Annotated in this window: 53 protein-coding genes and 1 tRNA gene (2 of these 54 running past the window's edge); 30 read left to right on the forward strand and 24 right to left on the reverse strand. The window is 63.1% G+C overall.

Features of this window, described 5'->3' with window-relative positions:
* The 7 genes from EN808_RS06495 to EN808_RS06525 form a co-directional block, all read left to right on the forward strand.
* Nucleotides 1-811, forward strand: partial view of a trimethylamine methyltransferase family protein gene (locus EN808_RS06495; RefSeq protein ID WP_127278232.1) — the 3' portion only. Its footprint begins 740 nt before the window's first position; the window shows 811 of its 1,551 coding nt (coding positions 741-1,551); the start codon falls outside the window, past its left edge; its stop codon occupies nt 809-811.
* 45 nt (nt 812-856) lie between these two features.
* The gene (locus EN808_RS06500) at nt 857-2,506 is read left to right on the forward strand and encodes an ABC transporter substrate-binding protein (protein ID WP_127278233.1); all 1,650 of its coding nucleotides are present in this window, start codon (nt 857-859) and stop codon (nt 2,504-2,506) included.
* A 117-nt stretch (nt 2,507-2,623) separates the two neighbouring features.
* A complete protein-coding gene (locus EN808_RS06505) occupies nt 2,624-4,606 on the forward strand; it encodes an FAD-dependent oxidoreductase (RefSeq protein ID WP_127869686.1) in 1,983 nt (660 codons plus the stop codon).
* A 52-nt stretch (nt 4,607-4,658) separates the two neighbouring features.
* On the forward strand, nt 4,659-5,768 hold the full coding sequence (locus EN808_RS06510) for a mandelate racemase/muconate lactonizing enzyme family protein (RefSeq protein WP_127869685.1): 1,110 nt from the start codon (nt 4,659-4,661) through the stop codon (nt 5,766-5,768).
* 124 nt (nt 5,769-5,892) lie between these two features.
* The gene (locus tag EN808_RS06515; RefSeq protein WP_135915396.1) at nt 5,893-6,369 is read left to right on the forward strand and encodes a DUF3828 domain-containing protein; all 477 of its coding nucleotides are present in this window, start codon (nt 5,893-5,895) and stop codon (nt 6,367-6,369) included.
* Nucleotides 6,370-6,373: 4 nt separating this feature from the next.
* A complete protein-coding gene (locus tag EN808_RS06520) occupies nt 6,374-6,982 on the forward strand; it encodes a hypothetical protein (RefSeq protein WP_127280282.1) in 609 nt (202 codons plus the stop codon).
* 28 nt (nt 6,983-7,010) lie between these two features.
* On the forward strand, nt 7,011-7,886 hold the full coding sequence (locus EN808_RS06525) for an alpha/beta fold hydrolase (protein ID WP_127869684.1): 876 nt from the start codon (nt 7,011-7,013) through the stop codon (nt 7,884-7,886).
* Nucleotides 7,887-7,893: 7 nt separating this feature from the next.
* On the opposite strand, the gene queF is transcribed toward EN808_RS06525, so the two are convergent.
* A complete protein-coding gene (queF, locus tag EN808_RS06530; protein ID WP_127869683.1) occupies nt 7,894-8,355 on the reverse strand; it encodes a preQ(1) synthase in 462 nt (153 codons plus the stop codon).
* A gap of 56 nt (nt 8,356-8,411) precedes the next feature.
* Between queF and EN808_RS06535 the strand changes: the two genes are divergently transcribed.
* A complete protein-coding gene (locus EN808_RS06535) occupies nt 8,412-10,457 on the forward strand; it encodes an NADH:flavin oxidoreductase (protein ID WP_127869682.1) in 2,046 nt (681 codons plus the stop codon).
* 100 nt (nt 10,458-10,557) lie between these two features.
* On the opposite strand, the gene EN808_RS06540 is transcribed toward EN808_RS06535, so the two are convergent.
* Nucleotides 10,558-10,965, reverse strand: coding sequence for a hypothetical protein (locus EN808_RS06540; protein ID WP_127280021.1), 408 nt, complete (start codon nt 10,963-10,965; stop codon nt 10,558-10,560).
* A gap of 175 nt (nt 10,966-11,140) precedes the next feature.
* Here EN808_RS06540 and EN808_RS06545 point away from each other — a divergent pair, with 175 nt between their 5' ends.
* Nucleotides 11,141-11,539 (forward strand): MarR family transcriptional regulator, encoded by a 399-nt coding sequence (locus tag EN808_RS06545; protein ID WP_245525037.1) that lies wholly within the window; start codon nt 11,141-11,143, stop codon nt 11,537-11,539.
* A gap of 18 nt (nt 11,540-11,557) precedes the next feature.
* Here EN808_RS06545 and EN808_RS36910 read toward each other — a convergent pair whose 3' ends face one another.
* The 3 genes from EN808_RS36910 to EN808_RS06555 all read right to left on the reverse strand — a co-directional run bounded on the left by EN808_RS36910 (nt 11,558) and on the right by EN808_RS06555 (nt 14,443).
* Nucleotides 11,558-11,974, reverse strand: a complete 417-nt coding sequence (locus EN808_RS36910; protein ID WP_245525038.1) for a hypothetical protein — start codon at nt 11,972-11,974, stop codon at nt 11,558-11,560.
* Nucleotides 11,950-12,297, reverse strand: coding sequence for a polysaccharide deacetylase family protein (locus EN808_RS36915; RefSeq protein WP_245525039.1), 348 nt, complete (start codon nt 12,295-12,297; stop codon nt 11,950-11,952). The genes EN808_RS36910 and EN808_RS36915 overlap by 25 nt, the downstream gene beginning before the upstream one ends.
* 73 nt (nt 12,298-12,370) lie before the next feature.
* Complete coding sequence (locus EN808_RS06555; protein WP_135915397.1) at nt 12,371-14,443, reverse strand: EAL domain-containing protein; 2,073 nt, start codon at nt 14,441-14,443, stop codon at nt 12,371-12,373.
* A gap of 35 nt (nt 14,444-14,478) precedes the next feature.
* Between EN808_RS06555 and EN808_RS06560 the strand changes: the two genes are divergently transcribed.
* From EN808_RS06560 to tdh, 3 genes are read left to right on the forward strand one after another with little or no spacing between them, the layout of a single operon-like run.
* Entirely contained in the window at nt 14,479-14,748 is a 270-nt protein-coding gene (locus tag EN808_RS06560) for a hypothetical protein (RefSeq protein ID WP_127280017.1), read from the forward strand.
* A 2-nt stretch (nt 14,749-14,750) separates the two neighbouring features.
* Nucleotides 14,751-15,938, forward strand: coding sequence for a glycine C-acetyltransferase (locus EN808_RS06565; RefSeq protein WP_135915398.1), 1,188 nt, complete (start codon nt 14,751-14,753; stop codon nt 15,936-15,938).
* A gap of 45 nt (nt 15,939-15,983) precedes the next feature.
* Nucleotides 15,984-17,018 carry an L-threonine 3-dehydrogenase gene (gene tdh / locus EN808_RS06570; protein ID WP_135915399.1) on the forward strand — a complete coding sequence of 345 codons (1,035 nt, stop codon included), beginning with the start codon at nt 15,984-15,986 and terminating at the stop codon, nt 17,016-17,018.
* An 8-nt stretch (nt 17,019-17,026) separates the two neighbouring features.
* Here tdh and EN808_RS06575 read toward each other — a convergent pair whose 3' ends face one another.
* Nucleotides 17,027-17,485: a hypothetical protein gene (locus EN808_RS06575; RefSeq protein ID WP_135915400.1), complete on the reverse strand. Its 459-nt coding sequence runs from the start codon at nt 17,483-17,485 to the stop codon at nt 17,027-17,029.
* A gap of 78 nt (nt 17,486-17,563) precedes the next feature.
* A complete protein-coding gene (locus EN808_RS06580) occupies nt 17,564-18,013 on the reverse strand; it encodes a MarR family transcriptional regulator (protein ID WP_127869676.1) in 450 nt (149 codons plus the stop codon).
* 93 nt (nt 18,014-18,106) lie between these two features.
* Here EN808_RS06580 and hmgA point away from each other — a divergent pair, with 93 nt between their 5' ends.
* The 4 genes from hmgA to EN808_RS06600 all read left to right on the forward strand — a co-directional run bounded on the left by hmgA (nt 18,107) and on the right by EN808_RS06600 (nt 21,947).
* The gene (hmgA, locus tag EN808_RS06585) at nt 18,107-19,420 is read left to right on the forward strand and encodes a homogentisate 1,2-dioxygenase (RefSeq protein ID WP_135915401.1); all 1,314 of its coding nucleotides are present in this window, start codon (nt 18,107-18,109) and stop codon (nt 19,418-19,420) included.
* A gap of 11 nt (nt 19,421-19,431) precedes the next feature.
* Nucleotides 19,432-20,286: an MBL fold metallo-hydrolase gene (locus tag EN808_RS06590; RefSeq protein WP_189524078.1), complete on the forward strand. Its 855-nt coding sequence runs from the start codon at nt 19,432-19,434 to the stop codon at nt 20,284-20,286.
* Between the two features lie 88 nt (nt 20,287-20,374).
* The gene (locus EN808_RS06595; protein ID WP_135915403.1) at nt 20,375-21,388 is read left to right on the forward strand and encodes a fumarylacetoacetate hydrolase family protein; all 1,014 of its coding nucleotides are present in this window, start codon (nt 20,375-20,377) and stop codon (nt 21,386-21,388) included.
* Between the two features lie 22 nt (nt 21,389-21,410).
* A complete protein-coding gene (locus tag EN808_RS06600; protein WP_127869672.1) occupies nt 21,411-21,947 on the forward strand; it encodes a DinB family protein in 537 nt (178 codons plus the stop codon).
* An 18-nt stretch (nt 21,948-21,965) separates the two neighbouring features.
* Here the strand turns inward: EN808_RS06600 and EN808_RS06605 are convergent, their stop codons facing one another.
* From EN808_RS06605 to hppD, 3 genes are all read right to left on the reverse strand, one after another.
* A complete protein-coding gene (locus tag EN808_RS06605; protein WP_135883622.1) occupies nt 21,966-22,343 on the reverse strand; it encodes a type II toxin-antitoxin system VapC family toxin in 378 nt (125 codons plus the stop codon).
* A complete protein-coding gene (locus EN808_RS06610; protein WP_023780515.1) occupies nt 22,340-22,564 on the reverse strand; it encodes a type II toxin-antitoxin system prevent-host-death family antitoxin in 225 nt (74 codons plus the stop codon). The genes EN808_RS06605 and EN808_RS06610 overlap by 4 nt, the downstream gene beginning before the upstream one ends.
* 72 nt (nt 22,565-22,636) lie before the next feature.
* The gene (gene hppD / locus EN808_RS06615; RefSeq protein WP_135915404.1) at nt 22,637-23,749 is read right to left on the reverse strand and encodes a 4-hydroxyphenylpyruvate dioxygenase; all 1,113 of its coding nucleotides are present in this window, start codon (nt 23,747-23,749) and stop codon (nt 22,637-22,639) included.
* Between the two features lie 139 nt (nt 23,750-23,888).
* On the opposite strand from hppD, the gene EN808_RS06620 reads away from it, so the two are divergent.
* Entirely contained in the window at nt 23,889-24,356 is a 468-nt protein-coding gene (locus EN808_RS06620) for an Lrp/AsnC family transcriptional regulator (protein WP_135915405.1), read from the forward strand.
* On the opposite strand, the gene EN808_RS06625 is transcribed toward EN808_RS06620, so the two are convergent.
* The 6 genes from EN808_RS06625 to aztA all read right to left on the reverse strand — a co-directional run bounded on the left by EN808_RS06625 (nt 24,353) and on the right by aztA (nt 28,430).
* Complete coding sequence (locus tag EN808_RS06625) at nt 24,353-24,691, reverse strand: TIGR01244 family sulfur transferase (RefSeq protein ID WP_135863951.1); 339 nt, start codon at nt 24,689-24,691, stop codon at nt 24,353-24,355. The genes EN808_RS06620 and EN808_RS06625 overlap by 4 nt on opposite strands.
* A gap of 67 nt (nt 24,692-24,758) precedes the next feature.
* Entirely contained in the window at nt 24,759-25,196 is a 438-nt protein-coding gene (locus tag EN808_RS06630; protein ID WP_135915406.1) for a DUF6691 family protein, read from the reverse strand.
* Nucleotides 25,197-25,198: 2 nt separating this feature from the next.
* Nucleotides 25,199-25,621, reverse strand: coding sequence for a YeeE/YedE family protein (locus tag EN808_RS06635; RefSeq protein ID WP_127279828.1), 423 nt, complete (start codon nt 25,619-25,621; stop codon nt 25,199-25,201).
* A 153-nt stretch (nt 25,622-25,774) separates the two neighbouring features.
* Nucleotides 25,775-26,716 (reverse strand): zinc ABC transporter substrate-binding protein AztC, encoded by a 942-nt coding sequence (gene aztC, locus EN808_RS06640; RefSeq protein WP_127279829.1) that lies wholly within the window; start codon nt 26,714-26,716, stop codon nt 25,775-25,777.
* Nucleotides 26,717-26,742: 26 nt separating this feature from the next.
* Nucleotides 26,743-27,618 carry a zinc ABC transporter permease AztB gene (aztB, locus tag EN808_RS06645; protein ID WP_127279830.1) on the reverse strand — a complete coding sequence of 292 codons (876 nt, stop codon included), beginning with the start codon at nt 27,616-27,618 and terminating at the stop codon, nt 26,743-26,745.
* On the reverse strand, nt 27,618-28,430 hold the full coding sequence (gene aztA, locus EN808_RS06650) for a zinc ABC transporter ATP-binding protein AztA (protein WP_135883627.1): 813 nt from the start codon (nt 28,428-28,430) through the stop codon (nt 27,618-27,620). The genes aztB and aztA overlap by 1 nt, the downstream gene beginning before the upstream one ends.
* A gap of 227 nt (nt 28,431-28,657) precedes the next feature.
* On the opposite strand from aztA, the gene EN808_RS06655 reads away from it, so the two are divergent.
* On the forward strand, nt 28,658-29,002 hold the full coding sequence (locus EN808_RS06655; RefSeq protein ID WP_135883628.1) for a RidA family protein: 345 nt from the start codon (nt 28,658-28,660) through the stop codon (nt 29,000-29,002).
* 262 nt (nt 29,003-29,264) lie between these two features.
* On the opposite strand, the gene hutC is transcribed toward EN808_RS06655, so the two are convergent.
* On the reverse strand, nt 29,265-30,011 hold the full coding sequence (gene hutC / locus EN808_RS06660; RefSeq protein ID WP_127869668.1) for a histidine utilization repressor: 747 nt from the start codon (nt 30,009-30,011) through the stop codon (nt 29,265-29,267).
* A 10-nt stretch (nt 30,012-30,021) separates the two neighbouring features.
* Nucleotides 30,022-31,377: a formimidoylglutamate deiminase gene (locus EN808_RS06665; RefSeq protein WP_135915407.1), complete on the reverse strand. Its 1,356-nt coding sequence runs from the start codon at nt 31,375-31,377 to the stop codon at nt 30,022-30,024.
* A gap of 98 nt (nt 31,378-31,475) precedes the next feature.
* On the opposite strand from EN808_RS06665, the gene hutI reads away from it, so the two are divergent.
* The 8 genes from hutI to EN808_RS06705 all read left to right on the forward strand — a co-directional run bounded on the left by hutI (nt 31,476) and on the right by EN808_RS06705 (nt 49,220).
* Nucleotides 31,476-32,708 carry an imidazolonepropionase gene (gene hutI / locus EN808_RS06670; protein ID WP_135915408.1) on the forward strand — a complete coding sequence of 411 codons (1,233 nt, stop codon included), beginning with the start codon at nt 31,476-31,478 and terminating at the stop codon, nt 32,706-32,708.
* The gene (gene hutH, locus EN808_RS06675; protein WP_135915409.1) at nt 32,705-34,240 is read left to right on the forward strand and encodes a histidine ammonia-lyase; all 1,536 of its coding nucleotides are present in this window, start codon (nt 32,705-32,707) and stop codon (nt 34,238-34,240) included. The genes hutI and hutH overlap by 4 nt, the downstream gene beginning before the upstream one ends.
* Nucleotides 34,237-35,052, forward strand: coding sequence for an N-formylglutamate deformylase (hutG, locus tag EN808_RS06680; protein WP_127869666.1), 816 nt, complete (start codon nt 34,237-34,239; stop codon nt 35,050-35,052). The genes hutH and hutG overlap by 4 nt, the downstream gene beginning before the upstream one ends.
* Before the next feature lie 25 nt (nt 35,053-35,077).
* Entirely contained in the window at nt 35,078-36,751 is a 1,674-nt protein-coding gene (hutU, locus tag EN808_RS06685; protein ID WP_189524070.1) for a urocanate hydratase, read from the forward strand.
* Between the two features lie 11 nt (nt 36,752-36,762).
* Entirely contained in the window at nt 36,763-37,341 is a 579-nt protein-coding gene (locus EN808_RS06690) for a HutD family protein (protein ID WP_135915410.1), read from the forward strand.
* A 289-nt stretch (nt 37,342-37,630) separates the two neighbouring features.
* Nucleotides 37,631-46,216, forward strand: coding sequence for a glucoamylase family protein (locus EN808_RS06695; protein WP_135915411.1), 8,586 nt, complete (start codon nt 37,631-37,633; stop codon nt 46,214-46,216).
* A 372-nt stretch (nt 46,217-46,588) separates the two neighbouring features.
* Nucleotides 46,589-48,361, forward strand: coding sequence for a glucan ABC transporter ATP-binding protein/ permease (locus EN808_RS06700; RefSeq protein WP_127278652.1), 1,773 nt, complete (start codon nt 46,589-46,591; stop codon nt 48,359-48,361).
* Between the two features lie 97 nt (nt 48,362-48,458).
* Nucleotides 48,459-49,220, forward strand: a complete 762-nt coding sequence (locus EN808_RS06705; protein WP_135915412.1) for a heme ABC transporter permease — start codon at nt 48,459-48,461, stop codon at nt 49,218-49,220.
* A gap of 4 nt (nt 49,221-49,224) precedes the next feature.
* On the opposite strand, the gene EN808_RS06710 is transcribed toward EN808_RS06705, so the two are convergent.
* Nucleotides 49,225-50,283: a D-TA family PLP-dependent enzyme gene (locus EN808_RS06710; protein WP_135915413.1), complete on the reverse strand. Its 1,059-nt coding sequence runs from the start codon at nt 50,281-50,283 to the stop codon at nt 49,225-49,227.
* A gap of 186 nt (nt 50,284-50,469) precedes the next feature.
* Between EN808_RS06710 and EN808_RS06715 the strand changes: the two genes are divergently transcribed.
* Both EN808_RS06715 and EN808_RS06720 read left to right on the forward strand, forming a co-directional pair.
* The gene (locus EN808_RS06715; RefSeq protein ID WP_127278655.1) at nt 50,470-51,156 is read left to right on the forward strand and encodes a D-lyxose/D-mannose family sugar isomerase; all 687 of its coding nucleotides are present in this window, start codon (nt 50,470-50,472) and stop codon (nt 51,154-51,156) included.
* Nucleotides 51,157-51,227: 71 nt separating this feature from the next.
* A complete protein-coding gene (locus EN808_RS06720; protein WP_127278656.1) occupies nt 51,228-51,629 on the forward strand; it encodes a hypothetical protein in 402 nt (133 codons plus the stop codon).
* A gap of 31 nt (nt 51,630-51,660) precedes the next feature.
* On the opposite strand, the gene EN808_RS06725 is transcribed toward EN808_RS06720, so the two are convergent.
* The 5 genes from EN808_RS06725 to EN808_RS06745 all read right to left on the reverse strand — a co-directional run bounded on the left by EN808_RS06725 (nt 51,661) and on the right by EN808_RS06745 (nt 55,769).
* Entirely contained in the window at nt 51,661-53,346 is a 1,686-nt protein-coding gene (locus EN808_RS06725) for a hypothetical protein (protein WP_135915414.1), read from the reverse strand.
* 148 nt (nt 53,347-53,494) lie between these two features.
* The gene (locus EN808_RS06730; protein ID WP_135915415.1) at nt 53,495-54,124 is read right to left on the reverse strand and encodes a hypothetical protein; all 630 of its coding nucleotides are present in this window, start codon (nt 54,122-54,124) and stop codon (nt 53,495-53,497) included.
* Nucleotides 54,125-54,239: 115 nt separating this feature from the next.
* Nucleotides 54,240-54,313: transfer RNA gene (locus tag EN808_RS06735), tRNA-Gln, on the reverse strand.
* 162 nt (nt 54,314-54,475) lie between these two features.
* Nucleotides 54,476-55,408, reverse strand: coding sequence for a lysylphosphatidylglycerol synthase domain-containing protein (locus EN808_RS06740; RefSeq protein ID WP_135915416.1), 933 nt, complete (start codon nt 55,406-55,408; stop codon nt 54,476-54,478).
* 88 nt (nt 55,409-55,496) lie between these two features.
* A complete protein-coding gene (locus EN808_RS06745) occupies nt 55,497-55,769 on the reverse strand; it encodes a hypothetical protein (protein WP_127280526.1) in 273 nt (90 codons plus the stop codon).
* Between the two features lie 55 nt (nt 55,770-55,824).
* Between EN808_RS06745 and EN808_RS06750 the strand changes: the two genes are divergently transcribed.
* A complete protein-coding gene (locus EN808_RS06750; protein ID WP_127280525.1) occupies nt 55,825-57,183 on the forward strand; it encodes a Ppx/GppA phosphatase family protein in 1,359 nt (452 codons plus the stop codon).
* A gap of 25 nt (nt 57,184-57,208) precedes the next feature.
* On the forward strand, nt 57,209-57,422 hold the start of the coding sequence (locus EN808_RS06755) for an RlmE family RNA methyltransferase (protein WP_135915417.1). It continues 584 nt past the right edge of the window; only the first 214 of its 798 coding nucleotides appear in the window; it begins with the start codon at nt 57,209-57,211; its stop codon lies beyond the right edge, outside the window.

Genomic DNA, 57,422 nt, shown 5'->3' on the forward strand with positions numbered 1-57,422 from the left:
GCTGGACGCCATGAGGGTGTATGCGCGCCACAACCAGCCGCTGATCCTGGCGCCCTTCGCGCTCTGTGGCGCCTCGACCTCGGCGTCCGCCGTCGGCGCGGTCGCGCAGGTCAATGCCGAGGCGCTTGCCGGCGTCGCCTTCACCCAGCTCATCCGTCCGGGCTCGCCCCAGATCTACGGCCAGTTCATGGTCACGGTCGACATGAAGACCGGCGCTCCCATGGGCGGCACGCCGGAGGCCGCCCAGATGATGTATCTGATGGGTGCGCTGGCGCGGAAATACAAACTGCCGTGGCGCACGTCCGGCTTCCATGTCGGCTCGAAGCTCAACGACGCCCAGGCGGGTTACGAAGCGAACATGCTGATGCATGCCGCCATTCTCTCCGGCGCCAATTATATCTGGCACTCGGCAGGATGGCTGGAAGCGGGTCTCACCTGCGGCTATTCAAAATTCGCCACCGACTGCGAACAGCTTGTCGGCTGGTACAAATATGCGGGCGGGCTGCCGTTCGACGATTTCAAGGAGGCCATGGCGGCAATCCGTGAGGTGGGGCCGCAGGGCCATTTCCTCGGCACCCAGCACACGCTCGACCATTTCGAGTCCGCGTTCTTCATGCCCAGTATCATGGACTTCAATTCGTTCGAACAGTGGAAGGCCGAGGGAGCAAAGGACCATGACACGCGCGGCCGCGAGAAAGCGCGCAACATGCTCGCCGATTATGAGGAGCCGAAACTCGATGAGGGCATCGCCGATGGTCTCAAGGATCTGATCGCGCGGCGCGAGGAAAAATTGCCCGACAGCGTTAGTTGAGGGAACGGGCAAAGACCCGACGGGAACAACAAGGGAGGAATGGACATGACGATTTTCAAAAGCAACGGCGATCGTGTGCCGCAGGCTATCGAAGCGATGGCCGCGGAGGCGCAAGCAGGCCGTGTCGACAGGCGCGAATTCCTGGCGCTGGCCAGCGCGCTTGGGGCATCAACGGCATTTGCCTATGGCATGATCGGCCTTGCCGCGCCGACACAGGTTTTGGCCGAGGAGCCGAAAAAGGGCGGGACGCTGCACGTCTCGATGTCGGTCAAGGCGCAGAAGGATCCGCGCACTTACGACTGGGTGGAACTGGCCAACATCTCGCGGACCTGGCTGGAGCCGCTGGTGCGCTATACCAAGCAGTTTACCTTCGAGCCCGTGTTGCTCGAAAGCTGGGACATTAACGACGACGCCACCGAGTACACGCTGCATGTGCGCAAGGGCGTCACCTGGAACAATGGCGATGCCTTCAACGCCGATGACGTGGTGCACAATGTGACGCGTTGGTGCGAGAAGGGCGTCGCCGGCAACTCGATGGCGGCGCGCGTCGGTGCGCTGATCGATGCCAAGACCGGCAAGGCCAGGGATGGCGCCATCACCAAGGTCGATGACAACACGGTCAAGCTGAAGCTCAGCGAGCCCGACATTTCGCTGATACCCAATTTCACCGATTATCCGGCACTCGTCGTGCACCGCAATTTCGACGCCGATGGCGCCGATCCGATCAAGAAGCCGATCGGCACGGGAGCGTTTGAGCTGGTGTCTTACGACGTCGGCCAGAAGGCGGTGGTCAAGCGCCGCGAGAACGGCAAATGGTGGGGAGGCGAGGCGCCGCTCGACGGGATCGAATTCATCGATTACGGCACCGACTTCAACGCTACGGTCAATGCATTCGATTCCGGTGAAATCGACCTCAACTTCGAGTCGCCCGCCGACTTCATCGACATTCTCGACAAGATGGGGCTGCAGAAATCGGAGGTCGCGACCGCCACCACGCTGGTTGCCCGCACCAACATCACGCACAAGCCTTATGACGACCAGCGCGTTCGCAATGCCCTGCAGATGGCAGTCGACAACAATGCGGTGCTGCAGCTCGGCTATAATGGGCGCGGCACGGTCGGCGAGAACCACCATGTCAGCCCGATCCATCCTGAATATTATCCGCTCCCCAAGAAGGAGCGCGATGCCGCCGGCGCCAAGAAGCTGATGGCGGACGCTGGTCAGGCCGACTTCGAGCATGAACTGATTACCATCGAGGACGACTGGCAGAAGAACACCGGCGATGCGATCGCCGGCCAGTTGCGTGACGCCGGCATCAAGGTCAAGCGCACCGTGCTGCCGGGCTCCACCTTCTGGAACGATTGGACGAAATATCCCTATTCGATGACCATCTGGTACATGCGCCCGCTGGGCGTCCAGGTGCTGGCGCTGGGCTACCGCACCGGCGAGGCGTGGAACGAATCGGCTTATTCCAATCCCGATTTCGACGCCAAGCTCAAGCAGGCGCTCTCGCTGATCGATGTCGCCAAGCGCAAGGAGGTGATGAAGGATGTCGAGCAGATCCTGCAGGACTCCGGCGTCATCATCCAGCCGTTCTGGCAGAAGCTCTACAGCCATACGAACAAGAAGGTGAAGAACTACGGTGTCCACCAGACCTTCGAAATGGATCTCCAGAACGTCTGGCTGGACGCCTAGCTTCAAGGATCGTGGCAAAGCCGGCACCCCCGAGGTGTCGGCTTTCCGGCAAAGAGCGACTTGGGTTGCGAGCGCTGGCGCCCGGGTGCCGCCGCCAAGGCTTTGAAGGAGCGGTGCATGTCTGGGCGGGTCTTCAACCGGTTGTTCACGCCGGCTACTCTGCGCGGCAAGACGTTGCGCAACAGGATCGTGTTCGGAGCCCACACCGCCAATATGGCGGTGGAGGGGCTGCCGACCGCGCGGCATGTCGGCTATTACGCGGAACGCGCCATCGGCGGCGCCGGCATGATCGTGGTCGAGCCGATGCCCGTGCATCGGGCCGCCGTGCTGACACGCGGCAACTTCAGCCCTTCCGATGACCGCGTCATCCCGCATTTTCGCAAGGTGACAGAGGCGATCCGCGGCAACGGCGCCGTCGCCATCCAGCAGCTCTATCATGTCGGTCAGCACGCGGACGCGGACAACTCGTTCCATGCCGGCTGGTCGCCTTCCGGCCTGCCGAGTTATCACGACTCCGACGGCTCGCATCGGATGTCCGAAGCCGAGATTGAGGAAACGATCGACGGCTTTGTCCAGGCGGCGCGCCGCTGCCGCGAGGCCGGCTTCGACGGCGTCGAGGTCTGGGCGGCGTACCATTCGATGCTGGACCAGTTCTGGACGCCCTGGTCGAACCGCCGCGACGACCGGTGGGGCGGCAGCCTTGAAAACCGCACGCGGGTGAGCCGTGAGGTGATGACCAGGATTCGCCGGGAATGCGGCGATGATTTCATCATCGGTCTTGCGGTCAATGACGAACCGGAAGTCGAAGTGGCGCTGAAGCGCGAAGCGCTGGCCGAGATAATCGACCTCCACGACCGCGATGCCTTGATGGACTATGTGACTTGTGGAACGGGTTCCTACTTCGATTTCTACAAGATCATGCCGACCTTTGTTTATCCCGAAAAGCTCGGCGCGGATCTTGCGGCGGTGCTCAAATCCACCGTGCGCCACGCGCTGATCACCGCCGAAAGCCATATCCGTACCCCCGAGAACGCCGAGAGCGTGCTGAGCGAAGGCCGCGCTGACCTCGTTTCCATCGTGCGCGGGCAGATCGCCGATCCGCATCTGGCTGCAAAGGCTGCCGCCGGACGGCCGCAGGACATTCGCGGCTGCCTGTCCTGCAACCAGATGTGCTGGGGCCGGCGCAGCCGCGATTACTGGATCAGCTGCGTCGTCAATCCCTCGGCGGGGCGGGAATGGGAGTGGGGCGGAGATCGCTTCGCTCCGGCCGCCCAGCCGAAGCGCGTGCTGGTCGTCGGCGGCGGCCCGGCCGGCCTCGAAGCGGCGCGCGCCGCGGCCGAGCGCGGTCATCGCGTCACACTGGCCGAGGCTTCCGACCGCCTTGGGGGGCAGTTCCGTCTTGCCGGACTGCAGCCGCGCCGTGCCCAGATTCTGGATCTGATTAGCTGGTACGAGCGTCAGCTCGGCCAGCTTCAGGTCGACATCCGTTACGGGCAGTATGTCGAAGCCGATGATGTCGAGCACGAAGGCGCGGATCACGTCATCATCGCCACCGGCTCGATGCCGCCAGACGGCGCTTTCCAGCGGGCCTTGCCGCAGTGGGACAGCATTCCGGGCGGTGGCCCGGTGCTCTCGGCCGAGGCGGTGATGGCTCGTGAGGCGAGGCCGGGAAAAAATGTTCTGTTGCTGGACGATGGCGGCAATTGGAAAGGCTGCGGCACCGCCTGGAAACTCGCCGAGGACGGTCACGATGTGACGCTTGTGACCCCGGACGCCCTGGTCGGCAAAGAGCTTCAGCGAATGGCCGTCGACGCGCCGCTGCGCCGAGCGCTCGCCAAACTGCGCGTGCGGTTCGTGACCGAGAGCGCCATCGTGCACTGGGATGGCAGGATGGCCAGGATTGCTTCGCTGCTCGACGGGACCGAGCAGGAGGTCGAGGCCGACGCTTTGGTCTTCGCCGCCACCAGCATGGCGCAGCACAGCCTGTCCATCGAGCTCGAACGGCGCGGAATTGCGCATACCTCCATCGGCGATTGTACCGCCTCCAGACAGGCGGCATTTGCCATTCATGACGGGCGCAAGGTGGCGCTTGGTCTTTGATGATCGCGAAAGGCGCCGGACCAGGCAAGGCATGAACGGGGCTGATGTCTGAATGCGTATCCAGTCAATCAAAGTCTATCAGGTGCTTCTGCCTGTCAAAGGCGGTGCCTACCGGATGGCCAGTGATAGCGTGCGGAATTTGGACAGCACGCTGGTTGAAGTGACCACCGAGGATGGACTGTCAGGCTGGGGTGAGACGTGCCCGATCGGCCCTGTTTATCAGCCCCAACATGCGCTGGGCGCGAGAGCGGCAATTGCCGAAATAGCGCCTGGACTTGTCGGCGAGGATACAACGTCCATGCGCCGCCTCGCCAAAAGAATGGACGAGCGGCTGAACGGGCACAACTATGCCAAGGCGGCCTTGGATATAGCTTTCCTCGACCTCACCGGCCAGCGGCTGGGCGTCCCGGTCTCAGCCCTTCTCGGTGGTGCGCTCACCGATCGTGTGCCGTCTTACTACTCGACGATCGTCGGTGCTCCCGACGAGACCGCGCGTATTGCCGCCGATAAGGTCAACGCCGGATATGCACGGCTTCAGATCAAGATCGGCGGGCGGGATCTCGAACAGGACGTCGCCACCGTGCACAAAGTATGGGAGGCCGTTGGCTTCAAGGCCCGGATAGCCGTCGACGCCAATCGTGGCCTGACCGCTGCCGCGGCGCTGCACATCGATCGGCTTTGCCAGGCAATCCCATTCGTGTTCGAACAGCCTTGCAACACCATGGAGGAAGTGGCGGGTCTCAAGGGACGCGTTACACATCCGATCTATCTCGATGAGAATACCGAGGATTTGAATGCCGTGTTGCGGGCAGTTTCGTCAGGTATCGCGGATGGATTCGGATTGAAGGTCACCCGCCTCGGCGGCCTCACCAAGATGGCCACGGTCCGCGACCTGTGTGCGATACGATCTCTTCCGCACAGTTGCGACGACGCCTGGGGCGGAGACGTCATCGCCGCGGCCTGCGTGCACCTCGCCGCTACCGTCGAGCCGAGACGTTTTGAGGGAGCCTGGATCGCGCAGGAATACATCGAAGGGCATACCGATCCCGTAAACCCGATCGTGATCGAGAACGGGCATATACGCGTCCCGCAGATCCCAGGGCTCGGCGTCAGGCCTGAGCGCTCCCAACTCAACGCGCCGATCGCTACTTTCGGAGACTAAGGATCGTTGGATGTGATCTATGCAAGTAGACGAGCCACCCGAAGGCTTCATGAGCCGCAAAAAAGCCGATATGCACGATGCGTGGTATTGATTGCTTTCCGCAGCCAAACATTCGGGGAAGTCCATGAAACTGCTGCTCGCCGCCGTCTTGTCGATTGCCGCACCAGCCGCCGCATTGGCCGGTCCGGCGTCCGACGCCGTGAAGTTCTTCTATGTCCCGCAGGTCAAGTTCGAGGCCGACGCGCAATACCGCGATCGCTTCACCGAGCCGGTGACGAAACTGTTCGACCTCAACGACCAGGCGACCAAGAAGAATCCGGACCAGGTCGCCTGCATCGACTTCGACCCGGGCCTCGACGCGCAGGATTTCGACCAGGAGACCATCTCCAAGACCTTGAAATTGTCCGAGACGGTGGATGGCGACGCGGCACAAGTGGTGGCGAATTTCAGTCTCTTGCCGGAAGGAGACGATTCGCAGCGCGAAATGCACTGGTCGCTGAAGAAGGTCGACGGCAAGTGGAAGATATCGGACATTGCATCGAAGACCAGCGCCTGGACGCTGAGCCAGCTCGAATGCATGGCAGGCCAAGATCCGGAGTGATGCAATGGCCGGTCGCGCGCTCCTGTTATTGTCGGCCATGTGCCTGCTGGCGGCTGGCTTGAACGGCGCGGCTGCTCAGGGCCTGTTAGGCGCGCCGCCGGCAAATGCTCCGGCCGGGACCGCGCCCGATGACAGCGGCACGCCGCCGGCGACCGCGCCTGGCGGAGCTGCGGAGCCGGCGACGCCACCTGTCGCATGGCCGCCGAGCGGGCCCGCCACCCCCATCCAGCCGGGATCGCCGACAGCGGTTGTGCGGCCGTTCTACGATCAGGTCGGCCTGGAGATCGATCCGGCTCAGCGCGGCCATTTCATCGACCCGGCGAAAACCGTGCTCGACAAAAGCGATGCCTTGCGCAAATCCGGGCAGGGCGAGTGCCTGGACCCCAACATGGCGTTCGACAATGCGGACTATGACAAGGCCGAGATCGACAAGAGCCTGAAGACGCTCGAATCAATCAATGGCGATCAGGCCAAGGTCATCGTCGCCTTCGTCGTCGCCGGCAACCCGCACCGCCTTGAATGGAAGTTCAAGAAGGTCGACGGCGAATGGAAGATATCGGACCTTTTGTCGGTGACCGGCGAATGGGCGCTCAGCCAGTACCAGTGCGAATGAGCCGTCGTCAGCTTCCGGGTGGTCGGCAATGAAGCTTGGCGGTTTGCTCGCGATAGCGCTAGTCGGACTCGGCGCTGCCGCTTGCGTCGTCGATTGGCGGATCGGCACGATGCTGATCGCCCGCGAACCCTGGCAAGCTTTGGCGCTGCCCGGCGACTTGCCCGTCGAGCGCGTCGTGCTCGACCAGCCCGGCGCGCCCGAACTGGTTGGCTGGGTGGCCGATCGAAAGGGCAGTTGCGGTACGATCGTTCTACTGCACGGCCGCGGCGCCAACAGGCTCGCTTTGGTGCAAAGGGCAAAATTGCTGCTCGACGCCGGTTATTCCGTCATCCTGTTCGATCTGTCGGGGCACGGCGAGAGCGGCGGGGCCGTTCAAGGTTTTGGCTACAGTGAAGGCCAGGATGCGATCCGCATCATGGCCTTCGCCAGGCAAAGGTTTCCCGACCAGAAGCTTGGCGCCGTCGGCTCATCGCTTGGTGCCGCCGCTCTCGTCTTTGCCGCCCCGCAAGCGCCTGCCGATGCCTATGTGCTGGAGCAGCTCTACGCGACCTTGCGCGAAACAACGGCTTGGCGAATGCCTTTCCACTTCTGGCGCGGTTTCCAGGCCGACGTCCTGCTGGCGCAGATGCCGCTTCGCCTCGGGTTGAGCGCCGATGACGTCAGGCCGGTCGACCGTCTCGGCAAAATCGGCAGGCCGCTGATGCTGCTCGCAGGTAGCATCGATCCCTTCATCGATCGCGGTCAGGTACTGGCGCTGCGGAATGCTGCCGACGGCTCTCAACTGGTCTGGTTCGAAGGGGCAGGTCACGTTGACCTGCTGCGCTACGACCAGCCGCGCTATCGCGATGCTGTCCTCCCCTTCCTTGCAACAAGCCTTTGCCGGACCGGTGCCGGCAATGGCTGACATCAGCTCAGCCGCGCCCGCGATAGGGGGCGACGCCGGTGTCCGGCAGCCAGGCGCCCTCGGGCGGAGTGCCGGTCTGCCAGAAGACATCGATCGGAATGCCGCCGCGCGGATACCAATAGCCGCCTATGCGCAACCACAACGGCTTGGTCGCGGCCACGATGCGACGGCCGATCATCACCGTGCAGTCTTCATGGAAAGCGCCATGGTTGCGAAACGAGGTCATGAACAGCTTGAGCGACTTCGATTCCACCAGGGCCGCGTCGGGTGCGTAGTCGATGACGATATGGGCGAAATCCGGCTGTCCGGTCACCGGACAGAGCGAGGTGAATTCCGGGACGGTGAAACGCACGATCGCCGGCGGTCCGTCACCGCGCTGAAACGGCACGGTTTCCAGGACCGCAGCTTCGGGACTCTGTGGCGTCTCGACGTGCGTGCCGAGTTGGGTGAGATTTTTGGTATCGATCATGAGCGGTTTCCTTGGATTTGCCGCTCATTAGCACAAATTAAAACGGCAGGAAGACGATGACGAGCAACGACCCGCTTCTCCAACCCTACCAGCTCAAGCATTTGACGCTGAAGAATCGGGTGATGTCGACCAGCCACGAGCCGGCCTACTCGGAGGACGGCATGCCGAAGGAGCGCTATCGGCTCTACCATGCCGAAAAGGCCAAGGGCGGCATGGCGCTGACCATGACCGCCGGCTCGGCCATCGTTTCGCGCGACAGTCCGGCCGCCTTCGGCAATCTGCACGTCTATGACGACCGCATCGTGCCGTGGCTGGCCGAACTCGCTGACGCCTGCCACGAGCATGACTGCAAGGTGATGATCCAGATCACCCATCTCGGCCGCCGTACCGGCTGGAACAAGGCCGACTGGCTGCCGGTGCTCTCGGCCTCGCCTGTGCGCGAGCCGGCGCATCGTGCTTTCCCCAAGACCATAGAGGAGTGGGACATCGAGCGCATCGTCGCCGACTATGCATCGGCCGCCCAGCGCTGCCAGGCAGCCGGTCTCGACGGCATCGAGTTCGAATCCTACGGCCATCTGATGGACGGCTTCTGGTCGCCTGCCACCAATCATCGCGACGACGAGTATGGCGGTTCGCTCGACAACCGGTTGCGCTTCACCAACATGGTGCTCGATGCGGTGCGGGCGGCGGTTGGCGACAAATTCGTCGTCGGCATCCGCATGGTCGCCGACGAGGATTTCGAGAAAGGCCTGTCGAAGGAGGAGGGCGTCGAGATCGCCAGGCGACTGGCCGGCTCCGGCAAGGTCGATTTCCTCAACATCATCCGTGGCTCGATCGAGACCGACGCGGCACTGACCAAGGTCATCCCGGTGACTGGCATGCGGTCTTCGCCGCATCTCGATTTCGCCGGCGAGGTGAGGGCGGCGACGAAATTCCCGACCTTCCACGCTGCGCGCATTTCCGACGTCGCCACCGCGCGCCACGCGATCGCCACCGGCAAGCTCGACATGGTCGGCATGACGCGTGCCCACATCGCCGATCCGCACATCATCAAGAAGGTGATGGAGGGCCGCGAGCACGAGATCCGTCCCTGCGTGGGCGCCACCTATTGTCTCGACCGCATCTACGAGGGCGGCGAGGCGCTGTGCGTCCACAATGCGGCGACCGGCCGCGAGGCGGATATTCCGCACGTGATCGCCAAGACGGAAGGGCCCAAGCGTAAAGTCGTGGTCGTCGGCGCAGGGGCAGGCGGACTGGAGGTGGCGCGGGTCGCGGCCGAGCGCGGCCATGAAGTAACGATCCTGGAAGCATCATCACAAGCGGGTGGGCAGGTCCGTCTGGCGACCCAGAACCCGCGCCGTAAGGAATTGATCGGTATCATCGACTGGCGTCTGGCCGAACTCGACCGGCTCGGCGTCGAGATCCGCTACGACACATGGGCAGAGAAGGACGACGTCCTGGCCCTGGCCCCTGACGTGGTGGTCGTCGCCACCGGCGGACTGCCGCAGAACCCGCCGCTGGCCTCCGGTGACAATCTCGTCACGTCGAGCTGGGACATCATGGCCGGCAGCGTCAAGCCGGCCGAGAATGTTCTTCTCTTTGACGACAATGGCGGCCATCAGGGCATGGGCGCGGCCGAACTGATTGCCAACAGCGGCTCGAAGCTGGAACTGGTTTCACCGGAGCGGTTCTTCGCCCCCGAAATGGGCGGCATGAACCACGTTCCGTACATGCGGGCCTTCCAGGAAAAGGGCGTCACCATCACCATCAACACGCGCCTGCGCTCGGTGCGGCGCGAGGGCAATCAATTGGTCGCTGAACTCGCTTCGGACTTTGCCGATGGCTGGCACGGCGAACGCAGGGTCGACCAGGTTGTGGTCGAACACGGCACGCTGCCGCTCGACGATCTGTATCTGTCGCTGAAGCCGTTGTCGAAGAACACTGGGGCGGTCGACTACGAACGTCTGGTCAATGGAGGCGACGTTTTTCCCCAACGCAACCCCGAAGGGGGCTTCGTGCTGTTGCGCATCGGCGACGCGGTTGCCTCCCGCAACATCCACGCCGCCATCTATGACGGGATCAGGTTCGGGATCAGGATTTGATTACGATCAGGTGGCGCGCAACGGCCTTTGCAAGGAGAGCCACCTGCCGCTCTGGTCCGTTGCGCGCCGCGCATGATCGGCTTTCACCGGCCGTGCGATTCTAAAACAATTTGGCGGTCGCCATGCAAAGTACGGTGATGACCAGCAGTCCGCCGGCGATGCGTTCGCCCCTGGTCATTTTCGCGCGCAGCTCCGTTTGGGTCGCTGCATCGGCGCCAGCGAGCTGCCTGCTGGCGGAGCCCACAAGCGCGCCTTGCACACCGGCGGCGATTAGCGCCGTCAAAATGCCGAGCGCCAGTACCTTCTCCATCGAGCCGAAAGCACCCTCATGAAAGAAATACCAGAGCAGCAATCCGGTCAGAAAAGCCAAACCGGCCGCGCCCATTTGCGGCCGGAAGAACCGCTCTGCTCGGATGTCCGGATCGCGGGCAACCGCGATGGTCGTGCCAGCCCAGAATACGCCGGCCATGACGTGCAGGCCGATGACGACGATATAAACATATTGCATGACTGCATTCCTCTCATTCGCCCGCCGCCTATGCGCCGCAACCATGCCGCGATGCCATCAATAAGACAAAGTTAGATATCTAACGGTTAGATGTCAATCATGAAGCCGAGTTTCACGTTCCCACTGCTTGCTCTACTGTCAGATCATGACACCGTTTGAACGCCCGCCGGTTGGTATGAACCTTGGCCGTACCGCCAAGCTTGTCGCACAGGCTTTCGACGCCGCCTTGGTTGAAGCAGGCGGCACATTGCCGGTCTGGCTCACGCTGCTGTCGGTCAAGTCGAGCGAGCTTGCCAATCAACGCGAACTTGCCGGCATGATCGGCATCCAGGGTGCGACGCTGACCCATCATCTCAATGCGATGGAGGCGCAGGGCCTGCTGACGCGGCGGCGCGATCCCCTCAACCGCCGGGTTCATCTGGTCCGGTTGACGGAGGCGGGAGAAGCGCTGTTCGAAACGTTGCGGCAAGCAGCACTTGTCTTCGACAAGCGGCTTCGCACAGGACTACCCGACGAGCGTCTCGCGGAGTTTGCGCGGGTGCTGGCCGTATTGCGGGAGAATGTGGAGAGCTAGGAGTGCCGACCTGTTGGCTTAGTTATCATAGCTCGGGATTGTTCCAAACGCATAGTGGCGCAGTTTCAGTGCGGTGATCAGCTTGGTCAGTTGCGTCTTGCCGTCAAAGCCGTCCTGGAACATCTGGTCATGCATCAAAAGGATCAGCTTGCCGGGCTTGGCAAAGTGGCCGTAGCCGAACAAATGATCGATCTCGCTGACCAGATGATCGACGCTCTGGACCGGCTCACCGCTGTCCTTGTGCACCCACTCGTGGTCCCATCCATAGAGATAAAAGCCGGACGCCGCGACGAACTCATAGTCGGGGTCCTCGCGCCCGGCTTGCGCCTGCCCAAGCGAATTGTCGTTCTTCGACATCGAAGGCAGCCGGAACACGTCGCGCCCCGGCAGGCGGGCGTGCACCGCGGGCTTCAGGCCCAGAACGGCATTGGCCATGAGCATGTCGGCAACCACGCCTTCCGTATCGCCATAGAAATGCCGGTAGGATTGTAGGCGTGACTGTAGCTGTGGTTGCCGATCGTCACCAGCGGCATCGCCTTGGCGCGCCGCACCAACGCCTTGTTGGACGCACTGGCCTCGGCATGCATGCCGACCATGAACAGCGTTGCCGGAACCTGCGCCGCCTCCAAGACGTCGAGGATGTTGCTTGTGCCGTTCAGAGGACCGTCGTCGAAGGTGAGGTAGATGGTGCGATCCGCGCCATGGGCCGGCAACGCCGACATCAACATGGCTGCCAGGGCAAGCCGAAAGAATGTCATGGGCCACTACCCGTTTGCGATCAGGACAGGCCGCCATTTCATCGGCTGGTTGTCAAGCCAGGCCCGGCTCCGCCTACGCCAGGCTTCCCTGCAATACCGTCAGCCTGGCCTTCTTCGGCATGCGGGCGGTCAGCCATTCCAGCGCCTTGTCATGCGGCATCGGGAAGGCGATGGAATAGCCTTGCACCTGGTCGCAGCCGATCGCCATCAGCGAGTCGAGCTCCGCCTCGGTTTCGGCGCCCTCGGCGACGATGGAGATGCCCAAACCCCGTGCAAGTTCGGTGATGGCGCGCACGATCTTTGAGTTGTCGCCATTTTCGTGGATGTTCTGGACGAAGCGGCGGTCGATCTTGAGCCGGTCGATCTCGTTGGGATTGACGTGGCTGAGCGACGCATAGCCGGTGCCGAAATCGTCGAGTTCCAGATGGACGCCGGCCGCCCGGATGTGCCGCAGCTTGGCCGCGATGCCTGTCTTCTCGTCGTCGAGGATGACGGATTCGACGATTTCCAGCGACAGTTTCTGCGGCGGCAGCCCGGCTCTCTCCAGCGTGTCGAACAGAAACGCATCGAAATCGTGCTCACGCAACTCGGTGCCCGAGACGTTGACGGCAAGCCGGCCGAAGGCAATGCCGGCACGGTTCCATTCGGCGGCTTCGTTGATCGCCTTGCTGATCACGATGCGGCCGATCTCCGGCATGAAGCCGCATTTCTCCGCGACCGGGATGAATTCGCCCGGCGAGATCATGCCGCGCTCGGGATGGTTCCAGCGCACGAGGGCCTCTATGCCGCTGATGGTGCCGTCGGTTAGCGAAACCTGTGGCTGGAAATAGACCTGGAACGCTCTTTCGGAAATGGCGACCTTGATGTCGTGTTCGAGCTGCTTGCGGTAGTCGAGTTCCCTTCGCAGTTCCTCGGAGAAGAACGAGAAGTTGCCGCCACCCATCTTCTTGGCGGAATAAAGCGCCAGATCGGCGTGGACCAGCAGGTCTTGCGCATTGTCGGCGTCGATTGGATAGACGGCGATGCCGCCGCTGGCGCCCGGAAGAATGGTGGTGCCCTGGAACACGATCGGCTCGTTGATGTGCACCAGTATGCGCCGTGCCAGCATGTTGATGTCCTCGGTGCTGCCGGCTCCGTTGAGGATCATCACGAATTCGTCGCCACCAAGCCGCGCGCACAGATCCGACGCCCGGCAGGAATCGCGCATGCGCTGTGCCGTCACGACCAGGACATAGTCACCGGCGGCGTGGCCCAGCGTATCGTTGATCTGCTTGAAGCGGTCGAGGTCGAGCTGGACCACGGCCAGGCGCTCGCGCCGGCGATGCGCGCCTTTGATCAGCGTCTCGAAATGGTCGGTCAGGAAGGTGCGGTTGTGCAGGCCCGTCAGGCCGTCATGCACCGCGATGAAGGCCATCGAATTGCGAGCGTCGACCAATTCACGCGTTTTGCGCAGGATCGCGTTGGACATCGGCCTGAAGATGAACAGCGCCACCAGCAGGATGACGCCGAGGGTGGCATAGAACAGCGTGCGGTGGAGAGTGAGCAACTTTTCGGAGCGCTCGTCGGCGTCGGCACTGATGCGCTGGCCGAGCGCGGCATAGCCCGACAGCGTGGCATTGGCGACAGAGGCATCGAGGTTGACGCGTTCGGCGCCGCCCTTGTAGCCGCCATTGTCGCCAAGGTTGAGCTGCGATTCCAGTGCAGAGATCAGACGATCGCCGTTGGCGATCAGGCCAACCGAGAAATAGTCGAGATGGAAGGGTTTGGCGAAAAGCACGCTCTCGATCGACTTCGGATCGAGCTTGGCAGGCGATTGCGGATCCGCGCCTGTCTGCTTGAGCAGCAGATCGTAGTTCGTCTCGAACTCCGCCGTGGCCTGCTTCAGCGCGCTGACCAGCGCCGGCTGCTTGTCGCGCGAGGCGACGCCTGTCGCGCTGGCAAGGAAGACGATGCGCTGGGACAACGTCTTCTGCGTGCCGACGATGTCGAGCAAGGTGTTGTTGTGCTGCTGCGTGGCCATCGTCTGCTGCAGCAAAACGAAGGAGGCTGCCACCATGGCGGCAATGATGAGCAGCGCCAGCCAGTAGCCAGCCTTGATCAGCAGTATGAGCTTGCCTGAAACGGTTTGCACCGGCTGCTGAGACATGTTCGGGGGCGGCCCTCTCGCCAACGGATTTCTGTATGAGCACCATTGAACTGCAAACGTTAACAGGACCGGAAGTCGACGGCTGGCCGGCAAGGGGGAGGCGCGGAAAGATCGCGAAATGGTTATCGGGTTCTTTCGCGGCCGGCCCGCATTTGAGCATTCGTCAATCCATGCGTGCCGGATGGTCGCTTGGGCAATGTCCATCGCGTCCCCCTGATGCTGCCCGGCCACCTGATCCGGTCGCTTTTGCGATGGATTTTTTGCGCGGGCCGGACGACAGTCTGCCCACGTCAAACGAGGCCTGATCATGACCGCAGCATTTCTCTCCCATATCGACAGTGAGCTTGCAGGGCTGAAATCCGCCGGCCTCTACAAGTCCGAGCGGGTGATTTCCTCGATGCAGTCGGCCGAAATCGAGGTGGGCGGCGAGAAAGTGCTGAATTTCTGCGCCAACAACTATCTCGGCCTCGCCGACAGCGCGGACCTGCGCGCTGCGGCCACGCAGGCGCTCGACCGCTACGGCTACGGCATGGCGTCGGTGCGCTTCATCTGCGGCACGCAGGAGGAGCACAAGCAGCTCGAGGCGACGATTTCATCCTTTCTCGGCCTGGACGACACGATCCTTTATGGCTCTTGCTTCGATGCCAATGGCGGCCTGTTCGAAACGCTGCTGAGCGAGGAGGACGCGATCATTTCCGACGCGCTCAACCACGCCTCGATCATCGATGGGGTCCGGCTGTCGAAGGCCAAACGCTTCCGCTATGCCAACAACGACATGGCCGATCTGGAAGCGCGATTGAAGGAAGCGAAGGATTGCCGCTTCCGGCTGATCGCCACCGATGGGGTGTTTTCCATGGACGGCATCATCGCCAATTTGAAGGGCGTCTGCGATCTCGCCGAAAAGTACGATGCCATGGTCATGGTCGATGACAGCCATGCGGTCGGCTTCGTTGGCAGGAATGGCCGTGGCTCGGCCGAGCATTGCGGCGTCGAGGGCAGGGTGGACATCATCACCGGCACGCTCGGCAAGGCGCTTGGCGGCGCTTCCGGTGGATATACCTCGGGCAAGAGGCAGGTCGTCGACTGGCTGCGCCAGCGCTCGCGGCCCTATCTCTTTTCCAATACGCTGATGCCGGCGATCGCCGGCGCCTCGATCAAGGTGTTCGAGCTGATCCGCAATGGCGATGCCTTGCGCGAGCGCCTATATGCCAATGCGGCGCGGTTCCGGTCTCAAATGGGCAAGCTTGGCTTTACTTTGGCCGGGGCTGATCATCCGATCATACCGGTGATGCTGGGCGATGCGACGCTGGCGCAGGAGATGGCGGCGCGCATGCTGAAGCGCGGCATCTATGTCATCGGATTCTCGTTCCCGGTGGTACCGAAAGGCCAGGCGCGCATCCGCACCCAGATGTCGGCGGCGCATTCCAGCGCCGACATCGACCGCGCGGTGGAGGCCTTCGGTGCCGTCGGCAAGGAATTGGGCGTGATTTCCTGAGCGTCGAAAAGCGATTCCGGATCAAGAGATTCAAGGGACAAAAGAATGTCGAACATGATGAAGGCGCTGGTGAAGGCCAAGGCCGAGCCGGGCATCTGGATGGAAGAGGCGCCGGTGCCGGAAATCGGCCCCAACGACGTGCTGATCAAGGTCAAGAAAACGGCGATCTGCGGCACCGACGTCCACATCTACAATTGGGACCAGTGGGCGCAGAAGACGGTGCCGGTGCCGATGGTGACCGGCCATGAGTTCGTCGGTACCGTCGCCGATTTCGGCGCCGCGGTCACCGAATACAAGGTCGGCCAGCGCGTCTCGGGCGAAGGCCACATCGTCTGCGGCCATTGCCGCAACTGCCGCGCCGGGCGAGGGCATCTGTGCCGCAACACGCTCGGCGTCGGCGTCAACCGTCCGGGTGCTTTTGGCGAATATCTGGCCATTCCGCAGCACAATGTCGTGCCGATCCCCGACGACGTGCCGGACGAGATCGCGGCCATCTTCGATCCCCTTGGCAATGCCGTCCACACCGCATTGTCCTTCGACCTGGTAGGCGAGGATGTGCTGGTCACCGGCGCGGGGCCGATCGGCATCATGGGGGCGTTGGTGGCGCAGTGCGTCGGCGCACGCAAGGTCGTCATCACCGACATCAACCCGGTGCGGCTGGCGCTGGCGAAGAAGCTCGGCGTCCAGCACGTCGTCGACGCCTCGAAGGAAAAACTGCGCGACGTCATGCCGGCGCTCGGCATGACCGAGGGGTTCGACGTCGGGCTGGAAATGTCGGGCGCCGCGCCCGCCTTCCGCGACATGATCGACACCATGAACAATGGCGGCAAGATCGCCATCCTCGGCATCGCGCCGACCGGCTTCGAGATCGACTGGAACAAGGTCATCTTCAAGATGCTGCATCTGAAGGGCATCTATGGACGCGAGATGTTCGAGACCTGGTACAAGATGATCGCGCTGGTGCAAGGCCCGCTCGATGTGACCGGGCTGATCACGCATCGCATCGGTATCGATGATTTCCAGTCGGGTTTCGACGCGATGCGCAGCGGCAGTTCGGGCAAGGTGGTGATGGATTGGTAGGCGGCCGCCTACCCATCTTTGCAAATGCTGAATGAGTTTGTGACCTTCATATCAAGCTTGGCATCCCAACTCTTGATCATGAGATTGCGGGCGATATGGGCCAATTCGTAAGATGCGGTCCGAAGGTCGTCGAAAGGCAGGGCAGGGATTTCAGCCTGCTTCGTCGGCGGTATGATCTCCCCCAACTTTACCATGCAATTCTCGACACGAACATCTTCGACCAAACTCAACGGACCCCAGTAGAGAGTCCAGAAGCGTGAACGAGCGTTCTTCCAGACAGCCGGATCTGTGGTATTCGCTAGGGTTGAAACGGTTTCACTGGCTTCAAACAACAGCCTGGTCTGCTTTTTAAGGAACGGCTCGCGATTTGCCTGGGCCTGTTTGTCAGAATATTGCCAGATACCGAGCAAAACGGTCGCGATGCTAATCGCCCAAGGGACAAATGTCTTCCAATCAAGGTGGTCCATCACGACCTCTCCAAGCGGAAAGAAATACCTCGACTTTATGACCGTATAGCGAAAATGAAAATGGTCTTGCCCGCTATTTCAGAATTGCGCTTCGAGTTTCGCGATAGCTGCGAGAATTAGGGAGCGGTCCGATAAATCGAGCCGCGCTAGCAACTGTGACTCGAACGCCTTCGCCAACGGCACCATTTCGCGATATGCGGCAAGGCCCGCTTTGGTCAGCGTCAGATGCTCGACGCGCCGGTCGCTCTCATCCGGCGCGCGGGTCAGCCAGCGCCGCCGTTCGAGTTCCGCGACGGCACGCGAGACTTTGGTCTTGTGCATGGCTGATTGCTCGCCAAGCGCCGTCGCGGTCATCGTGCCGCGTTGTCCCAAGCCCGACAGCGTGCGCCATTCCGGTCGGGTCAGCCCCAGGCGGTCGCTGTAGATTTTCGAGAATTCCCGGCTGACCGCATCCGCAAGCCGGTAGAGCCGGTAAGGCAGGAAACTTTCCAGCTCCAGGATCTCGGGATCGGTCGCTTTGCTCGTCATGTTTCAGCGCTCGCATATGTCTCGCGTCGCCATTGATAGTTACATTTTCGATGGTTACAAATGAAACCAGTTTGGTCAATCCGGGAGGAAGCGATGGCCTTTTCCTATATGCCGGGCTTCGGCAACGATTTTGAGACCGAGACATTGCCCGGTTCGCTGCCGCAGGGGCGAAACTCGCCGCAGCGGCCGGCCTACGGCCTCTATGCCGAGCAGCTTTCCGGCTCGCCCTTCACCGCGCCGCGCGGCACCAATGAGCGTTCCTGGCTCTATCGCATCCGGCCAAGTGTCAAGCACACCGGCCGCTTCAAGGCAGCCGGCTACCCGCTGTGGAAGACTGCCCCCAATGTCGGCGACCACGAACTGGCGCTTGGCCAGTACCGCTGGAATCCGGTGCCGATGCCGAAGGAGCCGACCGATTTCATCCAGGGCATGCGCAGCATCACCACGGCCGGTGACGTGCTCGGGCAGACCGGCATGGCCGCCCATGTCTATGTCGCCAATCGCTCGATGGTCGATGATCATTTCTTCAATGCCGACGGCGAATTGCTGGTCGTCCCGCAGGTGGGCAGCTTGCGGCTGGTCACCGAGATGGGCGTCATCGAGCTTCGACCCGGCGAGATCGCCGTGCTGCCACGTGGCCTCGTCTTCAAGGTCGAACTGGCCGACACCGAAGTGCGCGGCTATGTATGCGAGAATTACGGCGCCAAGCTGACACTGCCTAACCGCGGCCCCATCGGTGCCAATTGCCTGGCCAACCCACGCGACTTCAAGACGCCCTGCGCCTGGTTCGAGGAGAAGGAGACGCCGTGCCGGCTGATCGTGAAATGGTGCGGCAATTTCCATGTCACCGAGATCGGCCATTCGCCGCTCGACGTGGTGGCTTGGCACGGCAACTACGCCCCTTACAAATATGATCTGGCGACGTTTTCGCCGGTCGGCGCGCTGCTGTTCGACCATCCCGATCCATCGATCTTCACCGTGCTGACGGCGCCGAGCGGCGAGGAGGGCACCGCCAATATCGATTTCGTCATCTTCCCGCCGCGCTGGCTGGTGGCGGAAGATACGTTTCGGCCGCCCTGGTATCACCGCAACATCATGAGCGAGTTCATGGGTCTGATCCACGGCCAGTACGATGCCAAGGAGGAAGGCTTCGTTCCCGGCGGCATCAGCCTGCACAATCTGATGCTGGCCCACGGCCCGGATGCGCCTGGCTTCGAAAAGGCCTCGCGCGCGGACCTGAGACCGGTCAAGCTCGACAACACCATGGCCTTCATGTTCGAGACCCGCTATCCGCAGATGCTGACCCGATACGGTGCCGAACTGGAAACCCGGCAGGACAATTATATCGACTGCTGGGCCGACCTGAAGAAGCGCTTCAACGGCACGCACGAGGGCGACTGGTCTTGAGCGGTAATTCAATGCCGGATCGGCTGGTGCTGTTGGGCTCCAAAGGCGGCCCTGCGCTACGGCCGGGCGGGCCGTGGCCGAGTTCGTCGCTGCTCGAGATCGGCGGGCGGGCCATCGTCGTCGATTGCGGGCTCGGCGTCACGCGCGGCCTTGTCGATGCCGGTGTCAGCCTGAAGGCGCTCGACCTGATCTTCATCACGCATCTGCATTCCGACCATGTGCTGGAACTGGGTCTGCTGATCCACACCGCCTGGACGGCCGGATTGGCGACGCCGGTCAGCGTGTTCGGCCCGCCCGGCACCGGCCATTACTGGCGGCGCTTTTGTCAGGCGATGGAATTCGACATCGAAATCCGCATCGTCGACGAGGGCCGGCCTGATATTCGCGAGCTGGTTTCTGTCGAAGAATTCGGCGAAGGCCATGTGGTCGAGCAGCGCGGCCTGAAGGTGACGGCGCTGCGCGTCGACCATCCGCCGGTGACCGACTGCTTTGCGCTGCGCTTCGAGCATGGCGGCAAGAGCGTGGTGTTTTCGGCCGATACAGCCTTCTTCCCACCGCTCGCCGATTTCGCCGAAGGCGCTGATATCCTCGTCCACGAAGCCATGCTGGAGGAGGGGATCGAGCGGCTGGTTGCCAGGACCGGCAATGGCGCGCGGCTCAGGGAACACCTGCTCGCCAGCCACAGCTTTGCCGAAGAGGCAGGCCGCATCGCCAGCGATGGCGGCGTGAAGAGACTGGTGCTCAACCACCTCATTCCGGCCGACGACCCCCAGATTGGCGAGACCGATTGGACTGCTGCCGTCAGGAAAACATGGGCCGGCGACTTGACGATCGCCCGCGACGGCCTTGTTGTGGAGCTAGCATGATCCCGAAAGTGGAAACCGGTTTTCGGAAAAAGATCATGTGTAAGAAAAGCCAAAGCGGCACCAAGGCCGCCTCAGGAGAGGGAACCGCATGAAGCTTGCCACACTGAAGGATGGGACGCGCGATGGAAAACTCGTTGTCGTTTCGCGCGACCTGACACAGTACACAGACGCCTCGTTCCTGGCGCGCACGCTGCAGGCGGCACTCGACGACTGGCGCAGGATCTCGCCGCATCTCGCGACAATCGCCGAATCGCTGGAGAACAGTGCGATGCCGGCGGCTCGCTTCCACGAGCACGACGCGCATTCGCCGCTGCCACGCGCCTATCAATGGGCCGACGGCTCCGCCTATGTGAACCATGTCGAACTGGTGCGCAAAGCGCGCGGCGTCGAGATGCCGGCAAGCTTCTGGACCGATCCGCTGATCTATCAGGGCGGCTCGGACTCCTTTGTTGCGCCGCGCGATCCGATCCGCATGGCCGACGAAGCCTTCGGCATCGACATGGAGGCCGAAATTGCCGTCATCGTCGACGATGTGCCGATGGGCGCCAGCCTCGATGAAGCGCGCGCCGCGATCCGGCTGGTCATGCTGGTCAACGATGTCACGCTGCGCGCGCTGACCGGCCCGGAACTCGCCAAGGGTTTTGGCTTCTTCCACTCGAAACCGTCCTCGGCCTTTTCGCCGGTCGCGGTGACGCCGGACGAACTGGGCGACGCCTGGGATGGCGGCAAGGTCAGCCTGCCGCTGCTCGCCGACATCAACGGCAAGCCGTTCGGCCGCGCCAATGCCGGTGTCGACATGACCTTTGACTTCCCGGCACTGATCGCTCACGCCGCCCGCACAAGGCCGCTGGTATCAGGCACCATCATCGGCTCGGGTACGGTGTCCAACAAGCTCGACGGCGGCCCGGGCAAGCCTGTGTCGGCCGGCGGCGCCGGCTATTCCTGCATCGCCGAACTGCGCATGATCGAGACCCTCGCGAGCGGCGAACCAAAGACGCCGTTCCTGCGCTTCGGCGACACGGTACGCATCGAGATGAAGGACAAGGCCGGGCATTCGATCTTCGGTGCCATCGAGCAGAAGGTCGAGAACTACCAGAGATAGAGGCTAGGACAGATTTTCAGCGATGAATCTTCTGGATCATCTGCGCCGCATGGCGGGCAACAATCTCTGGTCGAACGACCGGCTCTATCGCGCAGTGCTTGCTCTGAAGCCCGGCGAGTTCGAGGCTGAGCGCACCAGCTTTTTCCCGTCGGTCAAGGCCACGCTCAATCATGTGCTTGCGGTCGATTATCTCTATCTGGACTTTCTCGAAGAGGGCGGTGTCGGTGCCGCTGCCCATGATGACTTCGTGCCTTTCGACGAACCACAGGAGCTTTTTGCCGCGCAGGTCGCGGCCGACCGGCGGCTGATTGCCTTCTGCGATGGCTTGTCGGAGAGCGATCTAGATCGCCGCGTCATCACCGACCGGCGCGAGGACGGCATGATCCCGGAAAAGATCGGCAATATCCTGGCGCACGTCTTCCTGCACGACATCCACCATCGCGGCCAGGTCCACGCCATGCTGTCCGGCACCTCCGTCGCGCCGCCGCAACTCGACGAGTTCCTGCTCGATTATGATGTCAGGGTTAGGCGGGACGAGGTTGAGAGGCTTCGGTTGTGAGACCAGGTCCTTCGCTAGTCATGTCACAGCCACATCATAATGGGCGAAATGCGGGTCGGATGTGAGGATGGTCAGATTTTCCACTTGCGCCTGCGCAATCAGCAGTCTGTCGAACGGATCACCATGGTGGCGAGGTAGGCCACCAACGGCGTTCGCGTGCTGTAAGGTTACGGTGAGCGGCTGAAATCGCATCCTTGGAAGCAGCGCCGGCAGATCGTCCGGCGCGTTGAGCTTTCCGATCGAACGTTTGATGGCAATTTCCCAAACGCTCGCCGCGCTCACGAACACCACCGCTTCCGAAACCAGGATGGCGCGGTGATGCTCGCTGAGACGTCGGTCGTCCGAAATTGACCAGAGGATGATATGTGTGTCGGCGAGGAAGGGGCCGACCGTCATTTTACGTACTCGTCCCATTCAGGACCGAGTTCGTCAAAATCATCCGCAATCCAGATCTTGCCCTTCAAAGCGCCGATACGCGGCAGAGGTTCGGCCACCGCCGGAGGTACAATGCGCGCCGCCACCTTGCCGTGGCGCGTAAGAACGATCTCCTCACCTGCTTCCGCGCGGCTGACAAGTTCCGACAGTTTGGCCTTGGCTTCGGCGATGGAAACATTCATGTGCTCGATCCTTTATGACTAGAATTTAGGTCATAATCGACCGAGCGGCAAGTGTTCCTGTGTTAGACCGGCCTATTCCGCCGCCTGTACCTTGATCACGCCGCGCTTGATTTGATCCTGCTCGATCGACTCGAACAAAGCGCGGAAATTGCCCTCGCCAAAGCCTTCGTCGCCCTTGCGCTGGATGAACTCGAAGAAGATGGGCCCGATCACGGTCTTGGAAAAGATCTGCAGCAGGATCTTGGTCATGCCGCCATCGACCACGCCTTCGCCGTCGATCAGGATACCGTGCTTCTTCATCCGCTCGATCGGCTCGTCATGGCCGTTCACGCGGTCATACGACATGTCGTAATAGGTCTCGGGCGGGCCGGGCATGAATTTCAGCCCGTTCTCGGCGAGCTTGTCGGTGGCGGCGTAGATCTCGTCCGTGCCAACCGCGATGTGCTGGATGCCTTCGCCATTGTACTTCTTCAGGTATTCGGCGATCTGGCTGGTCTCGTCCTTGGATTCGTTGAGCGGAATGCGGATCTTGCCGCATGGCGAGGTGATGGCGCGGCTGACCAGGCCGGTGATCTTGCCGTCGATGTCGAAGAAATGGATCTGCTTGAAGCCGAACAGATTGCGATAAAAGTCCCACCACTTGTCCATCTGGCCGCGATAGACATTGTGGGTCAGGTGGTCGAGGAAATAGAAGCCGACGCCTTGCGGCCGCGGGTCGCGCGCGCCGAGCCATTCGAACTCGGCGTCATAGGCCGAGCCTTTCTTGCCGTAGCTGTCGATGAAATAAAGCAGCGAGCCGCCGATGCCGACAATGGCAGGCACGTCGAGCGCCTTGTCGTCGCCTTCATAAGGCGTGGCGCCCTTGGAGACGGCATGCTCGAAAGCATGTTTGGCATCGACCACCCGCCAGGCCATCGAGGCAGCACAAGGGCCATGCTTGTCGGCGAACTTCATCGCGTGCGAGCCGGGCTCGGCATTGACGACATAGTTGATGTCGCCCTGCCGCCAGACGGTGATGTCCTTGGTGCGATGCCTGGCCACCGCCACATAGCCCATGCGAGTGAAGAGCTCGGCCAGCTTCTGCGGCTCGGGATGCGCGAATTCGACGAACTCGAACCCATCGGTGCCGGCAGGGTTGTCCTTGCTGATCGTGGCAGGCGGGGCGTCGTGCGGGAAGGGACCCATGATATTCCTCCGAAAATCTCGTTTGGCCTGAAAGGGCCATTTGAAACCATGATAGCGTGGAGCCTATGCATGGTGCTTGCATTCAAACGCTTGAAATGATGATGTCATGCGTGAAGCATGCATGATTAGAGAAAAAACCATGGATGAGACGCGCATCGATCAGTTTGACCGCAAGATAATGGCTCTTTTGCAGGGCGATGCCCGGCTCACCAATAACGACCTTTCCGAAAGGGTGAACCTGTCGGCGTCGCAATGCTCGCGCCGCCGCCAGCGGCTGGAGGAGGATGGCTATATCAAGGGGTATCGCGCCGTACTCGACCGCGACATGCTCGGCTTCTCACTGGTCAACGTCATCTCGGTGACCCTTGCCACCCACAACCGTGACAACGCGCGGCGCTTCGGCGAATTGGTGGCGCGACTGCCGGAAGTGCAGGAGGCGCATGCGCTGACCGGCGAGATGGATTATATCCTGAAGGTGGTGACGCCCGACCTCAAATCATTGTCCGAGTTCGTCAACGGCGTGCTCCTGCCGCATGAATCCGTGCAGCATGTGAAGACGGCGATCGTGCTGGAGACGCTGAAGGAGACCGGCGCGCTGCCGATCTAACCCTTCGACTGCTGGATCAGCCCATACAGATTGGTGCATCGGGCGCCGGAGCGGCAATAGGCGAACACCGGGCCCTCGAGCTCATCCAGCGCCTCGGCCTGGTCTTCGACATTCTCTTGCGTGATCTGGCCGCTGATGACCGGGATGTAGCGGAAGGCGAGACCGGCGGCTTCAACCGTGGCTTTGAGCGTGTCCGCCGAAGGCTGGCCGGGCTGTTCGTCATCCGGCCGGTTGCAGATGACGCTCTTGAAGCCGGCTTCCTTGATGGCGGCGACGTCTTCGGGCTGGATCTGGCCCGAGACCGAATAGTCTTCGCTGATTTCGCGGTATTCCATGACGATGTCCTCGCAATCTGATTTGGCAGGAGTTTTGCCACTCCCTGACGTGGCCGGCAACCAATTCCTATGCCGTGGCCGGCTGAGCGATGCGCGCCCGGGCAAAACGCGCCACGACGATGCCTGCGATCACCGAAGCGACGAAGATCGGCGTCTGTGAATAGCCGAGGCCCAGCGCCGGAATGGCGCCGCCCGGACAGAAGCCGGCAATGCCCCATCCGATACCGAACACGGCGGCGCCGCCAACCAATTCCAGATCGATAACGCGCTTCGTCGGCAGCGCAAACTCGGTTTCGAACACCGGGGCCTTGTACCGGCCGAACACCAGTCGGTAACCGATAAAGGCGACAGCCATGCCGCCGCCCATGACGAAGATCAGGCTGGGGTCCCAGGTGCCAGCAATGTCGAAGAAATTCAGCACCTTGGCCGGATTTATCATACCGGAAACAGCGATGCCGAGGCCGAAAATCCCGCCGATCAGGAATGCCGAAACGAGCCTGTTCATGGTTAGCCCCCGACGACGTGGCGGATGATGAAGACGGTGATTAATGCGGTGACCATGAAGGTCGCGACGGCGGCCATCGAGCGTGGCGACAGGCGCGCAATGCCGCAAATGCCATGCCCGCTCGGACAGCCACCGCCGAAATGCACGCCGATGCCGACCACGAAGCCACCGACAACGAGGGACAGCGTTGGCAGCGGCACGCTGAAGGCAATATGTCCGCCAACAGTCCGATAGAGGAGCGGCGCCACGACTGCGCCAATGAGAAACGCGGCTCGCCAGCCCCAATCCGGGGCAAGCGGCGGAATGACCCCTGTTAGGATACCGGTCATCCCGGCAATCCGTCCATGCAACGCCATCAGGAGCACCGCCGACAGGCCGATGAGGGCACCGCCGAGCAGCGACTGGAAGGGCGTGAAATCTGTCATGGCAGTGCCGGCCTCAATCTGCGCTTCATGCGCGTCCCGCGCGGATCGACATCATAGCGCAGATGGACGTTGCCAGCGAAGATTCTGACTCGGATTGCCCAGAGGGGAATGAAAAAAGGCGGAGACTGGCTCCGCCTTTCGAGAACGCTCTTCTCAGCTGCCGAGAATGGCGCCTTTGATCTGGCGGATGTTGTTGTGCATCATGTCGATGTAGGTCGAGCCGGGGCCATCGGGCTGCGACAGCGCATCCGAATAGAGCGTGCCGCCCACCTTGATGCCGGTCTCGCTGGCGATCTGTTCGATCAGGCGCGGATTGGTGATGTTCTCGACGAAGATCGCCGACGCCTTGTCCTGCTTCACCTGCTCGACCAGTTTGGCGACATCGGCGGCCGACGGCTCGGAATCGGTCGAGATGCCTTGCGGGGCAAGGAAAGTCAGGCCGTATTCATGCTCGAAATAGCCGAAGGCGTCATGCGAGGTGATGACGACGCGCTTTGCCTCGGGGATCGACTGGATCGCCGCCTTCACTTCGCCTTCCAGCGCATCGAGCTTCTTGGTGTAGGCGGCGGCGTTGGTCTGGTAGGAGACGCAGCCGTCGCTGTCGGCCGCGCAGAAGGCTTCGGCGATGTTCTTCACATAGATCCTGGCATTGGCGATCGACTGGAAGGCGTGCGGATCGGTGACGGTCTTGCCGTCGCCGGTGCCGGCACCCTCCGCCGCGTCGGCGTCGGCGAACTCAGGCTTGAAGTCGATCGGCGTCACGCCCTTGGTCAAGGTGATGATCGAAGCCTTGGTGGCGCTGGCATCGACCAGCCGCTGCAGGAAACCTTCGAAATGCAGGCCGTTGACCAGAACGATGTCGGCCTTGGCCATTGCCACCGCGTCGGCGGGGCTCGGCTCATAGACATGGGCATCGCCGTCCGGCCCGACAATGGTGGTGATGTCGACGCGGTCGCCGCCGACATTTTTGGCGAAATCCGCTATGACCGTGAAGCTGGCGACCACTTTCAGCGGCTCGGCGAAGGCCGATGAAGCTCCAAAGGCTGTTAATGTTATAACGCTCATCGCCAGGGCGGCGCAGAGTGATTTCAGCATGGTTGGGTCTCCTTTGGGGCGGGGGATCAGGCCGTTCTGTGACGGTGATGGACGATGCGGGCGCGCAGAATGCCGCGCGTGCCAAACAGGATAGAGGCGAAATAGACGACGCCGGCCGACAGGATGATGGCCGGGCCTGACGGCAACGACGCATGATAGGACAGGAGCAGCCCGGCAATGCAGGAGGCAAAGCCGATCAGCACGGCCAGCGCGCACATCGGCTCGACGCGCGCCGTCCAGAAGCGCGCCGCTGCCGCCGGCAGCATCATCAATCCGACTGAAAGTAAGGTACCGAGCGCCTGGAAACCGCCGACGAGGTTGAGGACGACGAGACCGAGGAAAATGAAATGCACCGGGCTGCCCATGCGGCTGACCGAACGCAGGAACAGCGGGTCCAGGCATTCCGCGACCAGCGCCCGCCAGAAGACGGCAAGGCTGACCAGCGTCACCGCGACGATGCCGCCGATCAGCGTCAATGCCTCGTTGTTGAGTGCCAGCACCGTGCCGAACAGCACATGCATGAGGTCGACGCTGGAGCCGCGGATCGACACCATCAGCACGCCGATGGCGAGCGAAATCAGGTAGAAGGCCGCCATCGAGGCGTCCTCGCGCTGAATGGTGAAGCGCGAGACGGCGCCGGCGCCGAGCGCCACGATGATGCCGGCGATCAGGCCGCCAATGGTCATCGGCAGGATTTCGAGGCCGTAGAACAGGAAGCCGGCGGCCGCCCCCGGCAGGATGGCATGCGCCATCGCGTCGCCCGACAGGCTCATGCGCCGCAGCATCAGGAAGACGCCGATCGGGCAGGCGCCGAGCGACAGCATCAGCGAGCCGAAAAGCGCCCGCTGCATGAAACCGAAATCGGCGAATGGCGAGATAAAAAGGCCGTAGAGCGCGTCCATCAGGCAGCCCTCGGTCCGGCGCCATGGTGATGGTCGTGATCGTGGCCGTCATGATGATGATCATGATCATGAGCGTGCTCGTCAGGCTCGCACCAGGGCGCGTTCTCTTCCCAGGCTTCGTGGAAGCGGCGCGCGCGCAACAGGTTCTCCGGCTTCAGCGTCTCCCGGGTCTCGCCCCAGGCTACCGGCTGGCGGGCAAGCAGCAGTGTTTCGGGAAAATTCTGGCGCACAAGATCCAGATCATGGACCACCACCATGATGGTGCGCTCTTCGCCGTGCCAGCGCTTGATCAGGGCAATGAGGTCACCGACCGTCTTGGCGTCGACCGCATTGAAGGGCTCGTCGAGCAGGATCAGGTCGGCATCCTGCAACAGCACGCGGGCAAACAGCGTGCGCTGCAACTGGCCGCCCGACAGCGTGTCGATTGGCCGCTTCTCGAAGCCGCCGAGGCCGACGGCCATCAAAGCCTGGCTGACGGCCTCGCGATCTTCCTGGGTGTAGCGGCCAAGCATGCCGCGCTTCGGCCACAGGCCGAGCGAGACCAGGTCGACGACGCGGGCGGGAAAGGAGCGATCAAGCTCCGATTGCTGCGGCAGGTAGGCCGCCCGCACGCCCGGCGCGCGGATAACCTCGCCGGCCATCGGCTTCAACACCCCAACGATACCTTTCATCAGCGTCGACTTGCCGGAACCATTGGCGCCGACCACGGCCGTCAGCGAGCCCTTGCGGATTGCCCCATCGAGATGGTGGATCGCCGGATGGCTGTTGTAGCCCAGCGTCAGGTCACGGAATGTCAGGCAGGTCTGGGTCATATCGTTCCGTTGGCCAAACGCGGCTGCAGGCAGGTCGCTTGGATATGTGATGTTATTACATTAGTCAACAAGCCAATCCGGCGGAACTGCGACGCGGTGGTCAACTCGCCGTGTACGCGCCTGGCCCTGGATGGAACGATTGGCTCAAACGGTTTCGGTTCAGGCGGCCTTGCTCGAAGCGGACGGCGACTCTAAAGAGGCGCGACCACAACGGAAGGAACCTCGCAATGAGCATTCGTCGCATCGATGTTGGCCCGCGCATGAGCCAGATCGTCATCCACGGCACCACAGTCTACCTGGCCGGCCAGGTCGGCGAACCCGGCGGTAACGTCGCCTCGCAGACCCGCGACATCCTTGCGACCATCGATGGGTTGTTGGCCAAGGCCGGCACCGACAAGACCAAGATCGTCCAGGCGATCATCTGGCTGGCCGACATGGGCACCTTCGCCGAGATGAATTCCGAGTGGGACAAGTGGGTGCCGCAGGGCCACACGCCCGCCCGCGCCACCGGCGAGGCAAAGCTTGCCGGCCCCGAATATCTGGTCGAGATCATTATTACGGCTGCGATTTAAGCCGCGCCGCCCGAACTGCCAATCTCCCCCTTGTGGGGGAGATGCCCGGCAGGGCAGAGGGGGGCGCTGTCCCGCCAGCCCACCGATGTTCGTCATCCTCGGGCTTGACCCGAGGATCCATGCCGTGACCTTTGTCGAGGAACGCGGCGGTGCAGAATTCTGTAAACATTGCAAAGCTTTAGCGTCACGGCATGGATCCTAGGGTCTGCGCGCGTCACTTCGCTCCTTGCTTCGCCCTAGGATGACGAAAGCGAGGGCGCACTCACCCCTGCGACGGCGTGAACCTTGCCACCAGCGTGTGGCTTTCCGCCGGATAGATGAAGCGCACATGCGTCACTGGATGCTCGGCGCTCCATGTTCGCCGCTCGACCACCAGGCACGGCGCGCCGGTATCGATGTCGAGTGAATCGGCGATCGTATCGTCGGCGGCCATGGCGCGGATGCGGTGCTCGGCTTCGCTCCAGGGCACGCGGCCGATCAGCCACGGCCCCGCCGCGATTTCGAGGAACGCCTCGTCCGCTGCCTCGGCCACCGCTGACAGGTTGATCAGCCGCTGCTCGAGAGCGAAAGGCCGTTCGCCGGCAAAATGCAGCCCTTCAAGCCCCAGGACCGAGCCGGCGGCCGAGAGCCCAAGCAGCGCCCTGTCTCCGGCATTGCTGCGCCGCTGCACGCGTTCCAGCCGCTCGTAGCGATAGGGAAGGCCCAGCGCCTCGACCTCGATCCTGATGTCGTGCAGTTCCAGCACCGCCGCTTGCGATTGCGGCTGGCGCACGAAACTGCCCGAGCGGCGGCGCCGCTCGATCAGCCCTGCCTTGGCGAGTTGCGACAGCGCCTTGTTCACCGTCATGCGTGAGCAATCATACTCGGCGGTCAGTTCATGCTCGAACGGAATGCGATGGCCTGGCGGCCATGCGCCCGACAGGATCTTCTCCCTGATGTCCGACAGGATGCGCTGATGCAGCGAGATGTTCTCGCCGCTCTCGATATCCTCTGTCACGACAAGGCTCATCGGCTTGCCTTCAGCTTCGGGAAAGCGCGGTCATCACCTGGCGGAACCGCTCGGCGATCTCCTCGCGCTTCGCATGCCTGCCGCCGCTGACCTGCTTTTGCCCGTGCACCCAGACGCAATCCACTTTGCCGCCATTGGCGAAGATCCACGCATCCAGGATCGCATCGCCCGTCTTGCCCGCCAGCGAGGGATTGCGGGCGTCGAGCGAGACGAGATCGGCTGATGAACCAGGCGCGATTTGCGATGCGCCGGCGCCAAGCGCGACGCTGCCGCCTTCGATCGCTGCATCGAACAGCGCGCGGCCCGTCGAGCCACCGGCTACCGCAAGCACATTGCGGGCGCGGTGCGCGAGGCGCTGCGAATATTCGAGCTGGCGCAATTCGTCGGGCAGGCCGATCAGCACGTTGGAATCGGAACCGACGCCGAAGCGGCCGCCATGCTCCCTGAACAACGGCGCGGCAAAGGTGCCGTCGCCGAGATTGGCCTCCGTGATCGGGCAAAGGCCGGCAATGGCGCCGCTTTTGGCCATGCCGATGGTTTCGGCGTCCGTCATATGGGTGGCGTGGATCAGGCACCAGCGCTTATCGACATCGGCAGCCCCAAGCAGAAATTCGACTGGGCGCGCGCCGGACCAGGCAAGACAATCGTCTACTTCTTTCACCTGCTCGGCGACGTGGATGTGTATCGGACCGTCCGGCGTCATCGCTGCAATCGCCGTGAGTTCCTCCGGCGTCGCGGCGCGCAGACTGTGCGGGGCGACGCCGACGACAGCTTGATTCAACGCGCGAACCGATTCGCGGCTTTTCTCAACAAGCCGGGCGAACCTGTCCACATCGTTGACGAATCGCCTCTGGCCTTCGTTTGGCGCGGCACCACCGAAGGAGGAATGCGCGTAAAACACCGGCAGCAGCGTCAGGCCGATACCCGTTTCGCCGGCCGCAGCAGCGATGCGCTCGGCCATCTCGGCAGGGTTGGCGTAACGTTTTCCGTCGCGGTCATGATGGAGATAGTGAAACTCGCCGACACGGGAAAACCCGGCCTCCAGCATTTCGACATAGAGCTGCGCCGCCACCGCTTCGACCTGGTCTGGAGTCATCGACAGCGCGAAGCGGTACATCACCTCGCGCCAGCTCCAGAAACTGTCGGCGGAGGGACCGCGCAACTCGGCAAGCCCGGCCATGCCGCGCTGGAACGCGTGGCTGTGCAGATTGGGCATGCCCGGCAGGAGAATGGCATGGCGCTCGTCACCTGCCGACGCGGTGCCCCCTGGCTCCACGGCGGTAATGCGCCCGTTGGCGAAAGTGATGCGCACATTGTCGTTCCAGCCATTGGGGAGAAGCGCCTGTTCCGCAAAGATATAGGTCACTTTTCTCTCCACTTCCCGGTCTCGCATGCGATGATGGCACTTGCAGTGCGTTTCAATATGTATATACATAATCGCCACCGATTGAAACGGAAAAGATGATGGCTGTAGAGAGCAAAAGCCGGGCAGGGGGGCTTCGCCTGTGGCGCAATGCGCGTCTGGCGACCATGGCTGAGAATTCTGCCGATCTTGGTATCGTCGAGCATGGTGCGCTGGCCGCGCGTGATGGCCGAATTGTCTATGCCGGTCCGGAATCCGAGATGCCCTCGGGGCTTGCCCAAGGTGAGATCATCGATTGCGAAGGCCGCTGGGTCACGCCCGGCCTGATCGACTGCCACACCCATCTCGTCCACGCCGGCAACCGTGCCAACGAATTCGAGATGCGGCTGGCGGGCGCCACCTATGAAGAGGTTGCCAGGGCAGGCGGCGGCATCGTCTCGTCGGTCAAATCCTTGCGCGCCGCCAGCGAGAGCGACCTGGTCGCCCAGACGCTGCCGCGCCTCGATGCGCTGATGGCGGAAGGTGTCACCACCATCGAAGTAAAGTCGGGCTATGGACTCGATCTCGAAAATGAGAAGAAATCGCTGCGCGCCGCGCGACAGCTGGGCAATGAACGCCCGGTGACGGTCCGCACCACATGTCTCGCAGCCCATGCGCTGCCGCCCGAAGCCAAGGGCGACAAGGACGCTTTCATCGATCTCGTCGTCAAAACGATTCTTCCCGGCGTCGCCGCAGAAGGCTTGGCTGATGCCGTCGACGGGTTCTGTGAAGGCATTGCCTTTTCGCCCGAGCAGATAGCGCGGGTCTTCGATGTCGCCAAGGCGGCTGGCTTGCCCGTCAAACTCCACGCCGACCAGTTGTCCAACCTGCACGGCGCTGAACTTGCCGCCCGCTATGGTGCGCTTTCGGCCGACCATCTCGAATACACCGACGAGGCGGGCGCCATGGCGATGGCCAAGGCGGGGACCGTGGCGACGATCCTGCCCGGCGCCTATTACTTCATCCGCGAGACCAAGAAGCCGCCGATCGGCCTCTTCCGCCAGCATGGCGTGAAAATGGCTGTCGCCACCGACAACAATCCCGGCACCTCGCCGCTGACCTCGCTGCTTCTGACCATGAACATGGCGGCGACCCTGTTCGGCATGACGGTCGACGAATGTCTCGCCGGCGTCACCCGCGAGGCCGCGCGTGCGCTGGGACTGCTCGACGAGACCGGCACGCTGGAGGCTGGAAAATCCGCCGACCTGGCGATCTGGGACATCGAGCGCCCCGCCGAACTCGTCTACGGCATGGGCTTCAACCCGCTGCATGCACGCATCTGGAGAGGACAATGACCGAACTGACCTTGAAGCCCGGCAATGCCACGCTGGCCGACTGGCGCGCCATCTACCGTGGCGCCGTGCCCAAACTGGACGACGCCTGCCGGCCAAAGATCAAGGCAAGCGCCGAGGCCGTTGCCAGGATCGTTGCCAAGGGCGAGCCGGTCTATGGCATCAACACCGGCTTCGGCAAGCTGGCCAGTGTGCGCATCCCGGCCGAAGATCTCGAGACCCTGCAGCGCAACATCGTTCTGTCGCATGCCGCGGGCGTCGGCGAGCCGATGCCAGTCGCCGTTGCCCGGCTGATGATGGCGCTGAAACTTGCAAGCCTCGCGCAGGGCGCGTCCGGCGTGTGCTCGCAAACCATCGAGTTGCTTGAAGCGATGCTCGCCAACGACGTCATCCCGGTGGTGCCGGCGCAAGGCTCGGTCGGCGCCTCCGGCGACCTTGCCCCGCTGTCGCACATGACGGCGGTGATGATCGGCGTCGGCGAATGCTTTACCCCGCATGGCCGTTTTCCGGCCAAGGTCGCCTTCGTCTCGCACGGGCTGGAGCCCGTGACATTGGGCGCCAAGGAAGGTCTGGCGCTGCTCAATGGCACGCAGTTTTCGACGGCCTATGCGCTGGCCGCCCTGTTCGAGGCCGAAGTGCTCTACCAGTCGGCGCTTGTCGCCGGCGCGCTGTCGACCGACGCAGCCAAAGGGTCGGACGCGCCCTTCGATCCGCGCATCCACCTGTTGAGAAAGCATCGCGGCCAGATCGAGACCGCGGATGCGCTACGCAATCTGATGGCCGGCAGCGCTATCCGGGAGTCGCACCGGGTCGGCGACGAGCGTGTGCAGGATCCCTATTGCTTGCGTTGCCAGCCGCAAGTCATGGGCGCGGCGATCGATGTCCTGCGCAAGGCCGCCGATACGCTCGAAACCGAGGCCAATGGCGTCACCGACAATCCGCTGATCTTCGCCGAGGACGACACGGCACTCTCCGGTGGCAATTTCCACGCCGAGCCGGTCGCTTTCGCCGCCGACATGATCGCGCTGGCCGTCTGCGAGATCGGCTCGCTGTCGGAACGCCGCATCGCCATGCTGGTCGACCCCGCGCTGTCGGGCATGCCCGCCTTCCTGACGCCCAAGCCCGGCCTCAACTCCGGCTTCATGATCCCGCAGGTGACGGCGGCGGCACTCGTTTCGGAAAACAAGCAGAAAGCCTATCCGGCATCAGTCGATTCCATCCCGACCTCGGCCAATCAGGAAGACCACGTCTCGATGGCCGCGCATGGCGCGCGCCGGCTGATCGGCATGGTCGAGAATGCGACTGCGGTGATCGGAATCGAATTGCTGGCCGCCGCCCAAGGCTGCGATTTCCATCAGCCGCTGGCCTCGAGCGCAGCGCTCGAAGCCGTGCGCAAGCTGGTTCGCGCCGAGGTGCCGCATCTCGACAATGACCGGCACTTCCACCCCGACATGGAAAAGGCGATCGCCATGGTGCGCAGCGGCGCGGCCGTGGAGGCGGCAGGCGCGGTGGCGCTGCCGGGGATTGCGCGATGACACCTTCCTGGCTGACAATAAAACAAGGCACGGCACCGCTGCTTGTGTCGATCCCACACACCGGCATCGACCTCGCCGGCCTCGAAAACCGGCTGGTGTCGCCATGGCTCGGTCGTCGCGATTGCGACTGGTGGATCGACAATCTCTATGATTTCGCTGCCGGTCTCGGCGCCACGGTCGTGCACACCGCGATCTCGCGCACCGTCATCGACGTCAACCGCGATCCTTCCGGCGCCTCGCTCTACCCCGGTCAGGCAACCACCGGCCTATGCCCGACCGAAACCTTCGACGGCGATCCGCTCTATCGCGACGGCGAAGAGCCGGGCCCGTCTGAGATCGACGAGCGCCGCGAGAAGTTCTTTGCACCCTATCACGCCGCCTTGCGGGCCGAGATCGACAGGTTGCGCGCCTTGCATGGCAAGATTGTCCTCTACGACTGCCATTCGATCCGCTCGGTGCTGCCACGGCTGTTCCAGGGCAGACTGCCGGTGTTCAATCTCGGCACGAATGACGGCAAGAGCGCCGATCCGATGCTGCAGGCGACGGTCAGCCAGATCATGGCCGAAACCGGCGAAACCTTTGTCGTCAACGGCCGCTTCAAGGGCGGGTGGATCACGCGCCATTTCGGTCAGCCTCTTCAGGGCGTGCATGCGCTGCAGATGGAACTCTCCAACCGCGGCTATATGCGCGAACCCGAAGGGAAGGGCACGCCGGACAATTGGCCGGTACCCTACGATGCGGCGTTCGCCGCGCCGATCCGTGCCACGCTGACGCAGATTCTCCAAACCGCCATTGACTGGGCCGGGCGCTGACGCGCCGCCTCATCCGAAAGGGACAATGATGAACAACCCTCGCCACAATATCCGCGAAGTGCGCGCGCCGCGCGGTGACAAGCTCAACGCCCGGTATTGGACGACCGAGGCGCCGCTGCGCATGCTGATGAACAATCTCGACCCTGATGTCGCCGAGAATCCCAACGAACTGGTCGTCTATGGCGGCATCGGCCGGGCGGCGCGCACCTGGAACGATTTCGATCAAATCGTTGCGTCGCTGAAGACGCTTGGCCAGGACGAGACGCTGCTGGTGCAGTCCGGCAAGCCGGTCGGTGTGTTTCGCACCCACCCGGACGCGCCGCGCGTGCTGATCGCCAACTCCAACCTGGTACCACACTGGGCGACCTGGGAGAAATTCAACGAGCTCGATAAGAAGGGCCTGATGATGTACGGCCAGATGACGGCCGGCTCCTGGATCTATATCGGCACGCAAGGCATCGTGCAGGGCACCTACGAAACCTTCGTCGAGGCCGGCCGCCAGCATTATGGCGGCAATCTCAAGGGAAAATGGATCCTGACCGGCGGCCTTGGCGGCATGGGCGGCGCCCAGCCATTGGCTGCCGTCATGGCCGGCGCCTGCTGTCTGGCAATCGAATGCAATCCCGATTCGATCGATTTCCGCCTGCGCACCCGCTATGTCGACGAGAAGGCCGAGACGCTCGACGAGGCCATGGAAATGATCGAGCGCTGGACTAAGGCCGGCGAGGCGAAGTCCGTCGGCCTGCTTGGCAACGCCGCCGAGATCGTGCCCGAAATGTTCAAGCGCGGCATCCGCCCTGATATGGTCACCGACCAGACCTCGGCGCACGACCCCATCAATGGCTATCTGCCGAAGGGCTGGACGATGGCCGAGTGGCGCGAAAAGCGTGTCAGCGACCCCAAGGCGGTCGAGAAGGCGGCCCGCGCCTCCATGCGCGACCATGTCGAGGCGATGGTGGCGTTCTGGAACGCCGGCGTGCCGACGCTCGACTACGGCAACAACATCCGTCAGGTCGCCAAGGACGAAGGTTTCGAGAACGCCTTTGCCTTCCCCGGTTTCGTGCCGGCCTACATCCGTCCGCTCTTTTGCCGCGGTATCGGCCCGTTCCGTTGGGCTGCACTCTCCGGCGATCCGGAGGATATCTACAAGACCGACGCCAAGGTACGCGAACTTACTCCCGGCAACACCCATCTGCACAATTGGCTCGACATGGCGCGCGAGCGCATTTCCTTCCAGGGCCTGCCGGCGCGCATCTGCTGGGTCGGTCTCGGCGACCGGCACAGGCTGGGTCTTGCCTTCAACGAGATGGTGGCCAAGGGCGAGCTCAAGGCGCCCGTCGTCATCGGCCGCGATCACCTCGATTCGGGTTCGGTCGCTTCGCCAAATCGCGAGACGGAATCGATGAAGGACGGTTCCGACGCGGTCTCCGACTGGCCGCTGCTCAACGCGCTGCTCAACACAGCTTCGGGCGCCACCTGGGTGTCGCTGCACCATGGCGGCGGCGTCGGCATGGGCTTCTCCCAGCATGCCGGCATGGTCATCGTCGCCGACGGCACGCCTGACGCGGCAAGACGTCTGGAGCGGGTGCTGTGGAACGACCCGGCGACCGGCGTCATGCGCCACGCCGATGCCGGCTATGACATCGCCATCGAATGCGCCAAGGAGCACCAGCTCAACCTGCCCGGCATTCTCGGGTAACGGCTGACGTGATGCGCATCCTTCGCGCCGCCGATTACCGCGTCATGCCGTGGAAGAACGGCGGCGGCACGACGACCGAGATCGCCGTCTCGCCCGACGGCGCGGGGCTCGACGATTTCGACTGGCGGGTCTCGATGGCCCGGGTCGAAGGCAGCGGGCCGTTCTCCAGCTTTGCCGGCATCGACCGCACGCTGTCGGTGCTGGAGGGCGAGGGGATCGTGCTTGATGTCGCGGGCCGTCCGCCGGAGCGGATGACAGCGGCTTCCCAGCCATTTTCCTTTCCAGCCGACCAGCCGACGCGTGCCGCGCTGATCGCCGGCCCGATCACCGATCTCAACGTCATGACCCGCCGCGGCCGCATGTTGCATCAGGTCGAGCGTCTGGCGATTTCGACGCCCGTGGAAATCCCGACCGAGGCCGGTCCCACCCTCATCCTTTGTCACAGGGGCCATGCCATTTTCCCCGGCGCCGCGCCCATTCGTCTCGGGCCGCTCGACGCCCTGCTGCCCGGACCTGATGCCTCTGTCTTGCGGGTTCAGCCCGCACCGGATGCGATCCTTTTCGTGATCCGGATAATCGCTGCCGCCTGACGCGTTTGGCGCCAACGGTTACCGCCTGTTTCCAAACATGATCGCGACGCCGGCGAAATATAGCGTAAGCTGGCGGTGGCATCACGAAAAAGCCCGAATCCTCCCCGTCGATCGGTCCTGACGGGAGCGAGGGGCGCTCGTCTTTGAGTTTGCTCGAAAGATGACGCCCTGTCGTGGTGCGGAAACAAACTTTCGGCATAGGGGTTGATGCAACCGATTGCATTTGAACCGGTTTTAGGGCCATTGCCGTGGCGGTGATGCCGCTGAGTGCCCGCTTACGGAATTTTCAATGAATATTCAGACGAACCCAGCCCAGATCGAGAAGACAAGCGCGAGCTTCCCAGCCATCACGGAAGAGCCGATAAGATCGACATTCCTGCCGGAGGAACGGCTCCGGCTGCTCGGCGAAAGCCTGGCCAAGGGCGATCTGACGGACCTGTTCGGACTGATACCATTCGACTTCCAGGCCCGCATCCGTGACAGCGCCAAGAAGATCCTCGAAGTCTACCGGTCGACCAACGCCGCGCAGGCGAGGGGCGAAACCATCACGCCGGCCGCGCAATGGCTGCTCGACAACAACTACCTGATCGAGGAAACCATTTTCCAGGTCAAACGCGACCTGCCGCGCCGCTTCTACCGGCAATTGCCGACGTTGAAACTGCCCGACGGCGGCACCGTGCCGCGCGCATTGGCGCTGGCCTGGACCTATGTCGCGCATTCGGACAGTTCCGTCTCGGCGACCATGTTCAAGTCCATCGTCCAGGGTTTTCAGTCGGTCGAGCCGCTGAAGATCGGCGAACTCTGGGCCCTGCCGTCACTGCTGCGCTTCGTGCTGATCGAGAACCTCCGCCGCCTGGCGGTCAGGGTCAACCGCACCCGCCAGATGCGCCAGATCGCCAACGACGTGGCCGACAAGGTGCTTGCGACCGACGACAATCCGGATCGGCAGGCAATTCTCGCCAACTTCAGCGCGCATGCGCAGGACACCACCTTCGCCACTCAGCTTCTCTATCGCCTGCGTGACGGATCGCAGAACGCCGGCAAGGCGCTGGAGTGGCTGGAAGGCGAACTCGAAAAGACCGGCTCGGATGCCGAGGAAATCATCATTTCCGAGCACCAGACGCTGTCCAGCGGCAATGTGACCACCGGCAACATCGTGCGCGGTCTGCGCCTCATCAACGACGTCGACTGGACGGTGTGGTTCGAAGGCGTCAGCCGCATCGATACCGTGCTGCGCGAGCGCACCGATTTCGCCGCGCTCGACTTCTTCTCGCGCGATCAGTACCGCACCGCGATCGAGGAACTGGCACGCCGCTCGAACCTGTCGGAGTACCGTGTCGCCGAAAAAGCCATCGAACTGGCCGGCCACGCCGCCGGAGAAACCGTCGCGGAGGGCGTTGAAGGGGGGGATGCCCAGGCAGCATCCGCTCATACCGACGTCGGTTTCTATCTCGTTGGCCCGCGCCGGCTGGAGCTGGAAAAGGCGATCGAGTACCGGCCTACGGTCAGCCAGACGGTCAAGCGGACCTTCGCCAAGACGGGCTGGCTTGGCATCGTGCTCCCCGTCTTCGCGCTGACCGCCCTGCTGCTCGTCCTGTCCGGCAACGCCCTTTCCAATCTCGGCCTGTCGGTGCCGTCGATCGTGCTGATGCTGGCTCTGTTTGCCGTGCCGGCCAGCGAAGGCGCGCTCGCTTTCTTCAACACCGTGGTCTCGCTGTTCCTCAAGCCGACTCGCCTGATCGGTTACGACTACAGGCACGGCGTGCCGCCCGAGGCGCGCACCCTGGTGGTCGTGCCGTCGCTGATCGGCTCGCGTGACGATGTCGAGGAAAACATCCGCAACATCGAAGTGCACTATCTTGCCAATCTGGCGGACGAGATCCATTTCGCGCTGCTTTCGGATTGGCCCGACAGCAAGATCGAGATCGATGCGGCGGACACTGAGATTCTCGACTTCGCCCGCGCCGAAATCGCTCGCCTCAACGCACGCTATCCCTCCGAAGGCGCCCCGCGCTTCTATATCCTGCACCGCCGCCGGCTCTACAATGCGGCTCAAGGGTGCTGGATGGGCTGGGAACGCAAGCGCGGCAAGCTGCACGAGCTCGACCTCTTGCTGCGCGGCGACAGCGATACCACCTTCCTGCCGCTCGAAGTGCCGCTGCCGGAAAAAGTCGTCCATGTGATGACGCTCGACGCCGATACCCGCACCACCCGCGATGCCGTATCGAGCCTTGTCGGCAAGCTTTGCCATCCGCTCAACCGCCCGCATTTCGACGCCACCAGGCGTGTCGTAACCGCCGGCTACACCATCCTGCAGCCGCGTATCACCGCTTCACTCACCAGCGGCGACGAAGCCTCGTTCTTCCAGCGCGTGTTCTCGGCCAATCGCGGCCTTGATCCTTACGTCTTCGCTGTTTCGGACCTCTATCAGGACGTCTTCAGCGACGGGTCCTTCACCGGCAAGGGCCTCTATCATGTCGATGCCTTCGAGGCCGCCTTGCAGGGCCGCATCGAGGAAAACACCATCCTCAGCCACGATCTGCTCGAAGGCGCTCTGGCGCGCGCCGCACTGGTCACCGACGTCGAACTTGTCGAGGACTACCCGACCCGCTACTCGGTCGACGCCTCGCGCCACCATCGCTGGGCGCGCGGCGACTGGCAGCTTTTGGGATACATCTTCAACCCCCGTTCCGGCGTTCCGGCCTTGTCGCGCTGGAAGATGGTCGACAATCTGCGCCGCTCGCTGACGCCGATCTTCTGGGTGATGGCGGCGATCGCCGGCTGGACCTTGCTGCCCTTCACGCAGGCCGCGCAGTGGCAGGCCTTGCTGATCCTCAGCCTGTTCATGGCGCCGACCTTCGACGTGGTCAACGCCATCCTGCCCAAGAGCGGCGACCAGACGCCGCGCGGCCATTTCTCGGCGCTGGCGCGCGACGTCGCCTTCGGCACCGCCATGGTGGCACTGAAGATCGTGCTGATGGCACACAACGCCTGGATGATGGGCGACGCCATCGTGCGCACGCTCTACCGGCTGTTCGTCAGCCGGCAGAACCTCCTGGAATGGCGCACCGCCTCGCAGGCGCACAAGGCGGGCGACAACGACGTCGGCTCCTATTACGGCATGATGTATGGCGCCGTGATCATCGGCTTTGTCGGCCTCGCCATTCCGGTGCTGGCCGATTCCACCGGTGCCTTCGTCGCCTTCTTCTTTGCCTTGTTCTGGATCGGCTCGCCGGCGATCGCCAGCTGGATCAGCCGCTCCGCCGAAACCGAGGACCGGCTGCGTATATCGCAGGCCGATATTCACACCCTGCGCACCGTGGCGCGGCGCACCTGGCATTATTTCGAGAGCTTCGTGACGGCCGAACATCACAATCTGCCGCCGGACAATTTCCAGGAGAGCCCCGCGCCCGTCGTGGCGCCCCGCACCTCGCCGACCAATGTCGGCGTCTACCTGCTCTCGGTCGTCTCGGCGCGCGATTTCGGCTGGATCAGCCTGTCCGATGCCATCACCCGCATCGATGCCACCATGACGACCATCGAGAGCATGCCGCGCAGCCGCGGCCATCTCTTCAACTGGTACGACACCACGACCCTGAAGCCGCTCTACCCGCTCTATATCTCGGCTGTCGACAGCGGCAATCTCGCCGGTCACCTGGTGGCGGTGGCGGCGGCCTGCGCCGAATGGGCGGAAGCCCCTTCCGTCCACTTGCAGGGTGATTTCGAAGGCATTCTCGACACCGTGACCATCCTGAGCGAAAGCCTAGATGAATTGCCTGACGATCGCCGTCAGTTGCGCCCATTGCGCCAACGCCTCGTCGATCGCCTCGACGGCATGCGGCGCGCCGTCGACACGATCAAGGCACAGCCGGAAATGGCCTCGATCCGCACCATCAACCTGGCGGTGCTGGCCGGTGAAATCCGCAAGCTCGCCACCGCCATTCACACCGAGGCCGCATCGCCGCAGAGTGACGTCATTGTCGACTGGGCGGCAAGGCTCGAAGCCACCTGCGAGGCGCACGTCCATGACGCCCACAGCGACGAAAACGCGGTCGAGGCTCTGCGTGCCAAGCTGCTCACCTTGCGCGAGCGCACCCGCCGTTTCGCCTTCGAGATGGAGTTCGCCTTCCTGATGCGGCCGGAGCGCAAGCTTTTGTCGATCGGCTACCGGGTCGAGGAACATCAGCTCGACGAAAGCTGCTACGACCTTCTCGCCTCCGAGGCGCGGCTGACCAGCCTGTTCGCCATCGCCAAGGGCGATCTGCCGACCGAGCACTGGTTCAGGCTCGGCCGCCCCATCGTCGAGATCGGCTTCCAGGGCGCGCTGATGTCGTGGTCCGGCTCGATGTTCGAGTACCTGATGCCGCCGCTGGTGATGAAGGAACCGCAAGGCTCGATCCTCAACCAGACCAGCAAGCTGATCATCAAGCGCCAGATGCAGTACGGCCGCCAGAAGAACGTGCCGTGGGGGATCTCGGAAGCAGCCTACAATGCCCGCGACCGCGAACTGACCTATCAGTACACCAATTTCGGCGTGCCGGGGCTGGGGCTGAAGCGCGGCCTTGGCCAGAACACGGTGATCGCACCTTACGCGACGATCATGGCGGCGCAGTTCAACCCGCGCGAAGCGGTGCAGAATCTGGCCCGGCTGCGCGAGATCGGCGCGCTTGGCCGCCATGGCTATTATGATGCGGTCGACTTCACCCCGCAGCGCGTGCCGGAAGGCACCAACCACGCGGTCGTGCTGAATTACTATGCCCACCATTCGGGCATGTCGATCGCCGCCGTCGCCGACGCCATTTTCGAAGGTCGCCTGCGCGATCGCTTCCACAGCGATCCAGTCATCGAATCAGCCGAACTGCTGCTGCAGGAGAGGGCGCCGCGCGACATTCCGACCGCCACCGTCCGCACCGAGGCCGACGAGCGCTCCAAGGACGAGACCGAAACCGAGAGCCCTGACACCCGCATTGTGCTCGATCCCGTGCGGGCGCTGCGTTCGACCAATGTGATGTCGAACGGCCGCTATTCGGTCATGGTGACCGCGACCGGCTCCGGCTACAGCCGCTGGGGCGATCTGTCAGTGACCCGCTGGCAGCCGGATCCGGTCGAGGACCGTCTAGGCTCATACATCTTCCTGCGTGACGTCAGCACCGGCGACTGGTGGTCGGCAACGGCGGAGCCAAGGCGCGCGCCCGAGGAAAAGACGCAGACCCTGTTTTCCGATGACAAGGCGAGCTTCGTCAAATCGGCCGGCACGCTACGCTCGGAGGTCGAATGCATCGTCGTTTCCGAAGGCAATGGCGAAGGCCGCCGCATAACGCTCTACAATGAGAGCACATCCGACCGTCACATCGAAGTGACGTCCTTTGCCGAGCTGGTTCTGGGATCGGAGGCTTCCGACAACGCGCATCCGGCCTTCTCGAAAATGTTCGTGGAAACGGAAATCGCCGCCAACAATGGCGCGATCTTCGCCACGCGACGCAAGCGCGAAACCAGCGAGCCCGATGTCGCCCTGGTGCATTTCGTCACCGATCCGTCGGGGCCGGCTCGTGATGCCGAGGCCGAGACCGACAGGCGCGCCTTCATCGGCCGTGGCCGCACCATCGTCGATGCCGCCGCCTTCGATCCAGGCGCCAGGCTGGGCGGCCATTCCGGCTTCACGCTCGATCCCATCGCCTCGCTGCGCCGTCAGGTGCGCGTGCCCGCCAACAAGAAGATATCGCTGACCTTCTGGACCGTCGTCGGGGCCAACCGCGCCGAGCTGGAGGAGGCCATAAACCGGCTCGACCATCAGGAGAGCTTTGCCCGCCAGGCCATGCTTGCCTGGACGCGCAGCCAGGTGCAGACCCGCCATATGGGCCTCAGCCTGACCGATGCGGCCAATGTGCAGAAACTGGCGCGCTATCTGATCTATCCCGATCCGTTCCTGCGGCTGCCGGCCGAGTCCATCGCTTCCGGATTGGGCAAGCAGTCGAGCCTGTGGCCGACCAGCATTTCGGGCGATTACCCGATCTTCCTGGTCAGGATCGGCGACGTCGCCGATCTGGAGATCGTTGCCCAGGCGTTGCGCTTCCAGGAATATATGCGCACCCGTGGCATGATGATCGACTTCGTCGTCGTCAACGAGCAGGCCTCGTCCTATGTCCAGGATCTGCAGCGCGCGGTCGAGACGCTGTGCGAAAACAGCCGCTTGCGCGGCAAGGAACTCGGACCCCGCCAGCACATTTTCGCGGTGCGCCGCGACCTGATGGAGGAGACCACCTACAAGACGCTGCTCGCCGTCGCCCGGGTTGTGCTGCATACGCGCAACGGCACCATCTTCGACCAGATCGAACGAGCCGAGGCGGCCGCACTGCAGGCGCGCGATGGCCTGCAGCCGGCAGGATTTCCAGGCCCGCGCGAAATTCCTGCGCCCGTACAGATGCATGCATTCGCCTCGCAGGCGGTGGCCGATGTCAGCGCCGATGGCTCCGGCCTCAGCCAGTGGAACGGTTTCGGCGGCTTCGACGGTGACGGGCGGCACTATGTGGTGCGCCTGGCTGGCCGACGCACCACGCCGCAGCCCTGGATCAATGTCGTCTCCAACGCCTCGTTCGGCTTCCATACCTCGGCCGAGGGCGCGGCCTTCACCTGGAGCCGCAACAGCCGTGACTACCAGTTGACGCCGTGGTCGAACGACCCGGTCTCCAACCGACCGGGCGAGGGCATCTATATCTACGACCAGGCCAGCGGCAGGGCGTTCTCGCCGATCGCCGCGGTGGTGCGCGATCCCTCGATGACCTACGAAGCCTGGCACGGCCAGGGCTTCTCGACCTTCCGCTCGAAGCGCGGACCGTTGTCGATGGACTTGACGCACGTCGTCGATCCCATCGATCCGGTGAAGATCACGCGGCTGCGCATCCAGAATTCCGGCCCGGTACCTGCCCGGCTGCGCGTCTATGCCTATGCCGAATGGGTTCTTGGCGGGCATCGGTCGCGCACCGCGGCAACCATAGTGCCATCCCGTGACGGTGCCACTGGCGCGCTGCTCGCGCAAAATCCCTACGGGCTCGATTTCAGCGAGCGCGTGGCCTTCCTCGCCGCCGACACCGGTGTCCACTCGGTGACGACTGACCGGGCCGAGTTCCTCGGCCGGCACGGGTCCAGCGAGTTGCCGCAGGCAGTGCTGAGCGGTTCGGCCCTGTCGGGTCGCGTCGAAGCCGGAGATGATCCTTGCGCGGCGATCGCCCGCGACATCGAAATCCCCGCTGGTGGCGACGTCACGCTGATCTGGCTGCTCGGCGACGCCGAGTCTCCGGCGCAGGCGAGCGCGCTGGTGCAGAAGCACCGGGGCAAGGATTTCGACCAGCGCCTGGCCGACAATGAGCGCGAATGGCGCGCCTTCCTCGACACCATCCAGGTCGAGACGCCGGACAAGGCACTCGATGCCATGGTCAATCACTGGCTGCCCTATCAGAGCCTTGCCTGCCGCATCCGCGCCCGCTCGGCCTTCTATCAGGCAAGCGGCGCCTTCGGCTTCCGCGACCAGTTGCAGGACACACTCGCCCTGCTGGCGCATGATCCGACGCTGGCGCGCGACCAGATCCTCAATGCCGCGCGGCGGCAGTTCCCGGAAGGCGACGTGCAACATTGGTGGCTGCCGCGCACCGGCGCCGGCGTACGCACCCTGATCTCCGACGACGTGGTGTGGCTCGCCCACGCCACGGCCCGCTATCTCATGGTGACCGGCGACGCCACAATCCTGAAGGAGCAACTGCCCTTCCTCGACGGACAGGCGCTGGGTGAAGGCGAGCACGACGCCTTCTTCACTCCGGAAATCTCGAAGAAGACGGTGTCGCTCTACGATCACTGCGCGCGTGCGCTCGACCTTGCCATCAAGCGCAGCAGTCCAGCCGGCCTGCCGTTGATCCTCGGCGGCGACTGGAACGACGGCATGAACCGTGTCGGCGAGCATGGCAAGGGCGAGAGCGTGTGGCTGGGCTGGTTCCTGCTGAAGACGTTGGGCGACTTCGCCGCGGTCGCCAAGACCGAGGGCGACACCAAGCGCGCGCAGGCCTGGGCAAAGCATGCCGAAGCCCTGAAGCGGGCACTCGAAAGCACGGCATGGGACGGCGAATGGTACCGGCGCGGCAGCTTTGACGACGGCACGCCTTTGGGATCACGCACATCGCAGGAGTGCAAGATCGACTCCATTGCTCAGTCCTGGAGCGTGCTTTCGGGCGAGGGCGACCCGGCGCGGTCGACCACGGCGATGCAGCAGGCGACGAAGCTGCTCGTCGACGATCATCTCAAGATCGTAAAGCTGTTCACGCCACCCTTCTCGAAGACGGACAAGGATCCCGGCTACATCAAGAGCTACCCGCCTGGCGTGCGCGAGAATGGCGGCCAGTACACCCATGCGGCCACCTGGTTCGTCATTGCGCTGGCGGAGATGGGGCAGACCGATGAAGCCTATCGCTGCTTCTCGATGCTGAACCCGGTCAACCACGCCTTCGACGAGGCCTCGACCGAGCATTACCGCGTCGAACCCTATGTGGTGGCGGCCGACATCTATGCCGGGGACGATAAGGGAGGGCGCGGCGGCTGGACCTGGTACACCGGCTCGGCGGGCTGGCTTTACCGGGCGGCGGTAGAAGGCATCCTGGGTATCGAACGGCGCGGCAAGCAGATCACGTTCCGGCCGAAGCTGCCCGGTCATTGGGACGGCTATCAGGCTTCACTCAAGATGCTGGGCGCCGAGATCAAGGTGCAGGTCATTCGCGACAAAAAGACCAAGACGATCTCGCTCGAAGTCAATGGTTCGAAGACAAAATCGGCGTCCTTTGAGCCCAAGGCCGGTGGCAAGACCGAGGTCGTGGTCAAGATACCGGCGTAAAATCAACAGGTTGGATCAACAGGTCGCGCGTCCTTCGGGACGCGCGAAGCCGCGCCTCGTTACTTGCGCGCGATCCGTGGCGGCGCCGGCTGGGCGCCTTGAAACCGGGCCTCTTCAGCCTGCCGTGATTAAAAATGTGGCAGTGCTCGGCTACTGCCATGATTTTGCCGCAAGGCTGACATTTCACCTTTTATCTCAAGCCGTTAGGTGATCACGTCAGATTTCGTATCGTCGTCATCTTTTGTTCGCTAAATGGGAACGGAAGCGATAGACGGGCATTGTTTTGCGACGCATCAACCGTTACGTGTCAGGAAATGGTGCAGTGCACAATATTGGTATTGGGCACAATAGAGAGTTGGCGGAGTAGCTGAAGTGTCACTTCTGCAGATCTATTGGAGAGCGCTGGGATATCTGGCTGCCGACAAGAAGCGCGTCGCGCTGATCTGTGCGGCCAACGTCGCTCTGGCAGCCATCGCGATCCTCGAGCCGATCCTGTTCGGCCGGGTCATCGACGCGATTTCCACGAAAGGCTCGGTCTTCTCCACGCTTGCCGTGTGGGCCGGCATCGGCGCCTTCAATGTTCTCGCTTTCGTGCTGGTGGCGCGCGGTGCCGACCGGTTCGCGCACGCCCGGCGCAGCGAAGTGCTCTGCCAGTCCTTCGAGCGCGTCATCACCATGCCGCTCGCCTGGCATCATCAGCGCGGCACCTCGAATGCTCTCCACACGCTGCTGCGCGCCGTCGAGACGCTGTTCAGCCTTTGGCTCGAATTCATGCGCCAGCATTTGTCCACCGCTGTTGCGCTCGTCCTGCTGGTTCCGACGGCCCTCAGCATGGACGTGCGCATGTCGATGGTCCTGCTCGTCCTCGGCGTTCTCTATGTCGGCATTGGCCGCCTGGTGATGAAGCGCACGAAAGAAGGCCAGGCTGCCGTCGAGCGCCACTATCACAAGGTTTTCGCGCACGTGACTGACTCGGTGAGCAACGTCGCCGTGCTGCAGAGCTACAACCGTCTTGGCCACGAAGCCGACGCGCTGCGCAGCTACGTCAAGAACCTGCTCGACGCGCAGAACCCGGTGCTCGACTGGTGGGCGATCGCCAATGCGCTCAATCGCCTGTCGTCGACGATCTCGATGATGGTGGTGCTTCTGATCGGCGCCTATCTGGTCACCCACGGCCAGCTTCGCATCGGCGACGTCATCGCCTTCACCGGCTTCGCCACGCTGCTGATCTCGCGGCTCGACCAGATGTCGGCTTTCGCGAACCAGATTTCGGAAGCCCGCGCCAAGCTCGAGGATTTCTACAAGCTCGAGGACTCGGCCGCCGATACCGCCGAGCCGGACGGCCTGCGCGACCTGGCCAACGTCACCGGCCATGTCCGTTTCGAGGATGTCAGCTTCGAGTTCGCCAATTCGGGGCAGGGCGTCAGCGACGTGTCCTTCGAGGTCCAGGCCGGCCAGACCGTCGCCATCGTCGGTCCGACGGGTGCGGGCAAGACCACGCTCATCAACCTGCTGCAGCGCGTCTTCTCGCCGTCCAGCGGCCGTATCCTGATCGACGGCATCGATACCCGCACCGTGACCCGCAAGTCGCTGCGCCATTCGATCGCCACCGTGTTCCAGGATGCAGGGCTGCTCAACCGCTCGATCGAGGACAACATCCGGGTCGGCCGTGCCGATGCGACCAACGACGAGATCCATGCCGCAGCCACCGCAGCCGCGGCGCAGGATTTCATCCTGGCCAAGAGCAATGGCTACGACACGGTGGTCGGTGAACGTGGCGGCCAGCTGTCTGGCGGCGAGCGCCAGCGCATCGCCATTGCCCGTGCCGTGCTGAAGGATGCTCCGATCCTGGTGCTCGACGAGGCGACCAGCGCGCTCGACGTCGAGACCGAGGACCGCGTCAAGGAAGCGATCGACGAATTGCGCCGCGACCGCACCACTTTCATCATCGCCCACCGCCTGACCACCGTCCGCGACGCCGATCTGGTCGTGTTCATGGACAAGGGCAAGGTGGTCGAGATGGGTGGCTTTGCCGAACTGTCGCTGCGCAACGGCCGTTTCGCCAGCCTGCTGCGCGCCGGCGGCCTGCTCAATGACGAGGAAGTCCGCCGCCTCAGCCGCTCGGTCCAGGGCGAGGCTGCCTGAGCAGTTAATGGTTGTTCCTTCTCTCGAATGGGAGAAGGCAAGACCAGACACCGCCACTCGATTGCCCCAAACGCGCTGGCGGTCTATGTAAAGCCGCATGAGTGACACCACCTCACGCCTGAGCGGCTGGACCGATCTTGCCAATCCGACGCGGTTCGTCGGGTTGGCCGACAAGCTTGTGCCGTGGCTGGCGGCGCTTGCGGCGCTGATCCTAGCCGTTGGCCTTTACATGAGCTTCACCGCGCCCGAGGATTTCCAGCAAGGCATCACGGTGCGCATCATGTACATCCACGTGCCTTTCGCCTGGCTCGCCATGATGTGCTACACGCTGATGGCAGTCTCTGCCCTTGGCACGCTGGTCTGGCGGCATCCACTGGCCGATGTGGCACTGAAGTCAGCGGCCCCCATCGGGGCCGTCTTCACCGCGCTGGCGCTGATTACCGGTTCGATCTGGGGCAAGCCGATGTGGGGCACCTGGTGGGTCTGGGATGCCCGCCTGACTTCCGTCTTCGTGCTGTTCTTGATGTATCTCGGCATCATCGCGCTGACCCGCGCGATCGATGATGCCAGCCGCGCCGCCTGGGCGGCCGCCATCATCACGCTGGTCGGCTTCATCAACATCCCGATCATCAAATTCTCGGTCGACTGGTGGAACACGTTGCACCAGCCGGCCTCGGTGTTCAGGCTCGGCGGCCCGACCATCGACCCCAGCCTGCTCTGGCCGCTGCTGGTGATGGCCGTAGGCTTTACCGTGCTGTTCTTCGCGCTGCATCTGATGGCCATGCGCACGGAGATCCGGCGCCGACGGGTTATTGCCATGCGGCGGGTGGCGGCGCGGCAGGCGGAGCGTCCGGCCTAAATATTCACCCCATCCGTCCGCGCGCTGCCACCGGCAGCGTGTCCAGCACCGTCTCCCCGTCGATCAGGTTGACCTCGTTGAACAAATTGGTGACGACGCAGCAATGGTCCGGCACCACGCGCACGCGCTCGCCAATGCGCAATGTGCCCTCGCCGGAAAGCGTGACCGTGCCGTGCTCCTCGCTCAAGCCCGTCACCAGCGCCCCCGGGACGCCCATCAACTCTCCGAAATCCTTTAGCCCCAGCGTATCGCTGGACAGGGCCTTGCTGCCGCTATCGAGAATCGCGCGCGTCGCCGTCGGATGGCTGACCACGGTCGCGAGCACCGTCAGCGCGCAATCGTCGAGGCCGCCGACGCCTTTGGCGACCTGGTAGCGGTCGAGATAGATATAGGTGCCGGGCCGGTATTCGGTGACGACGGAGGCATCGGCGGAACGCCACATATCGGGCGTGCCGCCGCTGGAGACGCGCTCGCAGGCGAGCCCTGAAGCGGCCAGCGCCCGTTTGGCGTCGGCAAGCCAGGTCTCGGCCTCCGCTGCCCGGCCGGCTGCCGGATAGGTCATCAGCCCGCCAAAGACAAGGCCGCCCGCCTTGTCGATCATCCTCGCCAGCGCAACCGCTTCATTGGCTGTCTGCACACCGCAACGCCCCATGCCGGTGTCGCATTCGACCAGCACCGACAGCGGATGCCCGGCATCTGTGAAGGTCGCGGCGAGCCCTTCCAGCGTCTGCGCGCTGTCGGCCGTCACCGACAGCGTCACACGGCCGTGCAGCGCCTTCAGCCGTTCGAGCTTGGCGCGCCCAAGGATGTTGTAGGGGAGAAAGATATCCGTCAGCCCGGCATCGGCCATCACCTCGGCCTCGCCGATCTTCTGGCAAGTGATGCCGACGGCACCGGCCGCCACCTGCTTCTTCGCCCAATAAGGAAGCTTGTGGGTCTTGATGTGCGGCCTGAGCTTCAGCCCGTTCTTGTCGGCATGGGCCTGTGCGCGGGCGATGTTGGCTTCGGCGCGTGCGACGTCGATCAGGATCGACGGCGTATCGAGATCATGGATGGTCGGCATCGGTTGTCTCTGTGAAAATTCGCAGGGTTTATGAGCCGGAAAGCACGCGATGTCACGCCGCACGCCAACCCGATCGGTGGGCCATGGGCGGGAACGCGCAGGGCTCGAACAGGCAGAATGGATCGACACCGCACCGGCGTTCGGCTATGCGATTTATCGGCAAAATCGACACGAAGGGTCACGATCATGAAACGCTCCGCCATCAACGACATCATCCGCGAAGCCGACGCCTTCATCCGCTCGTTCGGCTATATCATGCCGCCCTTCGCCTACTGGTCGCCGGAAGAGATGAAGGCGCGCCAGGTCGATTCCTCGGCCATTTTCACCTCACGGCTCGGCTGGGACATCACCGACTACGGCCAGGGCAAGTTCGACGATCTCGGCCTGTTCCTGTTCACCGTCCGCAACGGCCGCTACGAGGACATGAAGAAGGGCATGGGCATGCTCTACGCCGAGAAGATCATGATCTCGCGCAAGGAGCAGATGTCGCCGATGCACCGCCACAACATCAAGGCCGAGGACATCATCAACCGCGGCGGCGGCAAGCTGGTGCTGGAACTGTTCATGCATGACCGCGACGGCGGCATCGACCCCAGGGCCGAGGTGTCGGTGCCTGTCGACGGAACCATCCACAGGCTGCCGGCGGGCGGGCTGTTGAAGCTCGACCCGGGCCAAAGCGTCACGCTTTTGCCTGGCGTGTGGCACGCCTTCTGGGCAGAGGGCAAGGACGTGCTTATCGGCGAGGTATCGACCGTCAATGACGATCGCACGGACAACGTCTTCCGTGAGCCGATCGGCCGTTTCGCCGATATCGAGGAAGACACGCCGCCGCTGCACCTGCTGGTGGCCGACTACGACAAATGGCTGGGTTGAGGCTTCCGCCCTTTATGCCGATTCGCCCCCTGATTTGCCAGCCAGCAACCAAGTCCGACGAGGAATAGATCTTGAAATCAGCTCTAGTTCTAGCCATTGCCGCCTTGGCGGCGGTCAGCTTCGGTATGCCGGCCCAGGCGGCCGGCTTCGCCAACATCATCCTTTCCGCGACGAAGGACGGCGCAACACCTCAGAGCAGCTTCCCCGTCGACACACCGGTGATTTACGTGTCGGCTGACTTGGTGGATATCGCGCCCACATCGAAAATCACATTTTCCTGGGTCTCGGTTGATTCCCACGGCGTCGCACCGGAAAACTATACTATCGACAAGGTCGATCTCGACGTCGGAGCGAACAATCAGGCTGATTCTCAGCTCACCAAACCCACGGCGGGATGGCCGGCGGGCACCTATCGTGTTGATTTGGCCATCGACGGAACGGTTGAGGATTCGGTGCCCTTCAGCATTCCATGATGGAAATGAACTGCCCTGGAAGGGCGTAGGCTCAATGACAACAGCTGAGTGCCGATTGCACGCTCGTCCGGCACAGGCAGGACGAGCTGATCGGCACATCCGCCTTTGCCATCGCCGTGGCAAGCCTTGCCTGCAGTGCCGGCAGTTCTTCGGTCTCGCCACGCCGGCTCAAACATTCCACCAGACCGTGCAGCGCCCAGACATTGTCCGGGTGCTGGGCACAGCGCTGCACCGTGGCGCTCAGGCCGAGATCGTCGCGATAAACCTGCTCGGCTTCCGCCGCATGCCCCTGGTCGAGAAGCAGCGCCGCAAGCGCATGGCGCGGCGGGTGCATCCACGCCCACGGCTCGGTGTAGGAAAGATTGTCATCCAGCTCGACCGCGTGCCTGAGATGGCCATAGGCCTCCTCGTGCCGGCCCTGATGGTAGGCAAGCTCGCCGTCGAGCAAGGCGGCACCGACGGCGAGCGAGGCGCGGGTCGGGTTGCTGAGGAAACGCCGCTCGGGTGCAATGCCTTCGAGGTGCTGGTGAAACAGTTCGCGCTCGCGCTCGGCTTCGGCGAATCGCCTCAACGTCGCATGCGCGACGCCCCTGGCGTAGTGCTGCATGGCCGCCGTCAGCACATAGAGGCCGGGCTCGGCGACCCTTGGTTCATCGATGATCTCCTGCCACCGACCGAAGCGCACCAACACGTGCGATTTCATCGCATGATAGCCTTCCACGGTCTGGGTGAGTTTGGGCCGGTCCTGGATGGCGACCACGTCACGCGTCACCAGGCTGCGCACCTTGTCGGCAGCCCACAGTGCCGGCTGGTACTGGCCTGACAACATGCAGGTGAACATCATCAGGTGCAGATCGTGACAGCAGCCGAGCAGATAGTAGGTCGGCTCGCCGGCATAGGCGAGATAGAGGTCGTTGGCCCCAACCGCCTTTTCGCTGGCAAGCTTGGCTTTTTCATATTCGCCGCACAGCACATAGATATGCCCCGGCATGTGGTTCATGTGTCCGGCATCGGGGCACATCTCGCCGAGCAGATCGGCTGAGCGCATGCCGCGTTCCGGCATGGTGGACATTTCCAGGAGATGAATGTGCAGATGGACGATCGCCGGGTGCTGCGCGATACCGGCCTCGTCTGCGAGCCGGATTGACCGCTCGCAAACCTCCAGCGCCTCGATCACGTCTGAATTTGGCGCCGGTGCACCGGTCTTGAGGTTCCAGAGCCGCCGCACCGTGCGCATCATCAGCGCCTCGACGAACAGCGCCATGACGTCATGGTCGTCGGGAAAGTTTTCATGGACCCGCCGCATCGCAGCGGCATAGGCATCGTCCCACTGCTCGAATTCCTGGGGGCTTACCCGGTGCGGCTTCTGGAAGCGGCAGGCCAGTGCCTCGATCAGTTGCCTTTCGACCTCGCTGGCTGACGCCGCATTGGAGCGCGCGAGCTGGACGTGCTCGAAACAACGCTTCGTCGCGCTGTCAGCCTCGGCCTCGCCATGCTCCTTCCAGGTCAGATTGTAGAAAGGCCCAGCCGCATAGGCGATGCCCCAATGAACCATCGGGCAGTCCGGATCGGTCTCCAGGGCCTTCTCAAAGCACTTGATGCCTTCTTCGTGGTTGAAGCCGTAGCACCAGTTCAGGCCAATATCGAACCAGCGCTGGGTTTCTGCCGAGCGGGTAGAGATGGGGCGGCGGTAGGCGCCAAGATTGAAGCGGTCCATGTGGTCTCATTCAAGCAGGTTGGCCGCGAGCCTAGCCCTGGCCAGATTCTTCGCCATGAATGTGTGCCAAAATCTGTAGGCATGGCAAACGCGATGAGGGCCATCGTTGTTCTGGCGTTGGTGGGATCTGACCGACGACGGCGCCGCGTTACTCGCCTTCGAACGGCGCGTCGCTTTGCCAGCCGGCTAGCTCCGGCAGGTCGTCAAGCCAACTTTTCTCGGTCATCACGGCATCGCCGGCCTGCGGTGCGGCCTCCGTGGCGTTTTGAATCAACCAGTCCGCCCACTTCCGATAGGCAACCGGGTCCAACTGGGGCGGCAGCACCTTGGCCTTGAGCAGCATCCTTTTGCGGAAACTGGTTTGCCTGCGCAGCTTGGTCGTCGTGAACTTGATTGCCTTGCCTTGGTATTCGACAGTCCAGCGGTCGTCCCCATGGCCGACAAGCCTGTCGATAGCGAAACCGGCATCAACCGGTCTATCCCGCCAGGGAAGCTCGATGGCGTTCTTCCGCAGATCGATAGCCCATCGCCTGTAGTTGGCCCCGGTGCGCTGAGGCGGCAGCACGCTGGCCTGTTCGAGCATCTTCCTTCGGAACGTAGGCTGCTTCTTCAACTGGCCGGTCGTGAACTCGACGCGATGCCCACGAAACTCGACATGCCACCTGATCCTTCCGTTGCCGACATACTTCACCAATCTGTCGATGACGAATTCGCCGTCGGATAGCATCGCGCAGCCTTGGCCGATGCTTTCGCGGATGAACTCGGTGTCAGTGACCATCAGGCGGCCTTATGCAGGATTTCGTGGACGAAGCCGGGAGCGATGTGCCGGGCTGCATCGGAAAGCGTTCCAATTCCGATTTCTTGTTTGGCTGGGTGCTCTCATTGAGAGGTGCTGGCTGGGGAACCTGGATTCGAACCAGGACTAACGGAGTCAGAGTCCGTGGGTCTACCGTTAACCTATTCCCCAGCAGGCGCGGTCATGGACCACGCAGGCCGAACGGCTGAGCCGCTTGAGCGCTGCCTTGTAGCCGCCAGTGGAAAATAGTCAAGCCTGCTCCGCGGTTCAATCGCCAGCTTTTATCACCGGTTTCAAACGCCACCTTTTTCCAGCGGCGTGAGAACTCCGGGCTCAGCTCTCCTTGCGGCTGAATTGCGAGCGTTCGAAGAACAGCACGATGCCCAGGCCCAGAAACAGCGGGATGATCAGATAAAACAGCCGGAACACCAGCAGCGCGGCCAGCACGCCGACCGGGTCCATGTCGGAAAGCCCGGCCAAGAACACCACTTCGAACACGCCGAGGCCGCCCGGCGCGTGCGATATCTGGGCGACCGAGAAGGAGACGAGGAAGACGCCGAGCACGACGAAATAACCGGGATTGTGCATCTCGGGCAGGGCGAAGAAGATGATCGCGGCCGCCGCCAGCAACTCGATCGGGCCGATCAGCAACTGCCTGGCGACGATCGGCAGCGCCGGATAGTGCAACTGGAAGCTGCCGATCTTCAGCGGGCGCAGATGCAGCCAGCTGCCGAATATATAGGCCGCGACGAGGACCAGCATCGCAATGCCCGCCGCCTCCGACAGGCCGTGATGGGCGATGCCGGAGAAGCGGTCGATAATCTGCGGCTCGAACACCAGCACGAGGCCTGCGGCGAGAATCGTCGACAGCACGAAGGTTATCCAGCAGACCGCCACCAGCACGCCGACCTCCTGGCCGGTCAGGCCCCTGGTGCCGTAGGCGCGGTAGCGGATGACGGCGCCGGAAAACACCGAGCCGCCGATATTGTGCGACAGCGCATAGGTGGTGAAGGAGCACAGCGTCACGAACAGCCAGGACACGCGCCTGCCGATATGCAGCAGCGCGATGTGGTCGTAGCCGGCGAGCGCGGCATAGGCCACCACCGAACTCAAGCCTGCCAGCATCCAGCCGCGGGCCGGAATGGCCGCCAGCCCGTCCCAGACGTCGTCGAGCGAGATACCGCGCAATTCATGCCAGAGCAGCAGCAGCGAGAAAATCACCGCGCCGATGCCGACGATCGGCCAGAAATAGCGTTTCCAGTTCATTGCCCGACCGTCATGCGTTGCCTGTCCGCTTCCTTTTCTGTCGAGAGGCCGACCGCGCCCCGAATTCCCCATTCATTTCAGAAATGCCTCATTGAAGCCGGCTATTCAACCGCGAACACTTGTCGCGCCTGATGCCGGCGAGGCCTGCCTGCACCGGGCGCGGCGCGAGAACGCCTGCAAGCGGCGAGGGAACCGGCTCGACGGGCGCGGTCTCCGCTGGCGTCGCGTTATCAATCCAGCCTTGCGGGTACATTACGGAGCGCAGCAAAAAGGCGGGGTTGCGCGCCCAGCCGGCAAAATTCGGCAAGCGGCTCTTGGTGATCGGGCGCGGCACTGTTAGTCTGGCGGCAACTTGAAACATGCCAAAGCGCCTGCTGCGTCCGTCACCGGTTCGCGCGGCGCCGGAAGGAACGACAGTGGAAGACCGCGACACCGGCGCAGGCGCGCCGGAGGTGGGCGCGTCCAGCGCTTCTCCGGGGTCATCAGGCCCGGGGACGGCCGGTTGGCAGCAACGCCGCCCGACGGAGCCTCGCTCCGTGAATGGGCAGGTGGGCGACGCAACCCAGAAAGGCAAGCCCAAGAAACGGCGCAAGCGAAGGCGCGGGCGCAAGGTTTTTGCGCGCGACGATGTGCGCCCCGAGGACAATCGATCGCCGCTGCAAGGCAAGGCCGCTACCGCGGCAGTCGACCTGAAGCCTGTTGCCGCTGCGGCGATCTCGCCCGTCGTTCCAGCGCCACGCCCCGAACAAGGCAACCGCAGGCCGCCGGTGCACGAGCTTCCGGTTTTCGCGGCGCTGGATCTCGGCACCAACAATTGCCGGCTGCTGGTCGCCGTTCCCACCCGTCACGGCCAGTTCCGCGTCATCGACGCCTTCTCGCGCATCGTCAGGCTGGGCGAGGGGCTCACCGCCAATGGCCGGCTCGGCCAGCCGGCGATGGACCGCGCGGTCGAGGCGCTGAAGGTCTGCGGTGACAAATTGCGCGGCCGCAAGATCAGGAAGGCAAGGCTGATCGCCACCGAAGCCTGCCGCACCGCCGAAAACGGCGTCGAGTTCCTCGATCGTGTCGAGCGCGAAGCCGGCCTGAAGCTCGAGATCATCGATCGCCAGACCGAAGCCCGCCTTGCGGTTTCCGGCTGCGGCTCGCTGGTCGAGCGCGACACGCAAGGCGTCGTCCTGTTCGACATCGGCGGCGGCTCCTCCGAGATCGCGCTGATCGATCTCAGCGGCCGCCGCTCGCCGCGCCTTGCCAACCATATCGTCTCATGGACATCGCTGCCGGTCGGCGTCGTGTCATTGGCGGAACGCTTTGGCGGCCGCACCGTGACGCGCGAGATCTTCACCGCCATGGTCGACGACGTCGCCGGCAGGCTGGCTACTTTCGATGGCCGCGACCGGCTGAGCCATCTCAAGGCCAGCCCGAATTTCCATCTGCTCGGCACTTCGGGCACGGTGACGACGCTGGCCGGCGTCCACCTCGATCTCGAGCGCTACGACCGCCGGCGGGTCGACGGCCTGTGGATGGACCGCGACAGCGTCGACCGCATGGTGGAGAGACTGGTCGGCTGGGATTTCCAGCAGCGCTGCGCCAACCCCTGCATCGGCGCCGACCGCGCCGATCTGGTGCTGGCCGGCTGTGCTATCCTCGAAGCGATCCGCGCTGTCTGGCCGTCGGAGCGGCTGCGCGTCGCCGACCGGGGACTGCGCGAGGGCATATTGAGCGAGCTGATGGCCGACGACGGCGTCTGGCGCAACGATGGGCGTGCTAGGGCATGATCATGCTCAAACAAGAAATCAGGCAATGACCAAGAAACCGGAAAAACCAGGTTCGGCGAGCATTCGCGTGCTGAGGACGCGGATCAAGAAGAAAAGCGGCCTGAAGGAATCGTCACGCCGCTGGCTGCAGCGCCACATCAACGATCCCTATGTCCAACGCTCGAAAGCCGACGGCTATCGTTCCCGCGCGGCCTACAAGCTGATCGAGATCGACGACAAGCACCATCTCTTGAAGCCCG

The sequence above is a fragment of the Mesorhizobium sp. M8A.F.Ca.ET.165.01.1.1 genome (genome assembly GCF_004792065.1).
Taxonomy (GTDB): Bacteria; Pseudomonadota; Alphaproteobacteria; order Rhizobiales; family Rhizobiaceae; genus Mesorhizobium.

Coding starts and splice junctions, on each gene's coding strand:
- EN808_RS06580 (WP_127869676.1), bottom strand. CDS start 18,013: ATGACGAGCAAAGCGACCGATCCCGAGATCCTGGAGCTGGAAAGTTTC.
- hppD (WP_135915404.1), bottom strand. CDS start 23,749: ATGGGTCCCTTCCCGCACGACGCCCCGCCTGCCACGATCAGCAAGGAC.
- EN808_RS06545 (WP_245525037.1), top strand. CDS start 11,141: ATGAACCTTGGCCGTACCGCCAAGCTTGTCGCACAGGCTTTCGACGCC.
- EN808_RS36915 (WP_245525039.1), bottom strand. CDS start 12,297: ATGACATTCTTTCGGCTTGCCCTGGCAGCCATGTTGATGTCGGCGTTG.
- hutG (WP_127869666.1), top strand. CDS start 34,237: ATGACACCTTCCTGGCTGACAATAAAACAAGGCACGGCACCGCTGCTT.
- EN808_RS06565 (WP_135915398.1), top strand. CDS start 14,751: ATGACCGCAGCATTTCTCTCCCATATCGACAGTGAGCTTGCAGGGCTG.
- EN808_RS06500 (WP_127278233.1), top strand. CDS start 857: ATGACGATTTTCAAAAGCAACGGCGATCGTGTGCCGCAGGCTATCGAA.
- EN808_RS06695 (WP_135915411.1), top strand. CDS start 37,631: ATGAATATTCAGACGAACCCAGCCCAGATCGAGAAGACAAGCGCGAGC.
- hutC (WP_127869668.1), bottom strand. CDS start 30,011: ATGAGCCTTGTCGTGACAGAGGATATCGAGAGCGGCGAGAACATCTCG.
- EN808_RS06745 (WP_127280526.1), bottom strand. CDS start 55,769: ATGTTTCAAGTTGCCGCCAGACTAACAGTGCCGCGCCCGATCACCAAG.
- aztC (WP_127279829.1), bottom strand. CDS start 26,716: ATGCTGAAATCACTCTGCGCCGCCCTGGCGATGAGCGTTATAACATTA.
- hmgA (WP_135915401.1), top strand. CDS start 18,107: ATGGCCTTTTCCTATATGCCGGGCTTCGGCAACGATTTTGAGACCGAG.
- EN808_RS06740 (WP_135915416.1), bottom strand. CDS start 55,408: ATGAACTGGAAACGCTATTTCTGGCCGATCGTCGGCATCGGCGCGGTG.
- EN808_RS06560 (WP_127280017.1), top strand. CDS start 14,479: ATGAGCACCATTGAACTGCAAACGTTAACAGGACCGGAAGTCGACGGC.
- EN808_RS06710 (WP_135915413.1), bottom strand. CDS start 50,283: ATGCCGACCATCCATGATCTCGATACGCCGTCGATCCTGATCGACGTC.
- EN808_RS06620 (WP_135915405.1), top strand. CDS start 23,889: ATGGATGAGACGCGCATCGATCAGTTTGACCGCAAGATAATGGCTCTT.
- EN808_RS06595 (WP_135915403.1), top strand. CDS start 20,375: ATGAAGCTTGCCACACTGAAGGATGGGACGCGCGATGGAAAACTCGTT.
- EN808_RS06505 (WP_127869686.1), top strand. CDS start 2,624: ATGTCTGGGCGGGTCTTCAACCGGTTGTTCACGCCGGCTACTCTGCGC.
- EN808_RS06605 (WP_135883622.1), bottom strand. CDS start 22,343: ATGACGGTCGGCCCCTTCCTCGCCGACACACATATCATCCTCTGGTCA.
- EN808_RS06730 (WP_135915415.1), bottom strand. CDS start 54,124: ATGGTCACTGACACCGAGTTCATCCGCGAAAGCATCGGCCAAGGCTGC.
- EN808_RS06590 (WP_189524078.1), top strand. CDS start 19,432: ATGCCGGATCGGCTGGTGCTGTTGGGCTCCAAAGGCGGCCCTGCGCTA.
- EN808_RS06715 (WP_127278655.1), top strand. CDS start 50,470: ATGAAACGCTCCGCCATCAACGACATCATCCGCGAAGCCGACGCCTTC.
- queF (WP_127869683.1), bottom strand. CDS start 8,355: ATGATCGATACCAAAAATCTCACCCAACTCGGCACGCACGTCGAGACG.
- EN808_RS06610 (WP_023780515.1), bottom strand. CDS start 22,564: ATGAATGTTTCCATCGCCGAAGCCAAGGCCAAACTGTCGGAACTTGTC.
- EN808_RS06535 (WP_127869682.1), top strand. CDS start 8,412: ATGACGAGCAACGACCCGCTTCTCCAACCCTACCAGCTCAAGCATTTG.
- EN808_RS06655 (WP_135883628.1), top strand. CDS start 28,658: ATGAGCATTCGTCGCATCGATGTTGGCCCGCGCATGAGCCAGATCGTC.
- aztA (WP_135883627.1), bottom strand. CDS start 28,430: ATGACCCAGACCTGCCTGACATTCCGTGACCTGACGCTGGGCTACAAC.
- EN808_RS06525 (WP_127869684.1), top strand. CDS start 7,011: ATGAAGCTTGGCGGTTTGCTCGCGATAGCGCTAGTCGGACTCGGCGCT.
- EN808_RS06510 (WP_127869685.1), top strand. CDS start 4,659: ATGCGTATCCAGTCAATCAAAGTCTATCAGGTGCTTCTGCCTGTCAAA.
- hutI (WP_135915408.1), top strand. CDS start 31,476: ATGGCTGTAGAGAGCAAAAGCCGGGCAGGGGGGCTTCGCCTGTGGCGC.
- EN808_RS06555 (WP_135915397.1), bottom strand. CDS start 14,443: ATGTCTCAGCAGCCGGTGCAAACCGTTTCAGGCAAGCTCATACTGCTG.
- EN808_RS06630 (WP_135915406.1), bottom strand. CDS start 25,196: ATGAACAGGCTCGTTTCGGCATTCCTGATCGGCGGGATTTTCGGCCTC.
- EN808_RS06705 (WP_135915412.1), top strand. CDS start 48,459: ATGAGTGACACCACCTCACGCCTGAGCGGCTGGACCGATCTTGCCAAT.
- EN808_RS06575 (WP_135915400.1), bottom strand. CDS start 17,485: ATGGACCACCTTGATTGGAAGACATTTGTCCCTTGGGCGATTAGCATC.
- EN808_RS06600 (WP_127869672.1), top strand. CDS start 21,411: ATGAATCTTCTGGATCATCTGCGCCGCATGGCGGGCAACAATCTCTGG.
- EN808_RS06520 (WP_127280282.1), top strand. CDS start 6,374: ATGGCCGGTCGCGCGCTCCTGTTATTGTCGGCCATGTGCCTGCTGGCG.
- EN808_RS06515 (WP_135915396.1), top strand. CDS start 5,893: ATGAAACTGCTGCTCGCCGCCGTCTTGTCGATTGCCGCACCAGCCGCC.
- EN808_RS36910 (WP_245525038.1), bottom strand. CDS start 11,974: ATGGCCAATGCCGTTCTGGGCCTGAAGCCCGCGGTGCACGCCCGCCTG.
- aztB (WP_127279830.1), bottom strand. CDS start 27,618: ATGGACGCGCTCTACGGCCTTTTTATCTCGCCATTCGCCGATTTCGGT.
- EN808_RS06690 (WP_135915410.1), top strand. CDS start 36,763: ATGCGCATCCTTCGCGCCGCCGATTACCGCGTCATGCCGTGGAAGAAC.
- tdh (WP_135915399.1), top strand. CDS start 15,984: ATGTCGAACATGATGAAGGCGCTGGTGAAGGCCAAGGCCGAGCCGGGC.
- EN808_RS06540 (WP_127280021.1), bottom strand. CDS start 10,965: ATGCAATATGTTTATATCGTCGTCATCGGCCTGCACGTCATGGCCGGC.
- EN808_RS06725 (WP_135915414.1), bottom strand. CDS start 53,346: ATGGACCGCTTCAATCTTGGCGCCTACCGCCGCCCCATCTCTACCCGC.
- hutU (WP_189524070.1), top strand. CDS start 35,078: ATGATGAACAACCCTCGCCACAATATCCGCGAAGTGCGCGCGCCGCGC.
- hutH (WP_135915409.1), top strand. CDS start 32,705: ATGACCGAACTGACCTTGAAGCCCGGCAATGCCACGCTGGCCGACTGG.
- EN808_RS06625 (WP_135863951.1), bottom strand. CDS start 24,691: ATGGAATACCGCGAAATCAGCGAAGACTATTCGGTCTCGGGCCAGATC.
- EN808_RS06635 (WP_127279828.1), bottom strand. CDS start 25,621: ATGACAGATTTCACGCCCTTCCAGTCGCTGCTCGGCGGTGCCCTCATC.